At 71.2% G+C, this 41,579-nt stretch carries 34 protein-coding genes and 6 pseudogenes; 22 read left to right on the top strand and 18 right to left on the bottom strand.

All coding sequences use genetic code 11. The features are described from left to right. Positions 1 to 13: 13 nt before the first annotated feature. From ACFWBB_RS35110 to ACFWBB_RS35070, 9 genes are all read right to left on the bottom strand, one after another. Positions 14 to 730 (bottom strand): ABC transporter ATP-binding protein, encoded by a 717-nt coding sequence (locus ACFWBB_RS35110; protein ID WP_385280915.1) that lies wholly within the window; start codon positions 728 to 730, stop codon positions 14 to 16. Beyond that, positions 727 to 1,641: an ABC transporter ATP-binding protein gene (locus ACFWBB_RS35105; protein ID WP_385280913.1), complete on the bottom strand. Its 915-nt coding sequence runs from the start codon at positions 1,639 to 1,641 to the stop codon at positions 727 to 729. Before ACFWBB_RS35105 ends, ACFWBB_RS35110 begins: the two co-directional genes overlap by 4 nt. Before the next feature lie 5 nt (positions 1,642 to 1,646). Next, positions 1,647 to 3,470 (bottom strand): branched-chain amino acid ABC transporter permease, encoded by a 1,824-nt coding sequence (locus ACFWBB_RS35100; RefSeq protein ID WP_385280910.1) that lies wholly within the window; start codon positions 3,468 to 3,470, stop codon positions 1,647 to 1,649. A 5-nt stretch (positions 3,471 to 3,475) separates the two neighbouring features. Further along, positions 3,476 to 4,408: a branched-chain amino acid ABC transporter permease gene (locus ACFWBB_RS35095; protein ID WP_385280907.1), complete on the bottom strand. Its 933-nt coding sequence runs from the start codon at positions 4,406 to 4,408 to the stop codon at positions 3,476 to 3,478. A 111-nt stretch (positions 4,409 to 4,519) separates the two neighbouring features. Further along, on the bottom strand, positions 4,520 to 5,746 hold the full coding sequence (locus ACFWBB_RS35090; RefSeq protein ID WP_385280904.1) for a branched-chain amino acid ABC transporter substrate-binding protein: 1,227 nt from the start codon (positions 5,744 to 5,746) through the stop codon (positions 4,520 to 4,522). Positions 5,747 to 6,008: 262 nt separating this feature from the next. Continuing rightward, the gene (locus tag ACFWBB_RS35085; RefSeq protein WP_385280901.1) at positions 6,009 to 6,725 is read right to left on the bottom strand and encodes a Tat pathway signal sequence domain protein; all 717 of its coding nucleotides are present in this window, start codon (positions 6,723 to 6,725) and stop codon (positions 6,009 to 6,011) included. After that, positions 6,722 to 7,165, bottom strand: coding sequence for a hypothetical protein (locus ACFWBB_RS35080; protein ID WP_385280898.1), 444 nt, complete (start codon positions 7,163 to 7,165; stop codon positions 6,722 to 6,724). The genes ACFWBB_RS35085 and ACFWBB_RS35080 overlap by 4 nt, the downstream gene beginning before the upstream one ends. Positions 7,166 to 7,279: 114 nt before the next feature. Continuing rightward, positions 7,280 to 7,768: a PaaI family thioesterase gene (locus tag ACFWBB_RS35075; protein WP_385280896.1), complete on the bottom strand. Its 489-nt coding sequence runs from the start codon at positions 7,766 to 7,768 to the stop codon at positions 7,280 to 7,282. Positions 7,769 to 7,835: 67 nt separating this feature from the next. Further along, positions 7,836 to 10,115, bottom strand: coding sequence for an FdhF/YdeP family oxidoreductase (locus ACFWBB_RS35070; RefSeq protein WP_385280893.1), 2,280 nt, complete (start codon positions 10,113 to 10,115; stop codon positions 7,836 to 7,838). Between the two features lie 291 nt (positions 10,116 to 10,406). Here ACFWBB_RS35070 and polA point away from each other — a divergent pair, with 291 nt between their 5' ends. Continuing rightward, positions 10,407 to 13,130: a DNA polymerase I gene (gene polA, locus ACFWBB_RS35065; protein ID WP_385280890.1), complete on the top strand. Its 2,724-nt coding sequence runs from the start codon at positions 10,407 to 10,409 to the stop codon at positions 13,128 to 13,130. 692 nt (positions 13,131 to 13,822) lie between these two features. Here polA and ACFWBB_RS35060 read toward each other — a convergent pair. Next, positions 13,823 to 14,704 (bottom strand): DUF4184 family protein, encoded by an 882-nt coding sequence (locus tag ACFWBB_RS35060; protein ID WP_385280887.1) that lies wholly within the window; start codon positions 14,702 to 14,704, stop codon positions 13,823 to 13,825. Positions 14,705 to 15,103: 399 nt separating this feature from the next. Here ACFWBB_RS35060 and ACFWBB_RS35055 point away from each other — a divergent pair, with 399 nt between their 5' ends. The 3 genes from ACFWBB_RS35055 to ACFWBB_RS35045 all read left to right on the top strand — a co-directional run bounded on the left by ACFWBB_RS35055 (position 15,104) and on the right by ACFWBB_RS35045 (position 18,182). After that, entirely contained in the window at positions 15,104 to 16,855 is a 1,752-nt protein-coding gene (locus ACFWBB_RS35055; protein WP_385280884.1) for a lytic transglycosylase domain-containing protein, read from the top strand. A gap of 160 nt (positions 16,856 to 17,015) precedes the next feature. Continuing rightward, positions 17,016 to 17,150 (top strand): SPW_0924 family protein, encoded by a 135-nt coding sequence (locus ACFWBB_RS35050; RefSeq protein ID WP_355703757.1) that lies wholly within the window; start codon positions 17,016 to 17,018, stop codon positions 17,148 to 17,150. Positions 17,151 to 17,189: 39 nt separating this feature from the next. After that, on the top strand, positions 17,190 to 18,182 hold the full coding sequence (locus tag ACFWBB_RS35045; protein WP_385280881.1) for a DUF3068 domain-containing protein: 993 nt from the start codon (positions 17,190 to 17,192) through the stop codon (positions 18,180 to 18,182). Here the strand turns inward: ACFWBB_RS35045 and ACFWBB_RS35040 are convergent. Further along, on the bottom strand, positions 18,172 to 21,054 hold the full coding sequence (locus ACFWBB_RS35040; RefSeq protein WP_385280924.1) for an ATP-dependent helicase C-terminal domain-containing protein: 2,883 nt from the start codon (positions 21,052 to 21,054) through the stop codon (positions 18,172 to 18,174). The genes ACFWBB_RS35045 and ACFWBB_RS35040 overlap by 11 nt on opposite strands. A gap of 91 nt (positions 21,055 to 21,145) precedes the next feature. After that, positions 21,146 to 22,120 (bottom strand): class I SAM-dependent methyltransferase, encoded by a 975-nt coding sequence (locus ACFWBB_RS35035; protein WP_385280878.1) that lies wholly within the window; start codon positions 22,118 to 22,120, stop codon positions 21,146 to 21,148. A gap of 228 nt (positions 22,121 to 22,348) precedes the next feature. Between ACFWBB_RS35035 and rpsA the strand changes: the two genes are divergently transcribed. The 4 genes from rpsA (at position 22,349) to ACFWBB_RS35015 (ending at position 26,323) form a co-directional block, all read left to right on the top strand. Next, a complete protein-coding gene (gene rpsA / locus ACFWBB_RS35030) occupies positions 22,349 to 23,863 on the top strand; it encodes a 30S ribosomal protein S1 (RefSeq protein ID WP_385280875.1) in 1,515 nt (504 codons plus the stop codon). Positions 23,864 to 24,149: 286 nt separating this feature from the next. Beyond that, on the top strand, positions 24,150 to 25,088 hold the full coding sequence (locus ACFWBB_RS35025; RefSeq protein WP_385280873.1) for a PAC2 family protein: 939 nt from the start codon (positions 24,150 to 24,152) through the stop codon (positions 25,086 to 25,088). Between the two features lie 183 nt (positions 25,089 to 25,271). Next, positions 25,272 to 25,892, top strand: coding sequence for a dephospho-CoA kinase (coaE, locus tag ACFWBB_RS35020; RefSeq protein ID WP_385280870.1), 621 nt, complete (start codon positions 25,272 to 25,274; stop codon positions 25,890 to 25,892). A gap of 50 nt (positions 25,893 to 25,942) precedes the next feature. Then, entirely contained in the window at positions 25,943 to 26,323 is a 381-nt protein-coding gene (locus ACFWBB_RS35015) for a tetratricopeptide repeat protein (protein ID WP_385280867.1), read from the top strand. 82 nt (positions 26,324 to 26,405) lie between these two features. Here ACFWBB_RS35015 and ACFWBB_RS35010 read toward each other — a convergent pair whose 3' ends face one another. Next, positions 26,406 to 26,672, bottom strand: a complete 267-nt coding sequence (locus tag ACFWBB_RS35010; protein WP_385280864.1) for a DUF6343 family protein — start codon at positions 26,670 to 26,672, stop codon at positions 26,406 to 26,408. Positions 26,673 to 26,912: 240 nt separating this feature from the next. On the opposite strand from ACFWBB_RS35010, the gene ACFWBB_RS35005 reads away from it, so the two are divergent. The 3 genes from ACFWBB_RS35005 (at position 26,913) to ACFWBB_RS34995 (ending at position 29,321) form a co-directional block, all read left to right on the top strand. Beyond that, positions 26,913 to 27,596, top strand: a complete 684-nt coding sequence (locus ACFWBB_RS35005; protein WP_385280861.1) for a class I SAM-dependent methyltransferase — start codon at positions 26,913 to 26,915, stop codon at positions 27,594 to 27,596. Positions 27,597 to 27,803: 207 nt separating this feature from the next. Next, positions 27,804 to 28,292 (top strand): DoxX family protein, encoded by a 489-nt coding sequence (locus tag ACFWBB_RS35000; RefSeq protein WP_385280858.1) that lies wholly within the window; start codon positions 27,804 to 27,806, stop codon positions 28,290 to 28,292. 354 nt (positions 28,293 to 28,646) lie between these two features. Further along, the gene (locus tag ACFWBB_RS34995) at positions 28,647 to 29,321 is read left to right on the top strand and encodes a uracil-DNA glycosylase (RefSeq protein WP_385280921.1); all 675 of its coding nucleotides are present in this window, start codon (positions 28,647 to 28,649) and stop codon (positions 29,319 to 29,321) included. Here ACFWBB_RS34995 and ACFWBB_RS34990 read toward each other — a convergent pair. Further along, positions 29,318 to 29,560, bottom strand: a pseudogene (locus ACFWBB_RS34990) (FCD domain-containing protein); the annotation flags it as partial. The gene ACFWBB_RS34995 and the pseudogene ACFWBB_RS34990 sit on opposite strands and share 4 nt — an antisense overlap. Here ACFWBB_RS34990 and ACFWBB_RS34985 point away from each other — a divergent pair. The 6 genes and pseudogenes from ACFWBB_RS34985 to ACFWBB_RS34960 all read left to right on the top strand — a co-directional run. Next, positions 29,550 to 29,909, top strand: a pseudogene (locus tag ACFWBB_RS34985) (aspartate/glutamate racemase family protein); the annotation flags it as partial. The pseudogenes ACFWBB_RS34990 and ACFWBB_RS34985 overlap by 11 nt on opposite strands. Positions 29,910 to 29,961: 52 nt before the next feature. Then, positions 29,962 to 30,243: pseudogene (locus ACFWBB_RS34980) on the top strand (transposase); the annotation flags it as partial. Positions 30,244 to 30,314: 71 nt separating this feature from the next. Further along, on the top strand, positions 30,315 to 30,590 hold the full coding sequence (locus ACFWBB_RS34975; RefSeq protein ID WP_385280927.1) for a hypothetical protein: 276 nt from the start codon (positions 30,315 to 30,317) through the stop codon (positions 30,588 to 30,590). Positions 30,591 to 30,754: 164 nt separating this feature from the next. Beyond that, positions 30,755 to 31,144: a hypothetical protein gene (locus ACFWBB_RS34970; RefSeq protein ID WP_385280855.1), complete on the top strand. Its 390-nt coding sequence runs from the start codon at positions 30,755 to 30,757 to the stop codon at positions 31,142 to 31,144. 196 nt (positions 31,145 to 31,340) lie between these two features. Then, positions 31,341 to 32,072, top strand: a complete 732-nt coding sequence (locus ACFWBB_RS34965; RefSeq protein ID WP_385280852.1) for a hypothetical protein — start codon at positions 31,341 to 31,343, stop codon at positions 32,070 to 32,072. A 529-nt stretch (positions 32,073 to 32,601) separates the two neighbouring features. Beyond that, positions 32,602 to 34,491, top strand: coding sequence for an FUSC family protein (locus ACFWBB_RS34960; protein WP_385280849.1), 1,890 nt, complete (start codon positions 32,602 to 32,604; stop codon positions 34,489 to 34,491). A 9-nt stretch (positions 34,492 to 34,500) separates the two neighbouring features. On the opposite strand, the pseudogene ACFWBB_RS34955 reads toward ACFWBB_RS34960, so the two are convergent. Continuing rightward, positions 34,501 to 34,836: pseudogene (locus tag ACFWBB_RS34955) on the bottom strand (endonuclease); the annotation flags it as partial. On the opposite strand from ACFWBB_RS34955, the pseudogene ACFWBB_RS34950 reads away from it, so the two are divergent. Together ACFWBB_RS34950 and ACFWBB_RS34945 are read left to right on the top strand one after the other, a co-directional pair. Next, positions 34,824 to 35,000: pseudogene (locus ACFWBB_RS34950) on the top strand (DUF899 family protein); the annotation flags it as partial. The pseudogenes ACFWBB_RS34955 and ACFWBB_RS34950 sit on opposite strands and share 13 nt — an antisense overlap. A gap of 220 nt (positions 35,001 to 35,220) precedes the next feature. Next, positions 35,221 to 35,397 carry a hypothetical protein gene (locus tag ACFWBB_RS34945; protein WP_385280846.1) on the top strand — a complete coding sequence of 59 codons (177 nt, stop codon included), beginning with the start codon at positions 35,221 to 35,223 and terminating at the stop codon, positions 35,395 to 35,397. A gap of 4 nt (positions 35,398 to 35,401) precedes the next feature. Here ACFWBB_RS34945 and ACFWBB_RS34940 read toward each other — a convergent pair whose 3' ends face one another. The 3 genes and pseudogenes from ACFWBB_RS34940 to ACFWBB_RS34930 all read right to left on the bottom strand — a co-directional run. Further along, on the bottom strand, positions 35,402 to 37,315 hold the full coding sequence (locus ACFWBB_RS34940; RefSeq protein WP_385280918.1) for an ABC transporter ATP-binding protein: 1,914 nt from the start codon (positions 37,313 to 37,315) through the stop codon (positions 35,402 to 35,404). Positions 37,316 to 37,546: 231 nt separating this feature from the next. After that, positions 37,547 to 37,993, bottom strand: a complete 447-nt coding sequence (locus tag ACFWBB_RS34935) for a hypothetical protein (protein WP_385280843.1) — start codon at positions 37,991 to 37,993, stop codon at positions 37,547 to 37,549. Between the two features lie 239 nt (positions 37,994 to 38,232). After that, positions 38,233 to 38,955: pseudogene (locus ACFWBB_RS34930) on the bottom strand (ATP-binding protein); the annotation flags it as partial. Between the two features lie 273 nt (positions 38,956 to 39,228). Here ACFWBB_RS34930 and ACFWBB_RS34925 point away from each other — a divergent pair. The 3 genes from ACFWBB_RS34925 to ACFWBB_RS34915 all read left to right on the top strand — a co-directional run bounded on the left by ACFWBB_RS34925 (position 39,229) and on the right by ACFWBB_RS34915 (position 41,325). Further along, a complete protein-coding gene (locus ACFWBB_RS34925; protein WP_385280840.1) occupies positions 39,229 to 40,089 on the top strand; it encodes a helix-turn-helix transcriptional regulator in 861 nt (286 codons plus the stop codon). After that, positions 40,090 to 40,365, top strand: coding sequence for a DUF397 domain-containing protein (locus ACFWBB_RS34920; protein WP_385280837.1), 276 nt, complete (start codon positions 40,090 to 40,092; stop codon positions 40,363 to 40,365). A 147-nt stretch (positions 40,366 to 40,512) separates the two neighbouring features. Further along, a complete protein-coding gene (locus tag ACFWBB_RS34915; RefSeq protein WP_385280835.1) occupies positions 40,513 to 41,325 on the top strand; it encodes an SAM-dependent methyltransferase in 813 nt (270 codons plus the stop codon). The last annotated feature ends 254 nt before the right edge of the window (positions 41,326 to 41,579 follow it).

The raw sequence follows: 41,579 nt of genomic DNA, 5'->3' as shown, positions 1-41,579 counted from the left end.
GCGAGGGGGGTGCTCAGTCCTCGCCGAGGTACGCCTTGCGGACGGACTCGTCGTGCAGGAGGTCCTGGCCGGTGCCGGAGAGGACGATCTTGCCGATCTCCATGACGTGGCCGTGGTCGGCGAGCGACAGGGCGGCCTGGGCGTTCTGTTCGATGAGCAGGATGGTCATGCCCTGCGCCTTGAGTTCGGCGATGGTGGACATGATCTTCTGCATCATGATGGGGGAGAGGCCCATGGAGGGTTCGTCGAGCATGAGCAGTTTGGGCTGGGACATGAGGGCGCGGCCCATGGCCAGCATTTGCTGCTCACCGCCGGACAGGGTGCCGGCGGCCTGCTTGCGGCGCTCTCCCAGGATGGGGAAGAGGTCGTAGGCGCGCTGGATGTCCTTTTCGATGCCCTGCTTGTCGCTGCGGAGGAATGCGCCGAGGCGGAGGTTGTCCTCGATCGTCATGCGCGGGAAGATGTGCCGCCCCTCGGGGGAGTGGGCGAGTCCGAGCGAGACGATGTCGTGGGCGGGGGTCTTCTTCAGCGATTTGCCGTTGAACTTGATCTGGCCGCCGACGGGCTTGAGCAGGCCGGACAGGGTGCGCAGGGTGGTGGTCTTGCCGGCGCCGTTGGTGCCGATCAGGGTGACGACCTCGCCGGCCTCGACCTTGAAGGAGATGCCTTTGACGGCTTCGATCTTGCCGTAGGCGACTCGGAGGTCCTCGACTTCGAGCAGTGCGGTCATCGGTCGTTCTCCTTGCCGGGCGCGGCGTCCGTCGGGGTCTGGGCGCTTCCGGCGTTGGCTTCGGCGGCCTCGACTTCGGCTGTGTCTTCGTCGGCGGGGGCGTTTTCGAAGGGTTCGCCGAGGTAGGCGGCGACCACTCGTTCGTCGCCCTGGACGGTTGCGCTGTCGCCTTCGACGAGTTTTTCGCCTTGGACGAGGACGGCGACGCGGTCGCAGAGGTTGAAGATGAAGCGCATGTCGTGCTCGATGACGAGGACGGCGATGCCCTTGTCGCGGATGGCGAAGACGAGCTCTTCGGTCGCGCGGGTTTCCTGGGGGTTCATGCCGGCGGTGGGCTCGTCGAGGAGGAGCAGTCCGGGTTCGCTGGCCAGGGCCCGGGCGATTTCGAGCTTGCGCTGTTCGCCGTAGGGGAGGTTGCGGGCGAGGTGGTCGGCCTTCTTCTCCAGGCCGATGAACTCGAGGAGTTCCATGGCGCGTTCGCGGGAGGCGGCTTCGGCCCTGTGGAAGGAGGGGAGGCGCAGGACGGCCGACCAGAAGCCTTCTTTGGTGCGGGTGTGGCGGCCGACGAGGACGTTTTCCAGGACGGTCATGTTGCCGAAGAGGCGGATGTTCTGGAAGGTGCGGGCGATGCCGGCGGCGGTGACCTTGAAGGATTTGGGGGGCAGGACGTTGCCCTTGAAGCGGACCTCTCCCTCGGTGGGGATGTAGAGGCCGGTGAGGCAGTTGAAGAAGGTGGTCTTGCCTGCGCCGTTGGGGCCGATGAGGCCGACGATCTCTCCGCTGTTGACGGTGAGGTCGACGTTGCGGACGGCGGTGAGGCCGCCGAATCGCATGGTCACGCCGCGGGCGTCGAGCACCGTTTCGCCGACAGGGGCGGCAGGGGCGTCCTTGGTGGTGGTGTCGGTGGTCATGGTGGTCAGGCCCCTGCCTTCGTGAGGACGGTGGGCGCTTCCGCGTCTTCGTGGAATTCGAGCTGGCGGCGCCGGTTGGGGATGAGTCCCTCGGGGCGGAAGCGCATCAGCAGGATGAGTGCGAGACCGAAGGCGAAGAGCTGGTAGTCGCCGAGGAACTGGAGCTTGTTGGGGATGAGGAACAGCAGGGACGCGCCGATGAGCGGGCCGCTGATGGTGCCCATGCCGCCGAGGACGACTGCGGCGAGGAGGAAGGCGGAGTTGGGGGGAATGGGGCCGGCGAAGAGGTACTGCTCGGGTGTCACGGTGTAGGTGACGTGGGCCTGGACGGTGCCGGCGAGTCCGGCGAGGGAGGCGCCGACGGCGAAGGCGATGAGTTTGACGCGGAAGCCGTTGATGCCCATGGCGAGGGCGGCGGTCTCGTCCTCGCGGATGGCGACCCAGGCGCGGCCGATGCGGGAGTCGCCGCTGCGTCGGAAGACGAGGACGACGACGGCGGTGATGATCAGCATCAGGAAGAAGTAGTTGGCGAAGCGGCCGATGCTGTATCCGGCGATGTCGTGGACGGCGCCGAAGTCGAACCCGAGGATGTTCAGGTTCGGGATGGAGGAGATGCCGTTGGAGCCGTTGGTGATGTCGGGGCCCGAGGTGCCGTCGAGGTTGTTGGCGGTGATGCGGAAGATCTCGCCGAAGCCGAGGGTGACGATGGCGAGGTAGTCGCCGCGCAGGCGCAGGGTCGGGGCGCCGATGAGGACGCCGAAGACGAGGGATGCGCCGGCGCCGACTAGTGCGGCGGCCCAGAACGGGAAGTGCACGTGGAAGGGGGAGCTGGGGGACCCGGAGACCATGGCCGCTGCGTAGGCGCCGACGCCGAGGAAGGCGACGTAGCCGAGGTCGAGGAGGCCGGCGAGGCCGACGACGATGTTCAGGCCGAGGGCGACGGTGGCGAAGATGAGGATGTAGACGCCGATGGTCGCGTACTGGTCGTCGGTCTGGGTGAAGGGGAAGAGGGCGGCGGTGACGAAGGCGCCGCAGGTGGTGATGCTCTGGTGCCGGGCGGTGATCTGGCTTGCCTGGGCGACGAGGCCGGCCTTGTTGAGGGCGGCGAAGCCGAAGCCCGCGGTGATGAGGAAGCCGACGAACAGTTCGTCGTACTCGGTGCCGATGCCGTAGGTGAAGACGGTGAGGCCGAGGGCGAGGACGGCGACGATGATCAGGATCTCGGCGTAGGAGGGCAGCTTGCCGAGGGGCTTGGCGGTGCCGGAGGCGAAGGCGGTTTTGACGGTCTCCCACTTGTGGGCGGCCTTGTGCCGGGTGTGCTCCCACGAGGTGTCGTCGGGGTCGATCGGGTCGGCCTCGGGGTGCTCGAAGGGCAGGGCGAGGGCGCCGAGGAAGGCGGCGAGGCTGCCTATGGCGACGAGGTAGCCGCCGATTTCGAGGTTGACGACGCCGCCGAGGTTGGTGCTGATCGCGATGACCGTGTACCAGCTGGTGGCGAAGGTGGCGAGGGCGGCGAACTTGATGGCGCCGTCGCCGCCGGCGGGGATGAGCCAGCCGAGGCCTTTGATGCCGTAGGTGGCGAGGGCGAAGAGGGTGGTGAGGGCGGCGCCGATGAGGACGAGGACCTGGAGGCCGCCGGGGTAGCCGTAGACGGTGAGGTCGCCGGGGAAGGCGGAGGTCCAGGTCCAGGCGAGGAAGGTGGAGATGATGGTGAGGATGCCGCCGCCGGTGGCGAGGGCGCGGCCGGCGGCTGCCGGGATGCCGATGAGGCCGGCCTGGGCGGAAGCGGGCTTGTCGAGCGCTTCGGCGGTGGTGGTCTGTGTCGTCATCGGTGTCACGCCCTGTCCGCGACGCGCTCGCCGAGCAGGCCCTGTGGCCGCAGCAGGAGCACGAGGATGAGGAGTACGAAGGCCCAGACGTCGGCCCAGGACTGGCTGCCGAACTTGTCCATGCCGGGGATGTCGGCGATGTAGGCGGTGGCGATGGTTTCGGCGATGCCGAGGACGACGCCGCCGATCATGGCTCCGTAGATGTTGCCGATGCCGCCGAGGACTGCCGCGGTGAAGGCCTTGAGGCCGAGGATGAAGCCCATCCGGAAGTCGATCTGGCCGTACTTGAGGCCGTAGGCGACGGCGCCGACGGCGGCGAAGGTGGCGCCGAGGGCGAAGGCGATCACGATGATGCGGTCGGTGTTGACACCCATGAGTTTGGCGGTGTCGGGGTCCTGGGCGGTGGCCTGCATGCCGCGTCCGGTGCGGGTCTTCATGACGAAGTAGGCGAGGATGCCCATGCTGATGGGGGCGGCGATGAGCAGGAAGACGTCACCGGTCTGGATGGTGACGTTGCCGATCTCGAAGGGTCCGCCGGGGATCTCGGGGAAGGTGCGGGCGGACTTGGCCTCGGGGTACCAGGCCCATACGGCCTGCTGGAGGGCCAGGGAGAGGCCGATGGCGGTGATGAGCGGGGCGAGTCGTGGGGCGTTGCGGAGGGGGCGGTAGGCGAACCGTTCCGCTCCCACGGCGATGGTCACGGAGACCATCACGGCTCCGACGAGCATCAGTGGCAGGGCGATGGCCATGGATGTGCCGTCGGGCAGTATGTACGCGTAGACCGTGAGAGCGCCGAACGCTCCGGTCATGAAGATCTCGCCGTGGGCGAAGTTGATGAGCTGGACAATGCCATAGACCATTGTGTAGCCGATGGCGACAAGGCCGTACATGGATCCCAGTAGCAGGCCGTTGACCAGCTGCTGCGGCAGTTCGTTCACCGCATGTCCTCCGAGACGGTTCGGATGTTTCGACGGGGGGCCGGATGCGAGTCCGCGCGGGGCGCTTGTGGAACAGCGCCCCGCGCGGCTCAGCTGTGGTGCGGGTGTGGGTCAGCCGGTGTAGGTGCCGGACTTGACGGCCTTCCAGGCACCGTTCTCGACGGCGTAGACGGTGAGCTGCTTGTTGGTGGCGTCGCCGTACTCGTCGAAGGAGACCTTGCCGGTGACGCCGTCGAAGGAGACGTTCTGGACGGCGGCGGTGACCTTGGCGCGGGCGTCGTCGGGCAGCTTGCCGTCGTTGTCCGCGACGACCTTCTTGACGGCCTCGATGATGGCCCAGGCGGAGTCGTAGGCGTAGCCGCCGTAGGCGGAGTAGGCGTCCTTGTAGCCGGCCGCCTTGTAGTCGGCGACGAACTGCTTGGCCGAGGGGAGTTCCTCGACGGGGGCGCCGACGGAGGTGGACAGGTCACCGGTGGCGCTGGCGCCGGCGAGCGGGATGTAGTCGGCGGAGTTGATGCCGTCGCCGCCGACCAGGGGGATCTTGGCGCCGGCGGCCTTGATCTGCTTGCTGAGCGGGCCGGCCTGCGGGTACTCGCCGCCGTAGTAGACGACCTCGGCGCCGGAGTTCTTCACCTTGGTGGCGACCGCGGAGAAGTCCTTGCTGTCGGGGTTGATGTGCTCGGTGCCGACGATCGTGCCGCCGAGCTTCTTGAACTCCTCGGTGAAGGTGCCGGCCAGGCCCGCACCGTAGGTCTTCTTGTCGTCGATGACGAAGACCTTCTTCTTCTTGGCGTCGTTGAAGACGTACTGGGCGGCGAACGGGCCCTGGACGGCGTCCGTGGTCGCGGTGCGGAAGTACGACTTGTAGGTGCGCTTCTTGGTGTTCTGCCAGTCGGCGCCCTGGGTGAGGGAGACGCCGGTGTTGGCCGGGGAGATCTCGACGAGCTTGGCGTCGTCGAAGACCTTCTGCATCGATTCGGCGACGGAGGAGTTCAGCGGGCCGACGACGCCGAGGACGCTCTTGTCGGCGACGAGGGCGGCGGCGTTCTGCTGGCCCGCGGAGGGCTGTGCCTGGTCGTCCTTGGAGACGATCTTGAAGGTGACGCCGTCGACGTACTTCTGCTTATTGGCGTTCTTGACGGCCAGGTCGGCCGAGTTCTTGATGCCGAGGCCCATGGCGGACAGGTCGCCGGTCAGCGGCGCGTCGACACCGATGGTGACGGTGGTGCCGCCGCTGTCGGAGCCTTTGTTGTCGCTGTCACGCGAACCGCAGGCGGTGAGGGTGAGTGCTCCCGCGGACAGCGCGGCGGTAATGGCGATGAGCGAACGTTGACGCACGTTCCAGTCCTTTCCCTGGGCGGCTCTCCCCCCTGGAAGAGGCCGAGTCGAGCGCTGGGCCGAAGGGGTATTCCAGCCGCGCGGTGACTGGGCGTGACTCTAAGCGGGTGAAGCTGACGTAGAGGAGGGTCTGACCCATGCTGTGACGCTCTTGTTATGACACGAGGTAATGCAGAGCGGTACTTGGTGGGTGGAACGGCTGAATTCAGGCCGATTCGCCCTGTCCACATGGTGAGAACGTGCAGGACGAACCCGGGTCGGTTCAGGCGTCTCGGGCGTTTTGGTGATGACCTGAATCGTTGCTACAGGCGACTTGTAGGGCCTCGGACAGGTCGTGCGCATAGTGCGTGCCCAGGATGTAGCTGTGGACCTGTATTGCGCGCGCATTACGTAGAGTTACGTCTATGAAAGGAAGTCCCGCGTCTCTCGGGATTTTTTCGCATTCCGTTGCGTGCATGGTGATGACGACCTTGCGGACGGAACCCGCTTTCGTCCGGAACGGAGCCCGCGGGGCCGACGTCAGGGAAAGCCCGGCATACGGCTGGGCCACTCGCGTCACGGTGACCGGCGGACCGGAGTCCACGCCGAGCAGCACCTCGAAGGCGAAGGTGCGGGGGCGGGTGCCGGGCGGTACGGCCACCTGGCCGAGGTAGGTGACGTCCACCACCTGGGACGGGAACGGCGGTGCGGGCGTTGCCCGTTCGGTGTCGTGCGGCCGGGTCGCGCAGAGGTAACCGCCGCCCGCGAGGAGGAGCATCGCGGTGAGGGCGGCCGACGCGGCCCGGCGGTGGGTCGCATGGTGGCGGGCGAGCCTGCGGAGCAGGGGGGCGGCGGGAGTTGTGGCGTCCGTGTCGAGTGCGTCCGTGTCGAGGGCGTCGGCGGGGCCGGGGGTGTGGGTGGCCGCGGTGGTGCGGTCGGCGTCGGAGGTGTCCCACGCGTGTGTGCCCTCGCCGGGCTCCACGGGGCCTGTGCCGCTCACTGCCACGGTCCCTCGGTCGGGGTGCCCGAGCGGTACCGGTCGGCGCAGCCCTCGGCCGCCTCGCGGTCGATCAACTCGTCCGCCGCCTCGGCTCCTTGGCGCTTCTTCGCGGCCCGCGCGGCGTCCACGACGGTCCGCAGGATCTCGTACTGGCCGTTGGACAGCCCCATCGACTGGTAGTCCCCGTAGGTGGTGCTGTCCAGGACCTCGCGCGACCAGTGGGCGACGATGCGGGTGCACAACTCCCCGGGCGGGATCGTGGACGGGGAGGGCGACGAGAGCGAGGACGGGGGCGGGGACGGTGCGGGGGTGCCGCTCGCGTCGGCGGTCCCGGAGGCGGCGCAGCCGGTCGCCAGGAGGCCCGTCAGCAAGGCCGCCGGCCACGCCGGTCCGAGCGGCCGCCCCGCCGCGCGCGCCCGTGCGGCTCCTCCCGTGGTCATGCCCCGACGCTAGGCCGCCGCGGTGGCGGGGAGCAACGGGCACGCGCGTGTGACTCTCCGGAGCGCCGGCGCCGGGGCCGACTCTCCGGAGCGCCGACGCCGACGCCGACGCCGTCAGCCGGCGGGGCGTGCCTGCGGTCCGTCGCCGGCCCGTACGTCCCGCAGCAGGCAGGTGAGCCGCGCGGTGCACACGCGGCGCCCCTCCGGGTCGCTGATGACGATCTCGTACGTCGCCGTGGAGCGGCCTTGGTGGACGGGTGTGGCCACGCCGGTGACCAGGCCGGAGCGGACTCCGCGGTGGTGGGTGCAGTTCAGGTCGACGCCGACGGCGATCTTGGAGCTGCCGCCGTGCAGCATGGCGCCGACCGAGCCGAGGGTCTCGGCGAGGACCGCGGAGGCGCCGCCGTGCAACAGTCCGTAGGGCTGGGTGTTGCCCTCGACCGGCATGGTGCCGACGACCCGGTCCGCGGAGGCCTCGACGATCTCCACGCCCATGCGGTTGCCCAGGTGTCCGGCGGAGAACAGGGCCAGGATGTCGATGCCGAGTGCCGCGTACTCGTCGATGACCTCTTGCGGGAACTTCACGTGCTGCTGCTCGCCCATGGGGCCCGGCTCCGTTCGTCGATCACAGTCCAGCGTGGATCACAGTCCAGCGTCGCTGAGCAAACGCTCAGTCGGTAGCCGATTGTTCCAGACGGACGACGACGGACTTGCTGGCCGGGGTGTTGCTGGTGTCCGCGGTCGCGTCCAGCGGCACCAGGACGTTGGTCTCCGGGTAGTACGCGGCGGCGCAGCCCCGCGTGGTCGGGTAGAACACGACCCGGAAGCCGGGTGCCCGCCGCTCCACGCCGTCCCGCCACTCGCTCACCAGATCCACGTAGGACCCGTCGGCGAGCTTCAGCGCGCGGGCGTCCTCGGCGTTGACGAGGACGACCCGGCGGCCGTTCTTGATGCCCCGGTAGCGGTCGTCGAGGCCGTAGATCGTGGTGTTGTACTGGTCGTGCGAGCGCAGCGTCTGCAGGAGCAGGCGGCCCTCGGGCAGCCGCGGGTACTCGACGGGGGCGGCGGTGAAGTTCGCCTTGCCGGTCGTGGTGGGGAAACGGCGCTCGTCGCGCGGGGCGTGCGGGAGGGTGAACCCCTCCGGGCGGCCCACGCGCGCGTTGAAGTCCTCGAAGCCGGGGATCACGCGTGCGATGCGGTCGCGGATCGTCGCGTAGTCCTTCTCGAACTCCTCCCACGGCACCTTGCTGTCCTCGCCGAGCACGCGGCGCGCGAGGCGGCAGACGATGGCAGGCTCGGACAGCAGGTGCGTGCTCGCGGGCGCGAGGCGGCCGCGCGAGGCGTGCACCATGCCCATGGAGTCCTCGACGGTCACGAACTGCTCGCCGCCGCCCTGGAGGTCGCGCTCGGTGCGGCCGAGCGTCGGCAGGATCAGGGCCCGCGCGCCCGTCACGACGTGTGAGCGGTTGAGCTTCGTCGACACGTGCACCGTCAGCCGGGCGCGTCGCATGGCCGCCTCGGTGACCTCCGTGTCCGGGGAGGCGGAGACGAAGTTGCCGCCCATCGCGAAGAACAGTTTCGCCTCGCCGTCGCGCAGCGCGCGAATGGCGCGGACGACGTCGAAGCCGTGCTCGCGCGGGGGTGTGAAGCCGAACTCCTTCTCCAGGGCGTCCAGGAAGGCGGGCGCGGGCCGCTCGAAGATGCCCATGGTCCGGTCGCCCTGCACGTTCGAGTGGCCGCGCACCGGGCACACGCCCGCGCCCCGACGGCCGATGTTGCCGCGCAGCAACAGGAAGTTGACGACCTCGCGGATCGTCGGCACGGAGTGCTTGTGCTGGGTGAGACCCATGGCCCAGCAGACGATGGTGCGCTCGGAGGCGAGCACCATGCGCAGGGTTTCCTCGATCTGCGCGCGCGTGAGGCCGGTCGCGGTGAGCGTCTCGTCCCAGTCGGCGGCGCGGGCCGCATCGGCGAACTCCTCGAAGCCGTGGGTGTGTTCGCCGATGAACGCCTTGTCGAGGGCGCCGTCCGTCTCCAGGACCAGCTTGTTGAGGAGGCGGAAGAGGGCCTGGTCGCCGCCGATGCGGATCTGGAGGAAGAGGTCGGTGAGCGCGGCGCCCGCGGCAAGGCCCTTGGGGGTCTGCGGGTTCTTGAAGCGCTCCAGGCCCGCCTCGGGCAGCGGGTTGACGCTGATGATCTTCGCGCCGCCGGCTTTGGCCTTCTCCAGGGCGGAGAGCATGCGCGGGTGGTTGGTGCCCGGGTTCTGTCCGGCGACGATGATCAGGTCGGCCTGGTAGAGATCCTCGAGCAGGACGCTGCCCTTGCCGATGCCGATGGTCTCCGACAGGGCCGAGCCGGACGACTCGTGGCACATGTTGGAGCAGTCCGGCAGGTTGTTGGTGCCGAGCTCGCGGGCGAAGAGCTGGTAGAGGAACGCGGCCTCGTTGCTGGTGCGGCCCGAGGTGTAGAAGACGGCCTCGTCGGGGGTGGCGAGGGCGGACACCTCCTCGGCGATGATGTCGAAGGCGCGCTCCCAGGTGACCGGCTCGTAGCGCTCTCCGCCTTCGGGGAGGTACATGGGGTGTGTGAGGCGTCCCTGTTGGCCGAGCCAGTAGCCGCTGCGGCCGGCGAGGTCGGCGACGGGGTGCGCGGCGAAGAACTCGGGGGTGACCCGGCGCAGGGTCGCCTCCTCGGCGACCGCCTTGGCGCCGTTCTCGCAGAACTCCGCGGTGTGCCGGTGCTCGGGTTCGGGCCAGGCGCAGCCCGGACAGTCGAAGCCGTCCTTCTGGTTGACGCGCAGCAGCGTCAGCGCGGTGCGCTTGACACCCATCTGCTGCTGGGCGATCCGCAGGGAGTGCCCGACGGCGGGCAGGCCCGCCGCCACGTGTTTCGGCTCGGCGACCTGGGGCGCGTCCTGGACCGGATCGGCCTTGGGCGGCTTCGTTGCCATCGCGCGCTCTCCTTCGCTCGCCTGTGCCATACACCTCCGCGATCCTCGCACGAGGCACCGACAGCGTTAACGTGCGGGCCGGTCGGCGAGCGGCAGCAAAGCTCGCGGCGGGCGGCGGGCGGCGGGCGGCGGGCGGCGGGGCGGCGGCGGCAGGCCGTGGTCGACGGGCGGGCCGTGGGCGGCGCTGGTGGGCGACGGACAGCCGGCAGCGGGCGGCGGACGGCCCGGGGATCCGGGCGGGACGTGGGCGGCCGGGACCGAGTGTCAGTGGGGCGTGGCAGGATCGGGGGCGTGGCAGAGACAGCAGCGAAGAAGACCGACACCCCCGCCGGCAGCCGGCCCCGCCTGATGCTCATGGACGGGCACTCGCTGGCCTACCGCGCGTTCTTCGCGCTGCCCGCGGAGAACTTCACCACCGCGACGGGCCAGCCGACGAACGCGATCTACGGTTTCGCGTCGATGCTGGCCAACACCCTGCGTGACGAGGCGCCCACGCACTTCGCGGTCGCCTTCGACGTGTCCCGCAAGACCTGGCGCTCCGAGGAGTTCACCGAGTACAAGGCCAACCGCTCCAAGACGCCCGACGAGTTCAAGGGCCAGGTCGAGCTGATCGGCGAGCTGCTCGACGCGATGCACGTCTCGCGGTTCGCGGTGGACGGCTTCGAGGCCGACGACGTCATCGCCACCCTCGCCACCCAGGCCGAGGCCGAGGGCTTCGAGGTGCTGATCGTCACCGGCGACCGCGACTCCTTCCAGCTGGTGTCCGAGCACACCACGGTGCTGTATCCGACGAAGGGCGTCTCGGAACTGACCCGGTTCACCCCGGAGAAGGTCATCGAGAAGTACGGGTTGACGCCCGCCCAGTACCCCGACTTCGCGGCGCTGCGCGGCGACCCGTCCGACAACCTGCCGGGCATCCCCGGGGTCGGTGAGAAGACCGCCGCGAAGTGGATCAACCAGTTCGGTTCGTTCGCGGAGCTCGTCGAGCGGGTCGAGGAGGTCAAGGGCAAGGCCGGGCAGAACCTCCGCGACCACCTGGAGGCCGTCAAGCTCAACCGCCGCCTCACCGAGATGGTCCGCACCGTCGAGCTGCCGAGGACGGTCGTCGAACTGGAGCGTGCCCCGTACGACCGCACGGCGGTCGCGATGATCCTGGACACCCTGGAGATCAGGAACCCGTCGCTGCGTGAGCGGCTGCTCGCCGTCGACCCGGGCGGTGAGGAGGCCGAGGCGACACCGGTGATCACCGCCGGGGTGGAGCTGGACGGCACGGTGCTGGGCACCGGCGAGCTGGCCGGCTGGCTCGCGGAGCACGGCACCGAGACCCTCGGCGTCGCCACCGTCGACACCTGGGGGCTGGGCGCGGGCTCGGTCGCCGAGGTCGCGCTCGCCGCGGCCGGGGGAGCCGCCGCCTGGTTCGACCCGGCGGAACTGGACGAGGCCGACGAGAACGCGTGGGCGGCCTGGATCGCCGCCGGGGACCGTCCCAAGGTGCTGCACAACGCCAAGGGCGCGATGCGTGTCTTCGCCGAGCACGGCTGGTCCGTCGCCGGCGTGTGGATGGACACGGCCCTCGCCGCCTATCTGGTCAAGCCGGGCCGCCGCTCCTTCGACCTGGACGCGCTGTCCCTGGAGTACCTGGGCCGTGAGCTGGCGCCCGCCGCCGCGGCCGACGGACAGCTCGCCTTCGGTGCGGACGACGGCGCCGAGGCCGAGGCCCTCATGGTGCAGGCCCGCACGATCGTCGACCTCGGCGAGGCGTTCCGCGGCCGTCTGGAGGAGGTCGGCGCGGCCGACCTGCTGCGCGACATGGAGCTGCCCACCTCCGCCCTCCTGGCCCGCATGGAGCGGCACGGCATCGCTGCCGACCGCGCCCATCTGGAGGCCATGGAGCAGATGTTCGCGGGCGCCGTCCAGCAGGCCGTGAAGGAGGCGCACGCGGCGGCCGGGCACGAGTTCAACCTGGGCTCGCCCAAGCAGCTCCAGGAGGTCCTCTTCGGTGAGCTGGGCCTGCCGAAGACGAAGAAGACCAAGACCGGCTACACGACCGACGCCGACGCCCTGGCCTGGCTCGCCGGCCAGACGGACAACGAGCTGCCGGTCATCATGCTCCGCCACCGCGAGCAGGCGAAGCTCCGGGTCACCGTCGAGGGCCTGATCAAGACGATCGCCGCGGACGGCCGCATCCACACCACGTTCAACCAGACGGTGGCGGCGACCGGCCGCCTGTCGTCCACGGACCCGAACCTGCAGAACATCCCCGTCCGCACCGACGAGGGCCGGGCGATCCGCCGCGGCTTCGTCGTCGGCGAGGGCTTCGAGTCCCTGATGACGGCCGACTACAGCCAGATCGAGCTGCGGGTGATGGCCCACCTGTCGGAGGACGCGGGCCTGATCGAGGCGTTCACCTCCGGTGAGGACCTGCACACCACGGCCGCCTCCCAGGTGTTCGGCGTCGAGCGCACCGCGGTGGACGCGGAGATGCGGCGCAAGATCAAGGCGATGTCCTACGGCCTGGCGTACGGCCTGTCGGCGTTCGGCCTGTCCCAGCAGCTGAACATCGACGCGGGCGAGGCCCGTGGCCTGATGGACGCCTACTTCGAGCGCTTCGGCGGCGTCCAGGACTACCTGCGCCGCGCGGTCGACGAGGCGCGGGCGACCGGCTACACGGCGACGCTGTTCGGCCGCCGCCGCTATCTGCCCGACCTCAACAGCGACAACCGGCAGCGCCGTGAGGCGGCCGAGCGCATGGCACTCAACGCGCCGATCCAGGGCACGGCGGCGGACATCGTCAAGTTCGCCATGCTGAAGGTGGCCGCGGCACTGGGCGCGGCGGACCTCAAGTCCCGCATGCTGCTCCAGGTCCACGACGAAATCGTCCTGGAGATCGCCCCTGGCGAGCGTGCGGCGGTCGAGGAACTGGTCCGTCGTGAGATGGCCGGCGCCGTCCAGCTCAGGGCCCCGCTGGACGTGTCGGTCGGCGCGGGCGCGGACTGGGAGTCGGCGGCCCACTAGCCTCCGGCGGCGGGGCGGCGGGGTCCACCCGCGAGGCCTCTCCGGCCTCGGGGGCCTCTCCCGCCTGCCCCGGGCTTGGTGCGTTGAGAGGGTCCCTGTCGATACGGGCAGGGTCCCTTTCCCGTCTCCCGACGCAGAGCGACGCCTGACGGGGGGCCTCTTCGTCACCCAGGCCGCGCCCCCTGAGCGCCCCCTGAAGGGCCCTCACCCCGCGTGGCCCCCGAGAACAGGCCCCTTCCGGCTCCGGCCCGCCAGGATGCCGCCATGGGTATACGCATGCTTCACCGCCGTAAGGCCCACGCACGCGTGCACGCCACGACGGCCGCGGACACGCAGGCCGGCCGCGACCCTGCTCGCCGGCCCTGACCCTGTTCACCGGCCGCGACCCTGTTCACCGGCCGCGACCCTGTTTTCACCGGCCGCGGCCCCGCCCCGCCCTCGCGCCCGGCGCCGCAACTCCCCGCATCCCGGGGACCCGTGTCACGGCCTGCGCGCGGCCACCGCCCGGCTTCGCCGTCCGGCCCTCACCAGGCTCCTGGCCCGGTTCGTCCGCCGGGAGGACAGTCGGCGGCGCCTGCGGGCCGAGACGGTACGCCGTCGCCTGCTCGCGGCCCTCGGCGTCCTCGGCCGCGGCTCCGCCGAGCCCAGTACGGACCGCCGTATCCCTCTCTTCGCCGCGGCGGCGAACCCGCTCAGCGGACGCCGGGACGACTCCGCTGCACGCTGACCCCCTCGGGATCGGGCCGCCCGGCGCGGGCATCCCGGGCGGCCGGGCGGGCCGGACGCCACAGCCGCACGCCGACGGCGTACAGCAGCACCCCCAGCACCAGCCCCGCGCCCGCCCCGAAGCACAGGGTCGGGATCAGCTCCCACACCTTCGCCTCGCGCGGCCCCCAGTACTCCCACCAGCGCGTCGCCCGCAGGACCGCCGCGGCCGACGCGCAACCGCCGGCCACGGCACCCGCCCACCACCGGTCCCGCACCGAAAGCACCGCGACCCCCACCGGCTCGCCAACGGGCGCCCGGCGCAGCGCGTGAACAAGGAACACGGCGATCACGACAGCGGCCACGGCCGAACCCCCGTACTGGAGGTACCAGTACAGAGGTGCGCCGGCGACGCTCTCGCCGAGGACGGGGAACAGCCGCATGCCCCAGCGGTCGAGGTGCGTGAACGCGTCCCACACCACGTGGGTCAGCGCGCCGAGCGCAGCGGAGACGTACCACCACAGGACGGTGGACGGCCGTACACGCGCGCGTGGCGCTCCGCAGCGGGTCAGTGCCGCCGTCCGGCCCTGCCGGGCCCGTGGCAGCAGTGCCACCAGCGGTTCGCGCACCAGCAGCCAGAGCCCCACCAGTGTCCAGGCGACGAGCACGTCGACCGTGAACACGCCGGGGAGGGAGTGAGTGACGTCGCCGAACTCCATGGCACCGGAGCGGACACTCGCCGCGTAGTAGGTCATGTCGGGAGCGAAGGAACCCGCCACGAGGACGGCCGGGACCAGGGACCCGCGACCGGTGCCGTCGGCGCGCACGGCGGGCAGCACGGCCGCCGCGTGACTGAGGGTGAACGGCAACGGGGCTCCCCGGGGCGGACGTTGACGGGCCGGTCGGCCCGGTGATCGACGACGTCCAGTATGCGGGGCACGGTTCCCGGCCAACGGCACATGGCCGGCCGGTGAAAACGACGCCCGAACGGGTGCCGGTGCAAAAGAAGTTGTCGTAGGGTCGCCTGGGTCGGCGCGCCCGCAGGCACGTCGAACAGAAGGACAGAGCAGTGCAAACCGCCCATGGGTGCAACCTGCGGGGCGGGTTGATCGTCACACCGGTGGCGACAGCAGTACGGCAGTACGCAGCAGCGGCGGTATGGCAGTACCGGCGGTCATGGCAGTAACGGCTGCGACAGCGGCAACGGCCGCAACGGCAGGTGCAGGAGAAAAGACGGACGTACCGCGTCCACGGGAGGGTTTCACTTCATGTCGGCGCATTTCGGCACGAGGCTGCGCAAGGGAGCCGTCAACACGACCGTGGCCGCACTGGCGGTCGCGGCTCTCGCCGCGTCCCAGGCACCGGACGTCACGGCCGACGGTCACGGCAGACAGACCGCCGCCGACACCCCGTCGGCCGCCGACGCCGGCACCGGCACCGGTGACGGCGCCACCGGCAACTCGCCGTACTACACGGACCTGCCGCCGCTGAAGAGCCCGAACCCCGCGCCGAGTGAGAGCACCTCCACCACCCCGGCCGCCACCGGCACCACCGAGTCGGGCATCCCGGCGACCGTCCTGGACGCCTACAAGAAGGCCGAGGCGGAGCTCGCGCAGTCCAAGCCGGGCTGCAACATGCCCTGGCAACTCCTCGCCGCGATCGGCAACGTCGAGTCCGGCCAGGCCGGCGGCGGCAACGTCCGCGCCGACGGCACGACCATCACGCCGATCCTCGGACCGGTCCTCGACGGCGTCGGCTTCGCGAACATCAGTGACACCGACAACGGCGCGTACGACGGCGACAGCACCTACGACCGCGCCGTGGGCCCCATGCAGTTCATCCCGTCCACCTGGGCGTGGGCGGGCCGCGACGGCAACGGCGACGACAAGAAGGACCCCAACAACATCTACGACGCCGCGCTCGCCGCCGGCCACTACCTGTGCCGGTACGACTGGGACATGTCGTCCACGTCCGGGATGCGCAGCGCGATCCTCAGCTACAACAACTCGACGGACTACCTCAACACCGTCCTGTCGTGGCTCGAGTACTACCGCAAGGGCACGCACGAGATCCCCGACGGCAGCGGCAGCGTGCCGGACAACCGCAGCGACGACGGCACCGGGTCCACGCCCGCCTCGCCCTCCACCCCGTCGACACCCGGCGCACCGGCCACGCCGAGCACCACGCCGACACCCAGTACACCCAATACGCCCAATACGCCCGGCAAACCGAGCACGCCCGGCACGCCGTCGACGCCCAGCACCCCGACGCCGACGCCCACCGAGACGGTCGGGCACCTCGAGTACGCGGGCAAGGCGAGCCTCGCCGCCATGGCGGGCGACACGTACACCGACCGCATCAGCACGCGCGCGGAGACGGCGGCCGGCAAGGCGGTCGCCAAGGTCAGGATCCGCTTCACCATCGTCGGCGACACCGACACCACCTTCACGGGCGGCGAGAGCCTCGCCGTGATCAACACCGACAGCAAGGGCGTCGCCCTCGCCCCCGCCCTCAAGGCGGGCGAGAAGACCGGCGACTTCACCGTCCGTGCCACCGTCCTCGGCCGCACAGTCTCCGCCCTCGACTACAAGGCCACCGTCACCGCCCGCGCCGCGGACACCCTCGCCCGTACCGGCAGCACCGCGCTGACCTGCACCGCCGGCGGCGAGTTCGCCGACCAGGTCGAGGTGAAGGCCACCTACAAGGGCGCCGTCGCGGACAAGGTCGCGGCCACCGCCACCCTGGTCAAGTCGGCCGACGACCCGACCGTGAACGACAAGGGCCCCTACTTCAAGGACTCCGCCGGCAACCCCGTCCGCACCCTGGACCTCCAGACGGACGCGAACGGCCTGCTGGAACTGCCCAAGCTGTACGCGGACGACACCGAGGGCACCTACCTGCTCCGCGTCACCACCACCGGCGGCGCGACCCTGACGCTCGAACTCACCGTCACGGCCGCGGCGGCCTCGACGCCGAGCCCGACGCCCAGCGAGTCGGAGTCGACGACCTCCGGTTCGTAACCCCCTTCGCACGGCAACGCGGCGGCGCCCCTCTTCCCGGAGGGGCGCCGCCGTCGTGTGCGACGTGTTCTCATCTCGGCCGCCCGTTGCTACCGTGCCCGACCTGACGGCCCATCAGCTCCACTGTCGGTTCCTGTGGCCGCTCCACCGGGAGGCCCGTATGCGCGCCCTGATCGCCGCCGCGACCGGTCTCGCCGTCGCGCTCGCCCTGGTCCTCACCCTCACCGCGCTGGGCACACCGGCCGGCAAGACCTCCCCGAAACCCCTGCTGACGACCGTCCCCGCACACCCGTGACCGCCCCGCCCGCCGGTACCGCCCGCGAAGGAGGCCGAGATGCGACGCAAGGCCGGCCTGATCCTGCTCGCCCTCGCCGTGTTCTTCGCGGCGCTGTCCCCCCTGCTGCGCTGGTACGCCTTCCCGCGCCTCGCCAAAATCCCGGCGAACGAGTACCAGACCATGGTCCTGGAGGCGAAGAACGCCACCCTCCTCGACTACGACGGCCTGGTCGCCCGCACGGTCCCCAAGGTCACCATCGTGCAGACCCTCAAGGGCGACGTGGAGGCCTCCGAGAAGATCGAGAAGACGGCCGGCCGGGACGTCGTCGTCTGGGACGGCCTGTCCTACGTCCTGGGCCCCGACGGCAAAATGGTCTCCAAGGTCCCCGAGCGGTACATCTTCGACGCCCACACCCAGGAGCCCGTCCACGCCACCGGTGAGATGGTCGACGGCACCCCCGTGCGCCGGGAGGGCATCGAGTTCAAGTGGCCGTTCCTGACGGAGAAGCGGGACTACGAGTACTTCGACGCGCAGACCCGCACCAGCGCCCCCATCCACTACAAGGGCACCCAGACCTTCCGCGGCCTGAAGGTCTACTACTTCGAGCAGACCGTCCCCTGGACCAAGGTCCCCATGCCCCAGACGATGCCGGTCAAGGGCATCACCCCGGCGGACATCGCCAAGACCGGCACCACCCGCTGGTACACCACGGTCCGCAAGTTCTGGGTCGAACCGGTCACCGGCGCACCCGTCAACGGCGAGGAGATCCACCAGGAGGAACTGCGCGGCGGCACCCTGCTCAGCGGCCGCGCGAAGGTCACCGCGTTCGCCGGCCACGTGAAGATGCGCGAGGACTACATCGAGCACACCGTGGCCATGGTCAAGTCCAACCGCACCCTGGTCCTGCTCCTGACCGCCTACCTGCCCTGGGGCTTCCTCCTGCTAGGCGTCCTGCTGATGTCCCTCTCCCTCTACCTGGAGGCCCGCGCCCGCCGCCCGGACGAACCCACCGCCACCGAACCCGCCGCACCGCGGCCGGTCACCGCCTGAGCCGCGCGTTGGTGTACCGGGTCGGCTCGGCGCCGGCCGGATCCTCGGGCCAGGGATGCTTCGGATACCGGCCCCGCAACTCCGCCCGCACCCCCTTGTAGCCGTCCCTCCAGAAGGAGGCGAGGTCGGCCGTGACCGCCGCGGGCCGCCCGGCGGGCGACAACAGGTGCACGAGCAACGGCACCCCGGCCACCCTCGGCGACTCCTGAAGCCCGAACATCTCCTGCAACTTCACCGCGAGGACCGGCCGCTCCGGGTCGGCGTAGTCGATCCGGATCCTGGACCCGCTCGGGACGGCGATCCGCTCCGGCGCCAGCTCCTCCAGCCGGGCCGCCTCGCCGGACGCCCAGGGCAGCAGCCGCCCCAGCGCCTCCCCGGCATCGATCCGCCCCAGATCGCTGCGCCGCCGCGCCCGGCCCAGTTCGGGCTCCAGCCACTCGTCCACACGCGCGTGCAGCGACCCGTCGGAGACGTCGGGCCACGGATCCCCCAGATGCCACCGCAGAAACGCCAGCCGCTGCCGCAGACCGACCGCCTCGGGCGACCACCGCAGCAACCCCAGCCCCTCCTTCTCCAGCCCCTCCACCAGCGCACCGCGGACGAGCCCGGCATCGGCGTTCCGCAGGGGACGCGCCGCCAGCTCCACGGCACCCAACCGCTCCACCCGCCGCGCCACGACGTCCCCGTCGGCCCAGTGGACCTCGTCCCGCTCGTCGAGCAGCACGCCGGCCGCCAGCCGGGCGACGTCCTCGTCCACCACCGCCGCGAGCTGCACCCGCGCGTGCCCCCTCCCGACGGGCCGGTCGGCGACGGCCACGGCGAGCCAGGACGCACCACGCAGACCGGTGCCTTCGCGGACCTCGGCCCGGGTACCGGAAACCATGAGGAAGGAACCCCCGTCGGCCTTCGCGAGCCGCTCGGGAAACGCGAGCGCGACAACGAGCCCGACAAGCGCATCGAACCCGGCCACACCACCGGAACGAGCCTCAGCACCGTTCTTGGGCTCCGCGCCGGTTCCGGGCCGGGCATTGGTGACGGGCTTCGGGGCGGTCGCGGTCCGGGCGTTGGTGCCGGGCCCCGCGCCGGGCCCGGGCTGTGCGCCGACCTCGGGCTCTCGCCCGGTTCCGGGCGGCGCGTCGGTCCCGGGTTCCGGGGCGGCCTCGGATCTCGCGCCGGGCGTGGCCCTCGCGGCCGGCCCGGTGTCGGCGGCGGGGACGGGGACGGGGACGGGGACGGGCCCAGGGTGGGGTCCGGGTGAGGTGGGGGCCGGGGCATCGGCAGCGGCGGCTGCCGGCGGTGTGGCGCCGGAAGAGGGCCCGGTCCGCTCCGGGGCCTCGATGTCCGCCTTCAGGGAGAGCGGGTCATCGACGGTGGCGACGACGCCCCGCAGCCGACGCACCTCCGTCCGCCACCGCGCGCTGTAGGCGTCACCTCCCCGCCGGGCACTCCGCAGAGCGGCGGCCAGATCGTCGCCGTACTCCCGCGGGGCCTCCTCGCTCAACAACGCGACCACCTCGACGGCCCGCTCCACCCCCACCGACGCGGCCCCGTCCAGCAGAGCCCGGCCCAGCCGGGGGTGCAGTCCCAGCCGGGCCAGCCGCAACCCCCGCCCGGTGGCCCGGCCGACGGAGTCCACCGCCCCGATCGCCCCCAGCAGAGACCTCGCCGCCGCCATCGCCCCGGCCGGCGGCGGATCCAGCAACGCCAGCCCGGAGGCGTCCGGGTCCCCCCAGCACGCCGCCTGGAGGGCGAACGCCGTCAGGTCGGCCACCCTGATCTCCGGGGCCGGGAACGACGGCAGACGCGCATCCTCGGCCTCGGCCCAGCACCGGTACACCGCACCCGGCGCCTCCCGCCCGGCCCGCCCCGCCCGCTGCCGGCCCGCCGCCTGCGAGGCACGTACGGTCGCGAGCGCGCTCAGCCCGCGCGCGTGGTCCACGCGCGGCTCCCGCGCCAGCCCCGAGTCGACGACCACCCGCACCCCGGGCACCGTCAGCGAGGACTCCGCAACGGACGTCGCCAGAACGACCCGGCGCCGCCCACCGGGAGCCAGCACCGCGTCCTGCACCGCCGCCGGCGCCCGCCCGTGCACCTGGAGCACGTCCACGCCGCCCAGCTCACCCAGGAGCCCCGCGACCCGCGCGATCTCCCCGACGCCCGGCAGGAAGCACAGCACGTCCCCCGGCCGCTCGGCCAGCGCTCGCCGCACCACCGACGCCACATGCGCCAGCAGCGCGGGATCCACCCGCATGCCGTGCGGCGGCCGCACGGGGCGGGCCGGGGGCGCCCACACCACCTCGACGCCGAAGACGGACCCGTGGGCCTCCACCACCGGTGCCCCGCCCAGCAGCCGCGCCCACCCGGCCGTGTCCGTCGTCGCCGAGGCCGCCACCAACCGCAGGTCGGGCCGCAGCGTCTCGCGCACGTCCCACAGGAAGGCGGCCGAGGTGTCCGCGTCGAGATGCCGCTCGTGGCACTCGTCCAGCACCACCACGTCGACGCCCGTCAGCTCCTGATCGCGCTGAAGGCGCTGGAGCAGCACACCGGTCGTGACGACCTCCACGCGCGTGTGCCGCCCGACGACCCGCTCCCCGCGCACGGTGTGGCCCACGCTCTCCCCGGGCCGCTCGCCCAGCAGCCACGCCATCCGCCGGGCCGCCGCCCGCGCCGCGATCCGCCGCGGCTCGGCCACGACCACCCGCCGCGCGGGCCCCTCGCCCAGCAGCCCGGCCAGGGCGAGCGGCACCAGCGTCGTCTTGCCGGTGCCGGGCGGCGCGGCGAGAACGGCTGTCCCGTGCCCGTCCAGAGCGTCGTTCAGGGCGGGCAGGGCGGCCCGCACGGGCAGCGCGGCCAGGGCGTCGTCACGGGGAATCACACCCCCAGTGTCGTACGCCCCCGAAAACGCCCTGTACGCGTGCGTGCAGGTACGAGGGAAGAGACGGAGCGAGCGGCGGCGGAACCGGCTAGTCCCGCTCGCAGACGAAGACGGCCGTCCCCGGGATCAGGTTCCCGCGCAGCGGCGACCAGCCGCCCCACTCCGACGAGTTCCACGCCGGCCACTCCGGCTCCAACAGGTCCACCAGCCGGAAGCCGCCCGCCACGATGTCGCGGACCCGGTCGCCCAGCGTCCGGTGGTGCTCCACGTACACCGCGCGGCCCTGGTCGTCCTGCTCGACATAAGGAGTGCGGTCGAAGTAGGAGGAGGACACGGTCAGCCCCTCCGGGCCCGGCTCGTCCGGGAACGCCCAGCGGATCGGGTGGGTCACCGAGAACACGAAACGGCCGCCCGGCCGCAGCACCCGCCGCACCTCCTTCAGGACCTGCACCGGATCGGCGACGAAGGGCATCGCCCCGTACGCCGAGCAGGCCAGGTCGAACGAGGCGTCCGCGAAGGGCAGCGCGCCCGCGTCGGCGCACACCAGCGGAAACGATCCACCGATGCGCAGCGCGTGCTGGAGCTGGCGGTGGGAGAGGTCCAGGGCTACCGGACGCGCGCCCTGCGCGGTCAGCCAGCGCGAGCACTGGGCCGCGCCGGCGCCGATCTCCAGGACCGACTTGCCCTTCAGCTCCTCCGGCGGGCCGAGCAGCTCCGCCTCCACCTCGTCCAGACCCTCGGGACCCCACACGAAGCGGTCGTCGCCGAGGAAGGTGCCGTGCTCTACCTGGTATTCGTCCGCGTTGCGGTCCCACCAGCCCCGGTTGGCCCGGGAGCTCTCGGTGACGTCGGCGTCACGTCGGGTGGCTTCCGGCTCGAAGGCCGGTTCGGACGATGCGGGCTCTTGGATGATCGGCTCCCTCGTCGTACTCTTCCGTGCAACCCGCCCTTCGGTGTCACCCGAGGTGTCACCGAGAAGGCTCCCTGTGGCCCGCGTGACCTCAGGAGAAAGGTTGTGTGCCGGGTATGCGGTGATCCGCCCCGGGTGTGCGCCTTCGCGCATTGACCCGGCCCGGCTGCCCCCGTATGCTACAAGTTGCGCTGTGGGCCTGCGCACCTCAGACGTAGCAGGCTGCGCTCGCCTCTGTTGTATGTCCCCTCGGTTCTCGAGGTGCCATCACCAGTTCCCTGGTGGGGTGCCTCCTAAGCTGTCCGGCTTCTTCAGGGCGATCACGGGCTTCCGGCGTAGCAGTACCTACGACTCTCTGTCCGTACCGGAGCCCTTTCCCACATGACGAGCAGCACCGAGACCACCGCCACCACCCCGCAGGTTGCGGTCAACGACATCGGTGACGAGGAAGCATTCCTCGCCGCTATCGACGAGACGATCAAGTACTTCAACGATGGTGACATCGTCGATGGCGTCATCGTCAAGGTTGACCGGGACGAGGTTCTCCTCGACATCGGTTACAAGACCGAAGGTGTCATCCCGAGCCGCGAGCTCTCGATCAAGCACGACGTCGACCCGAACGAGGTCGTCAAGGTCGGCGACGAGATCGAAGCCCTTGTTCTCCAGAAGGAGGACAAGGAAGGCCGCCTGATCCTCTCGAAGAAGCGCGCCCAGTACGAACGCGCCTGGGGCACCATCGAGAAGATCAAGGAAGAGGACGGCATCGTCACCGGCACCGTCATCGAGGTCGTCAAGGGTGGTCTCATCCTCGACATCGGCCTCCGTGGCTTCCTGCCGGCCTCCCTTGTCGAGATGCGCCGCGTCCGCGACCTCCAGCCTTACGTGGGCAAGGAGCTCGAGGCGAAGATCATCGAGCTGGACAAGAACCGCAACAACGTGGTCCTGTCCCGCCGTGCCTGGCTGGAGCAGACCCAGTCCGAGGTCCGCCAGACGTTCCTCACGACCCTGCAGAAGGGTCAGGTCCGCTCCGGCGTGGTCTCCTCGATCGTCAACTTCGGTGCCTTCGTGGACCTGGGTGGCGTCGACGGTCTGGTCCACGTCTCCGAGCTGTCCTGGAAGCACATCGACCACCCGTCCGAGGTTGTCGAGGTCGGCCAGGAAGTCACCGTCGAGGTCCTCGACGTCGACATGGACCGCGAGCGCGTCTCCCTGTCGCTGAAGGCGACCCAGGAAGACCCGTGGCAGCAGTTCGCCCGGACCCACCAGATCGGCCAGGTCGTGCCCGGCAAGGTCACGAAGCTGGTTCCGTTCGGTGCGTTCGTCCGCGTGGACGAGGGCATCGAGGGTCTGGTCCACATCTCCGAGCTGGCCGAGCGCCACGTGGAGATCCCGGAGCAGGTCGTCCAGGTCAACGACGAGATCTTCGTCAAGGTCATCGACATCGACCTCGAGCGTCGCCGGATCTCGCTGTCGCTGAAGCAGGCCAACGAGTCCTTCGGTTCCGACCCGGCCTCGGTCGAGTTCGACCCGACGCTGTACGGCATGGCCGCGTCGTACGACGACCAGGGCAACTACATCTACCCCGAGGGCTTCGACCCCGAGACCAACGACTGGCTCGAGGGCTTCGAGTCGCAGCGTGAGGTCTGGGAGAACCAGTACGCCGAGGCGCAGACGCGCTTCGAGCAGCACCAGGCTCAGGTCATCAAGTCCCGCGAGGCGGACGAGAAGGCCGCTGCCGAGGGTGGCGACGCGGCGGGTGCGGCTCCGGCCGCGTCCAGTGGCGGTGGCGGTGGCGGTGGTTCGTACTCCTCCGAGGGTGCCGACACGTCCGGCGCGCTGGCCTCGGACGAGGCGCTCGCCGCTCTGCGCGAGAAGCTGGCCGGCGGCCAGAGCTGAACGAACGCTAGCCGCTGAGGCTTAGTCGCTCGACTGAGGGCCCGCACCTTTCGAGGTGCGGGCCCTCAGTGCTGCCCCGCCAAGTCCCCTGCCGAGCCCGCAGCCAAGCAGCCAAGCAGCCAAGCTCCCTGTGCTGTTGAGGAGTTGCACCCCGAGCGAGCCCTCGGGACCGTCCGGCCCGGTAGCCATGAGAAGCCGCTGAGAGTCACCTGATCAAGGTCGTGGTCCGGGAATACCCACCGTTCGACGCGCGTTGGACAGGACGAACACGAGGGGAGCGGTCCAAGTGCTTGATCCGCAGGGTTTGTACGCATGGGAGCCGAAAGGCCTGGCAGTCGTCGACATGGCGCTGGCCCAGGAGTCGGCTGGACTTGTCATGCTCTACCACTTCGACGGATACATCGACGCGGGCGAGACCGGCGACCAGATCGTCGACCGGCTCCTCGACTCGTTGCCCCACCAACTCGTCGCCCGCTTCGACCACGACCGGCTGGTCGACTACCGTGCCCGCCGCCCGCTGCTGACCTTCAAGCGCGACCGGTGGACCGAGTACGAGGAGCCGGCCATCGAGGTCCGGCTCGTGCAGGACACCACCGGTGCGCCCTTCCTCCTGCTGTCCGGCCCCGAGCCGGACGTGGAATGGGAGCGCTTCGCCGTCGCCGTCAAGCAGATCGTGGAGCGGCTCGGCGTCCGCCTGGCGGTGAACTTCCACGGCATCCCCATGGGCGTCCCGCACACCCGGCCGGTGGGCCTCACCCCGCACGGCAACCGTACGGACCTCATGCCCGGTCACCGCAGCCCCTTCGACGAGGCCCAGGTCCCCGGCAGCGCCGAGGCGCTCGTCGAGTACCGCCTCATGGAGGCAGGACACGACATCCTGGGCGTCGCCGCGCACGTCCCGCACTACATCGCCCGTTCGGCGTACCCGGACGCGGCCCTGACCGTCCTGGAGGCCATCACGGCGGCCACCGGCCTGGTCCTGCCGGGCATCGCGCACGCCCTGCGCACGGACGCCCACCGTACGCAGACCGAGATCGACCGCCAGATCCAGGAGGGCGACGAGGAGCTCACCTCCCTCGTCCAGGGCCTGGAGCACCAGTACGACGCCGCCGCCGGTGCGGAAACCCGCGGCAACATGCTCGCCGAACCGGTCGACATCCCGTCGGCGGACGAGATCGGGCAGGAGTTCGAGCGCTTCCTGGCGGAGCGCGAAGGCGAGGGCTGAGCAGCCCGGAGGGCACAGCGGCAGCACTCGAGGGCGAGGCGGCAGTGCTCGGGGACGAAGCGGCGGCGCTCAAGGACGAGACGCGGGCTCGACCAAGGGCACAGCGCACCGGGGCAGCGCACAGAAGGAGCACACAGGGGCCTGTCGGGTGCATCGTCACCGGCAGGCCCTAAGCTTCCGCTCATGCTGAAAGTGGGCCTGACCGGCGGAATCGGTGCCGGCAAGAGCGAGGTTTCACGGCTGCTCGTCGAACGCGGGGCCGTACTGATCGACGCGGACCGCATCGCGCGCGAGGTCGTCGCGCCGGGCACCCCCGGTCTCGTGGCGGTCACCGAAGCCTTCGGCGACGACGTACTCGCCCAGGACGGCAGCCTCGACCGCCCGCGCCTGGGCTCGATCGTCTTCGCCGACCCCGAGAAACTGGCGCTCCTCAACTCGATCGTGCACCCCCTGGTCGGCGCCCGCTCCCGCGAACTGGAGACGGCCGCCCCCGAGGACGCCGTCGTCATCCACGACGTCCCCCTCCTCACCGAGAACAATCTGGCCCCCCTCTACGACGTGGTGGTCGTCGTCGACGCGGCCCCGGAGACCCAGCTCGACCGGCTCGTCCGGCTCCGCGGCATGACCGAGGACGACGCACGCGCGCGTATGGCCGCACAGGCGACGCGCGAGAAACGCCGGGAGATCGCGGACATCGTCATCGACAACGACGTACCGCTGGCGGACCTCCAGCGGCGCGTGCAGGACGTCTGGGCCGACCTCGCGCGCAGGGCGCAGACGCCGCACGGGACCTCTCCGGAATAGCGGCCCTCGCCCCGCGCGTTGAACCCACCGAGCAAGGGAAGGATTTTTCCGTGCCCGATACCAGCGGTTCGACCGGACGTACTCCGGAGACAGACGTCATCGACTTCCGTGCCGCCGAGCATCTGCTCGCCGCACGGGACCCGCGGGGCGCGGTGAAGTTGCTCGACGGTGTCATCGCCGCGCACCCCGAGAACACCGCCGCCCGGCTGCTGCGCGCGCGAGCGTTCTTCGCCGCCGCCCAACTGCGGCCCGCCGAGCTGGAGTTCACCGTCGTCCTGGAGCGCGAACCGGACAACGCCTTCGCGCACTTCGCGCTCGGCCGCACCTATGAGCGGCAGGGGCGCAGCGACCAGGCCAAGCGTCACTTCCGGCTGGCCGCGGCACTCGACCCGAATCCGCAGTACCTCGAAGCGGCGCGCTTCGAAAACTGAGCACAGCCGGTGTCCGGGCGGACCGGCTGTGCTCAGGGCTCGACGGCAGGCAGGCCTCAGCGGCAGTTCGCAGGGTCGGGCCTCAGGGATGGCGGTGTTCGGGCGGCCGGTACGGCGGGATGTCACGGCCCGGCTGATAGTGGGGGCCCTGCCGCCGATGCCTGAGGATCATCGCCAGATCCACGGTGACCACCAGCCACAGCACCCCGCAGGCAGCCGCCCATCCCGGGCGTCCCGCGAGGGCGAACGCGGCCGTCCCGAAGATCGCCCAAGCCAGACCCCACAGGGTCAGCCAGAGACGCATCCTCAGCGCACTGCGCGCTGTCGTCGGCTCACTGCCGGTACGCATCCTGATCACCGCTCCTCCCTGCAACGTACTCCTCGGTCCGGACGTTCTCCAGGGGACGGGGTACCGGCATGCCGGGCAGGGTCGGTTCGCGTCGCAGACGCCGCAGGCCGCACGGCCGGTGTGCTTCATTCCGCCCCCCGGCCAGGCTCGAACAAAGGGGCCGTACCTCGAACGGGTGAACCGGCGAGGATGGGGAACGGCCGCAGACCAGCGGGCCGTTGGACTGGCATGAGGCTGAAAATGCGAGACGGCTACGAGGGAACGGGTCCCGGCGCGATCACCCCGGACGGCTGCGCGGTCGAGCTCTACTCGCGGCTGCCGGTCGGGAACGAGCCGGAAGTCATCACCGCTGCGGTGCCCGAAGGCGCGCACATCCTGGAGCTGGGCAGCGGGGTCGGCCGAGTGACGCACGCCCTGCTGGAGCGCGGGTTCACGGTCACGGCGGTGGACGAGTCCGCAGAGATGCTGGAGCGCGTCCGCGGGGCACGCACGATATGCGGCCCCATCGAGGATCTCGCCCTCGGCGAGACGTTCGATGTGGTGATGCTCGCCTCGTTCCTCGTGCACAACGGGGATGTCGAGGTGCGGCGAAGGATGCTGCGCGTCTGCGCACGGCACCTCGCCAAGGGCGGGTGCGTGCTGATCCAACGGGAGGGAGAGGACTACCACTCCAACGTCCCGCGCCAGCGCGTCGACCCCGGCGGCTTCACGGTGCGGATCGCCTCGACCGAGCCCGTCGGGGACGGCGTCCACTCCGTACTCGCCGAGTACGAGTTCCCGGACGCCGTGTGGACTCAGTCCTTCCGGTCCCGACCACTGACCAAGGAGCAGTTCGAGGAGGCCCTGGCGGAGGCGGGCCTCAGGGTGGATCGCTATCTCACGGAGGACCGGATCTGGGTGAGGGCGGTGCCGGTGACGGAGTAGAGGGGGACGGGACGGGAGGGGAGAGACGGCAGGGAGCGGATCTGGAGGAGGGCGGATCTGGAGGGGGGCGGATCTGGAGGGACGAGGGCAGGGGCGGCCGGAGAGGCGGTGGCGCGAGAAAGCCCGGTGGGACTGCGATGAGTTCGCTGACGGAGGTCGGTCTACCTCACCGACAGCACGACGGACCGCTCACCGCAGGAGACCTTCATGTCCGAGACCACGCCTTCCCTCGGCACCACCACTTCCGCTGCCGCGCCCTCGTCCGATTCGGCTTCGGCTTCCGATCCGGCTTCGGCTTCCGCGATCGCCCGAGCTCGCCGCGCTCGGATCGCTCTGCGGGGCTTGCAGGTGTTCCTCGCGCTCTTCTACGGGATCGCCAGCGCGCTGCCGAAGCTGATCGCGCACCCGTCGGCCTCCGAGGCGTTCGACAAGATGGGCTGGGGCAGCGGGGGCATGTACACCATCGGCGCCCTGGAACTCGCCGGGGCGGTCGCCCTGCTCATCCCCGTGCTCCAGTCCGTGGCGGCGGTGGCGCTGGGGGCGCTGATGGTGGGCGCGTTCGTCGTCCAGATCGTCGTCTTCGACGGCCAGAACGCGGCGACGCCGCTGATCCTGCTCGTGCCACTGGCGCTCATCGCTTGGAAGCGACGGGGGTCGAACGCGGAGCTGCTGCGGCTCGCGCGGCGAAGGGCGTGACGGGCGGGGGACGGGGGGAGGGGAAGGGGGGAGGGGGAGGGCCCCCACCGGTCGGCCCACCCGGCTTGGACTCATTGGGTGCCGCCTTACGGTGGAGACATGGATGCCCCCAAGGCCCCCTCCAGCTTCACCGCCTCCGCCTCCGCCTCCGCCTCCGCCTCCGCCTCCGCCTCCGCCTCCGACTCCGCCTCCGCCTCCGCCTCCGCCTCCGCCTCCGCCTCCGCCTCCGACTCCGCCTCGTCCTCTGCCTCCTCCGTCGCCCCGTCAGCAGGCTCTCCCTCCGAGTCCGGCCCTTCCCGTTCCGCGCTCGCCGAGCTTGATCAGCGGGTCGCGGGCTGTCGGGCGTGTTCTCGGTTGGTGGCGTGGCGTGAGGAGGTCGCCGGTACCAAGCGGGCGGCCTTCGCGGACTGGACGTACTGGGGTCGGCCCGTTCCCGGGTTCGGTCCGCCCGACGCCCGGCTGCTGATCGTCGGGCTCGCCCCGGCCGCGCACGGTGGGAACCGTACGGGGCGGATGTTCACCGGGGACCGTTCCGGCGACGTGCTGTATCAGGCGTTGTACGACGTGGGGCTGGCCTCGCAGCCCACGGCCGTCTGCGCCGACGACGGGCTGGAGCTGTACGGCGTGCGGGTCACCTCGCCCGTGCACTGTGCGCCGCCCGCCAACAAGCCCACCCCGGGGGAGCGGGACACCTGCCGGCCCTGGCTGGTGCAGGAGTTGCGGCTGCTGCGGCCGACATTGCGCGCGGTCGTCGTACTCGGTGCCTTCGGTTGGCAGGCCGCGTTGCCGGCGTTCGCCGAGGCCGGCTGGACCGTGCCCCGGCCGCGGCCCGCCTTCGCGCACGGGGCCCGGGTGCCGCTCGACCGCCCGGACGGCGGCGACGGCGGCGATGGCCTCGATGTCTTCGGCTGCTTCCACGTCAGCCAGCGCAACACCTTCACCGGTCGGCTCACCCCCGAGATGCTGCGCGATGTACTGCGCGCGGCGGCGGGAGCTTCGGGGGCGGGGGGTGCGGCGGGGGTCGTCTAAGCGTCGGCTTCCGGCGCCTCCGGGAGGTTCGGTTCGCCGAACAGGTGGCGGACCGTGGAGCGGTAGTTGGCCTGTACGTGGTCCAAGGCGTGGGCGCGGGCGCGGATGGGGTCGCCGGAGGCGATGGCGTCGTAGAGGTCCTGGTGTTCGGTGAGGAGTTGGGGCCACTCCTCGTTGCGCCTGGTGAGCCATTGCAGGCGGCCGGCGACCGGTTCCATGACCGAGATCAGCAGGGTGTTGATCGAGGACAGTCTGGAGCTGGCCGGGGTGGGCCGCAACTGCGCCGCCGTGGTCGGCACCGGTCTCGGCGTCCTCGACCTCGGCGACCGTGACCGTACCGAGGCGGCCTTTCTGGCGGCCGCCGAGCGGGTCCGGGCGGCAGGGGCCGACGTGCTGGTCCTCGGCTGCGCCGGGGTGACGGGACTGGAGCGGATGGTGGGGGACAGGCTGGGCCTTCCGGTCGTGGACGGGGTGGGCGCGGCGGTGAAGCTGGCCGAAGGGCTGGTCGGGCTGGGGCTGGCGACCGGCCGGGCGGGGAGCTTCGCGAAGCCGGTGCCGAAGCGGAGGGTGTGGGGGGCCGAGCCGTAGGGAGACGAATTCCAGGGACGGTGAAGCACCGGATCAAGGGGACTCCTTGGCCGTGCTGACCGCGCTGAAGAGCCTCGCCCGGCGCGTCCAGGCCCTCACCACCGAGCACAACGCACTCACCGCAGCACTGGACACCGCCGTTACCGAGCAGAATCCGGGCCTGCGTGCCGCTTACGGTGTCGGCCCCGGCACAGCGGCCCAGCTCCTGATCACCGCCGGCGGCAACCCTGAACGTCTGCGCACCGAGGCATCCTTCGCTGCTCTGTGCGGCGCTGCCCCTGTCCCTGCATCAAGTGGCAGAACCAACCGCCATCGTCTCTCGCGGGGCGGTGACCGCGCAGCCAACGCGGCCCTCTACCGGATCGCGCTCGTGCGCATGTCCAGCGACAACCACACCGGGACTACGTGGTCCGGCAGACCGCAGCCGGACGGACCAAGAAGGAGATCATCCGGCTCCTCAAACGGGCAATCGCGCGGGAAGTGTTCCGCTGCCTCACCACAACGGTCACCGTCCCCGCCGTCGCCGACCTGCGACCCGCACGCCAGGCAAGGAACATCACCCTCACCGCCGCCGCCAACCACTTCGGTGTCTGGCCCGCAGTCATCTCCTGCATCGAACGCGGCGTCCGCCGCGACGACACCCTCGCCAACGCCTACCGCGACTGGCTCGAAGCCGCTTGACAGCCAATAGGAGCATCGATCGCTCCGCGGTGGGTAACCGTTGGACAACTCGATCCGGACTGGTCACGCTTCATCCCATGCGAAGCAAATGCCTCGGCCGGTTCACGGGGGCGGACTTCTTAGCGGCCTCGCCGGAAGTTCCGGCGGGCCCTCGGAGGTCCGTCATGTCCCGTACCGTCCACCACGTCCGTCTCCGGCACCGCGTCCACCCTGATCAACGCCATTCCCAAAGTCTCAGCCTCAGCCGGGACACCGGTCACCGGATCACCGAACTCCGTTACAGCGCAGAGGAGCTGGCCCGTGCGCGACGTGAGCGGCGTCGTCCGGTGCCCGACCCGCTGGTGCGCGTGTTCCGCTCCTACACCTTTCCCCGGTCCCTGAACGAGCAGATCGCCGGCCCGTACGAGTCCCGTGCGCGCGCCGCGTTGTCCGTGTTCCGCTCGACCGCCCGTAACCGTCTCCGCGCCGCCCCGCCGGGCGCGCTCCTTGCCGTGGCCGATGACCTGGACCACCCGCCGACCCGCCATCGCCACCAGGACGTGTGGAACGGCTGACGGAACCCCCTGATGCCCTCGGCCGTCCCCTTGGCGCGGGCCGGGCCGGGATGCAGACGGCAGCATCGCGAAACTACGAAGTGCTGATGTCGGTGAACTGGAGGGAACGTTGGGGGCGTTGGGGGGCGGGAGGCCCGGCGTCCACTCGGTCAATAACCCTTTGGGCCATGGTGTGGAAGCCGCTACCGTCTGCGTCGTGGCGAAACTCAATCAGATCATCGCAGTCGAGAAGGGCATCAAGTCCAAGGCCCACCAGGACCTGACCACGGCTCAGCACGGACTGCACAAGCCCGCGCTGCTGGCCGGTATCTCGCGGACCTACCAGCCCAAGGACGAGGAGGGCGAGCAGCTGCCGCCCGAGTCGACCCGGGTGCAGGTGAAGGCCGAGGACGTGCTGCGGGAGACCGCGGCGACCCTGACCCGGCTGTTCGACGTGACCGCCACGAAGGACTGGGCCAACTGCGCCGCCCGCGCGGACGTGAAGGTCGACGGCCGGGTCCTCGTCGCCGACGTACCGGTGTCCTACCTGCTCTTCCTCGAGAAGCAGCTGGTCGACCTCAACACCTTCGTACGCAAGCTGCCCGTGCTCGACGCCTCCGAGTCCTGGGCGCAGGACCCGTCCACCGACGCGTGGAAGACCGAGCCGGTACGGACGCTGCGTACCAAGAAGGTGCCGCGCAACCATGTGAAGGCGGAGGCGACCGACAAGCATCCGGCGCAGGTAGAGGTGTACTACGAGGACGTGCCGGTCGGTTACTGGACGACCGTGAAGTTCTCGGGAGCGCTTCCCGCCCGCCGCGTCAACGAACTGCTGGCCCGTCTCGAGAAGGTGCAGCAGGCGGTGAAGTTCGCCCGGGAGGAGGCGAACGGCGCCGACGTCGTCGACCAGCGGGTCGGTGACGCCGTGTTCGGCTATCTGTTCGGGTAGCCTTCGAGACCCCCCGGTCCGATGAGACCGGGGTGCGCGAGGAGCGCAAGCTGAAGCTGAAGCTTGTCGTGACGAGCGAACCGTACCCGCCGGGTAATCCAGGGACGGATCGCGATGAATCTCAGACTCTCGCTCCAGACTCAGCATTCGCCGCCGATCGCCGGAGCGACCGGGCCCAGGCCCCCGGACGTCGAATTGCCGGTTCAAGTCCGGCCCGCGCAGCTCGATGCGCGGTGGTCCAAAGGCAGGACGCGACGACATCACGACTGACCTGGGTCCTCAAGTGCGCCGGCGTGCGACATGGGTGGCTCGACAGGGGCCGGGGGCAGGCTACGCCCCCGGTCCCGCTCCCGTTTCCGGCCTTGCGTTCATAAAGAACGCGGGATTCGGCCCAGGTGTCACCTCGCTGAAACGAAACCGTCCCACCCTCTCCAAGACCGCCCCGTACCGTGGACACCACAGCTCACAGCTGACCGCCCCGGCCATCGTCGCCCGAAGGCAGACCCCGCCCTCGCCCGACAGGAGCTCCGTGTCACCGCGCCCGCACATTCCCGCTCGCGCATTCACCTCTCTCGCCGCGCTTCCGCCGTGGCTCGCCCACGCCCTGCGCGCCCAGCGCGGGCCCGTGCCCTGGAGCGCGGTCACGCGCGGGGCGCTGGCCGCCGGGCCGTTGCTCCTCGCGTCCGTTCTCGTCGGCCGGACGTCTCTCGGGGTGGTCGCCGCGATCGCCGCGATGCTCGCCGGGATCAACGACCGGCCCGGCAGCAGGCGGACCGCCGTCAAGCGGCTCGGGGCGCCCGCGCTCGCGGGTGCGGGAGGGCTGCTGGTCGGAACCCATGTCGGGGATCACGTCGGGGCGGTCGCGCTGACGGCCGTCCTCACCGGGCTCGGACTCCTCGCCGGCGGGATGAGCGCCGTCGGGCCCGTCGCGTCCGGAGCCGGGACGCAGCTGCTCGTCGCCTCGGCGATCGGGGCCGGGATGCCCGTCCCGGAGGCCGGGTGGACGCGCGCTCTCGCCTTCATCGCCGGGGCCGGCTGGCTGCTCGCGCTGCGACTCGTGCTGCCCACGCCCGGCGCGATGACCGGCGACTTCCGGTTCGACGGCGAACGGGACGCGGTGGCCGGTGTGTACGACGCCGTCGCGGAGTTGCTCGACGCCGCGGGGACCGAACACGCCACCGCCCGCCGGGCCGCGCTCACCGCGGCCCTCGACCACGCCCAGGACGCCCTCGCCGGGCCCCGGCTCCGGCGCTGCGCCGGCTCCGCCGTCGAACGGCGCCTGCACGCCCAGTACGCCGCCGCGCTGCCCCTCGCCGAGGCCGCGACCGCGCTCGCCTGGGCCGCGGAGCCGCTCTCCGAGCGGGCCTCGGCCGGGCCCCGACGGCTCGCCGCCGCCGTACGCGAGAACACGCACACCGGTCCGCTGCCCGCGCCCTCCCGGTCCGCTCCCGCGCTGCGCGCCCTCGACGACGCGCTGCTGCACGCCGCCGACGCCTTCGACCAGGGGAGTGGCGGTGCGCTGCACACCCGTCGGCGCGGCGCCCGTGACCTGCTGCGCGCCGGCTTCGGGGCGGGCGGCCGCGAGTACGGGCTGCGGATCGGCCTCTCCTTCGGGGCCAGTGTCGCCGTCGCGCTGGCCCTGAACCATGCGCACTGGTACGGGCGGCACACGCACTGGTACTGGCTGCCCGCCACGGCGGTCTTCCTGGTCAAGCCCGACCTCGGGCCCCTGGTGTCCCGGGTGCTGTGCCGGGCCGCTGGGACCGTGCTCGGGGCGCTGCTCTTCGCCGGCTTCGCCGCGGTGCTGCCCCGGCCGGAGGGGCTGGTGGCGCTGGTGGCCCTCTGCGGTGCGCTCATTCCCGTCTCCACCCGGCACTTCGCCGCCCAGACCGCTGTCGTCACCGTGCTCGTACTGTCCCTGGTGATGGTCGGCGGGGAGCCCCAGGCATCCGTCAGCCGGATCGCGGAGACCCTGCTGGCCTGCGCGATCGTGCTGATCGTCGGACATCTGCCGATGCCGGGGAGGCGCGGCGGCCAGGTACGCGCCCGGCTCGCAGCCGCCGCGACCGCCGCGCACGCCTACCTCACCCATGTGCTCGACGGCTCCGACGACCGCGCCGCCCGCTGGACCCTGCGCCGCGAGGCCTACCGCGCCCTCGCCGAGGCCCGCGCCGCCAGCGCCCGCGCCGCCCACGAACTGCCCGCCCTCGCCCGGCACACGGAGGGCACGGACGAGGTCGCCGCCGTCCTCGAACGGCTCGTCGACACGACCACCGCCTGCGCCGTCCACCTCGACGACACCGGACGGCTCACCGCACGGCATCGGGAGCGGCTCGCCGAACTCCTCGGTGAACTGGCGGCGGGGCGGGAACGGGTGGGGCTGCGTGCGCCCGTGCCGGATCTGCCCGTGGCCGGGTAGCTCCGCCCGTCAGCCGATCCGCAGCCACACCGGCGCGTGGTCCGACCCCGGCTCGTTCCGACGCGCCGCCGGATCCTGTCCCACCGACGGAAGCCGCAGCTCCTCCTGCGGCACCGCGCCCGTACCCGTGCCCGCCGAGGTCAGCCGGTGGACCAGGCGGTGACCCGTCAGCATGCGGTCGATCAGCTCGCGGCGACCGGAGTCGATCCGCGAGTAACGGCGGTCGGCGGGGATCAGCGGGGCCACGTCCCACAGACGGGCCGCGTCACCCATGTCGCGCGTCTCGAACCCGCGCGTGCCGATCTCGGAGCCGGGCGGGCCGAGCGGGACCTCTGTGGTCGCCGCCGGCCAAGGAGAAGGCGGTGACACGCGCGCGTGAGGCGCTCAACGCCGAACGGCGCGCGCTGCCCACGACCGGGGTCGGCTGGGAGCACGTCTTCGAGGGCTGCGACGGCAACGAGCACGTCTTCGAGGGCGGCGACGGCAAGGCGGGGCTCCTCGACCTCTTCGCGGCCTGCGCTGGGGCAACCTGGCGGTGCGCGCGTCCGTTGTCACGACGAGTACGACTCCTGACACGGAGAGTGCCCGAGATGTTCGTAAGGTGACCGTATCCTCGCGCTCTGCGTTGAACTCGTGTCAACTAGGTCTCAGTCCCGCAACCGGGTGAGGCGATCGACCTCCCAGGAGCGTTAACTCCTACAAGTGCGACGCTCAATCGGAGGTGGCGAGATGGTGAACGGGCGGACCGTGCTCGAGCGCTTTCCCGCGGGTGGGCCGCGGGGCTCGTGGCCTGCGGAGGAGTTCGCGCACGCGCGGCGCATGGAGGGGACGGCCGCCGAGGTCGTCATGGACCTCGCCACGGACACGTTCCTGGTGGTCGTCCGGGGCGGCGACACCGCGCGGTGAGCCGTCAGCCCGCCTGTGACGGGGCGGGCACCTGCACCGTGAACTGCTCGGCCTGAAGCGTGTACAGCTCCGCGTAGACACCACCGCCCGCCAGCAGCTCGTCCGGGGTCCCGGACTCCACCAGCCGGCCCTGGTCCAGGACGTGCACCAGGTCGGCGTGCCGGACCGACGCCAGCCGATGGGTGATCAGCACGACCGTCTGGCCGCTGTCCGCCAGCGCGCGGATCTTCTCGAAGACCTCCAGCTCGGCCCGGGCGTCCAGGGCCGCCGTCGGTTCGTCCACGACCAGGATGCGCCCCCGCCGGTAGGCCGCCCGTGCGATGCCGAGGCGCTGCCACTGGCCACCGGACAGCTCGTGACCGCCGCTGAAGTGCCGGGCCAGCAGGGTGTCCAGACCGCGCGGCAGGTCCGCGACCACCTCCTCGGCGCCCGCCTCGGCGATCGACACGGCCAGCCGTTCCTCGGTGAGCGGGGCGCCGGAACGGCCGATCGCGACGTTGACCCGGGCCGTGAACGGCCACCTCTTGAAGTCCTGCGCCACCATCGCGATGCGCTCGGCCAGCTGGTGCCGGTCGGCGTCCGCCGCGTCCACGTCGTCCCACAGGATCCGCCCCCGGTCCGGCTTGTACAGCCCCGCCAGCAGCTTCACCAGGGTCGTCTTGCCGGAACCGTTCTCGCCGACGAGCGCGACGATCCGGCCGAGGGGGAGCGAGAGGCTGACGTCGTCGAGGGCCGGACGTGCCGACTCGCCCGGATAGCCGAACGTGACGTTCTCGAAGCGGATCTCCCGTGGCTCCTCCGGCAAAGCCGCGCCGCCCACCGGGATCGCCCGGTCGGCCGCCTCCACGTAGAGCCGCTGCAGGTCACCCACGAACAGGGCCTCCTCGTGCAGCTGGTTGACCTCCAGGACGAGGGTGTTCAGGCTCGCGGAGCCGCTGCGGATCGCGATCACGGCCGTGCCCGCCACGGCCAGCGCCATCGTCCCGGTGAGCAGCAGCCCGCCCAGCGTGGCGTACGTGGCCAGCGTCGCCAGGCCCGTCCAGGTCGCCGCGAACAGTCCCGTGCGGGCCGCCAGCCGGGCCAGCCGGGCCTGCTCCGCCTCCGCGGTCTCCGACATCGCGCGGAAGTGCCGCAGCAGGAAGGGACCTACGCCGTGGACGCGGATCTCGGGCGCGGCCGCCGGCTCGGTGAGGAGACCGGCGATCAGATGCCCCGCGCGCGCGTGCTGCACCCAGGTGTGGAACGACTCGTAGCGGCGCCGGGCATTGGTCAGGGCACTCCAGGCGCTGGGCAGCGTCATCGTCACCAGCAGCGGCAGCAGGAGCGGGTGGAGCACGGTGAGGACGCCGGCCGACGCGGCCAGCGAGATCATCGCGTTCACCACGCGCGCGCCGTGGCTGATCATGTAACGGCTGGACCGGGCCCCGTACTGGGCGGTGTCCAGCAGCTTGTGGAAGGCGTGGTCCTCGATCGCGGCGAGCTCGACCGCCGCCGCCCGCTCCAGGTACAGCTCGGTCGCCACCCGTTCCACCTTGGGCTCGAGCCGCCCGGTCGCATACGTCGACGCGGCCCGCAGCAGCGCCCCGGCCAGTAGGACCACGGTCATGACGGCCAGGGCGGGGGCGGCGCCGCGCAGCCGGTCGTCGATCGGGCCGCCGGTGATCAGCCGGCCCAGGACGGTGTTCATCGCGAGCAGACCGACCGCCTGCGCCCCGCCCCGGGCGATCTCGGCGCACAGCACGATGCGGGCGGCTTTCGGGTCTGCCTGCCGGGCCAGGCGGAGGCTGGAGCGCAGCAGGGAGGGCAGCCGAATCACCATGGCGCGGACGTTCAGCTCCAGGAAGGCGTCCCGGTGCTGGTTCCAGCCCGTGTCGTAGCGGAGCGGGCCGCCGAAGAGCAGCCGTTCCGACTCGGACACGTCCCGCTCGTCGAAATCCCGCGGCTCGTGCGCCTTCTCCGTCTCCCGTGCCGTGCCCGCCTCGGCCTCCCGTGCCTCTCCCACCGCCGGCCTCCCCCGATCGCGATCGTCGACGAACGGCCACTATCGCGGGATGTGCCGCGCGCGGGCAGGGCGCGGGAGGGGAGAACCGGGACGCGCGGGCGTGCGCCGGACGGCGTTCCGGAGCGCCTCGCCGGGGGCGGTTGGCTACTACGCGCTGATCGCCCGTGACCAGGTGGGCGTCGCGCCCGTGAGGCGGCACAGGGCCAGGTAGAGGGGGATCGGCGGGGTGTACGGCAGCGTGCCGTCCGGTCGGTGCACGAGACCGGGAACGTGCCGGGTGTCCGGAAGCAGCGCACCCGTGGCGTAGTACGCGGGGGCGGGCCATTCCAGGGCGTAGTCGGAGTCGGAGGGGACCAGCCACCACCAGCGCGCCTCGTCGGCGTAGACGCAGCCCACGCGCGGCAGACGGGGCATGAGCAGCGGGCCGAAGCGGGCGGGGACGGACACCGCGTCGCAGCCCAGCGGGGCCGTCATGCCGTCGGGCACGGTCAGCCGGCGCGGCGGTGCGGGGGCGTCGGCACCGCCAGTCCCGCGCTTCAGACGGACGAGCGTGTCGAGGGTCGGCAGCGGAGCCCGACCGGGGACGGCGCTCATATCCTTCCCCGCTCGCGTCCGTGCTCGGCCGGGAGGGCGCCGGCGGAGTGAGCGGCGGTCAGCCCGTCGCGGCCGGCCTCGAGCCCGCCATGGCCGCCGGGGATGCGGTGCCATTGCGGTGCGACACGGGGGGCCGGACCGTCGGGTGCGGGTGCGGGTGCGGGTGCGGGCTTGGCGGAGGCGGTGGGGACGGGTGCGGCCGACGGTGCGGGGCGCGGTCGTCGTACGGCGGGACCGGTCGCCCCTCGGTGCCACTGCTCGGCCCGCTCGTCCTCGTCACTCGGGCCCTCGGACGGTCCCGGCTTCGGCCGGGAGCCCCAGCCGAGGTCGTTTCGGGGCCCGGCCGGGCCCCGGTGCGGCTCGGCGGGGCCGTCGTGGAACTCGTCCAGCGTGTCGAGGAGCTCGCCGAGGTCGGGGTGGTGCGGCTCGGCGGGGTCCAGGCCCAGGCTGTTGCAGGGCTCGGCGGGAGCGCGCGGGGCCTCGGCCTTGCGCGGCAGGTCGGCCCAGACCAGCAGGCCGGGCCCGTGCTCCTGGGCACCCCAGGCGTGACAGAGGGCTTCGACGAGGATCAGTCCTCGCCCGTGCTCCTCCTCGGGACGCTGCGGGGACGGGTGAGGCTCACCCGGCGCGCACCCCTCGTCGCGCACGGCTATGCGGACCAGGTCGTCACCGTCGCGCAGCTCGCAGACGACGACGTCGCTCGCGGTGTGCACGATCGCGTTGGTGACCAGCTCGGATATGACCAGGGCGGCGGTGTCGCAGGTGTCCTCGCACACCGACCAGCCGGTCAGCCGGGCCCTCGTCAGGCGTCTGGCCTGGGCGGGGGAACCCGGATGGGCGGCCAGTTCGAATCGGAACCGGCGCTCGGCAGCGGCCTGGTAGGGGCCTGCTCCCGCGCTGGCACCGAGACCCTGGGGGCGGCCTGCGGCGGCGTCTGTTCCTAAGGGCGCGGACGGAATCACGCTTGCCACTATCTCCCCGCCGTGCACACTTGGCAAGTGTCACTCTGAAAATTGCAGAGTGCTGTGTGACGCGGTGAGAGGCCGTGGCACACTGCTCGCAACAGCACGTTGAACGGCGCCAGTTGAGATCGCCGGAGATCGGTACGACTCGTACGGATCTTCAAATAGATCTTCGAGTGGCGCCGTAGGGCTGTCGGGATTCTTTCCGTGACCGGCCAGGTCGGGCCTCGTGAGGCCCCGCGCGGCCGGCCGGGCTCTTCGTGGAGGTGGGGCGTGAGCGAACCGCGGTCCGCGCCGACGGTCGGACAGGTCGTCCTCGGTCGGCGTCTGCTGGACCTGCGGGAACGCGCCGGGCTCAAGCGCGAGGAGGCCGCCCGCATCCTGCGCGTCGCACCCGCCACCGTCCGCCGCATGGAGATGGCCGAGGTCAGCCTCAAGATTCCGTACCTCCAGCTACTGCTGAAGGCCTATGGCGTCACCGACGGGGAGGCCGAGGGCTTCGTCCAGCTCGCCGAGGACGCGAACAAGCCGGGCTGGTGGCAGCGGTTCCACGACGTCCTGCCCGGCTGGTTCTCGATGCACGTCAGCCTCGAGGGCGCCGCCGCCCTGATCCGCCAGTACGAGCCGCACTTCGTGCCAGGCCTGCTCCAGACCGAGGAGTACGCGCGCGGTGTCCTGAAGTCCGGCGCCATCGGCCAGACCCGCCCGGAGGACATCGAGCGCCTCGTAGACCTGCGCATCCAACGCCAGGACCTGCTCACCCGCCAGGACGCGCCCCGGCTGTGGTTCGTGATGGACGAGACGGTGCTGCGCCGCCCGGTCGGCGGCCCGGAGGTGATGCGCGCGCAGATCGACAAACTGCTCGAGGCCGCGAAGCTGCCCAATGTCACGTTGCAGGTCGCCCCGTTCGAGAACGGGCCGCATCCGGGCACGTACGGGCCCTTCGTGCTGTTCCGATTCGCCATGCCGGAGCTTCCGGACATGGTCTACAGCGAGTACCTGACCGGCGCCGTCTACCTCGACGCCCGCACCGAGGTGGCGACCCACCTCGAGGTCATGGACCGCATGGCGGCGCAGGCCGCTACGGCACATCGCACGAAGGAGATCCTCCGGGATCTCCGCAAGGAGTTGTGAATGAACCGCATCAAGACCCAGTCCAGGCCGCGGGTCCGCGCTCAGCGGATCTACAACGGCATGCCCGCCCGGGAACTGGGCAGCGAGGGCTGGCACAAGCCGTGGAGCGGCGGCAACGGAGGCAACTGCCTGGAAGCGATGAAGCTCGCCGACGGCCGGATCGCCGTCCGGCAGTCCACCGACCCCGACGGGCCGGCACTGATCTACACCTCCGACGAGATGACGGCCTTCATCGAGGGAGCCAAGGCGGGGGAGGCGGACTTCCTGCTGTCCTGAACAGATCCGTCCTGAACGGATCTGTCTGTCACCTTTTTTCTCAGCCCGTCTTCACCCCTTCGTTCACCCGCCACTCTTATTCGCTCAACTTACTTATTTTGGTGCTGACTTGAAAGCTATCCGCGTCGCATGCTTACGGAGTGCCTCATGACCGGGCAGGACCCCGCCGGAGCCGTCGAGATCGACACGAGTAAGCCCCATCCAGCTCGGATGTACGACTGGTACCTCGGAGGCAAGGACAACTACCCCGTCGACGAGGCGATGGGCCGGCAGATGCTCGCCCTCGACCCACGGGTGCCGGTGATGGCACGAGTCAACCGGGCCTTCATGCACCGCTCCACTCGCTGGCTGGCCAAGAACGGCGTACGCCAGTTCCTGGACATCGGCACCGGCATCCCGACCGAGCCCAACCTGCACCAGGTCGCCCAGCAGATCGCGCCCGACGCCCGCGTGGTCTACTGCGACAACGACCCGATCGTCCTGGCCCACGCGGCCGCTCTGCTGCGCAGCACGCCCGAGGGCGTCACGGAGTACCTCCAGGCGGACGTCCGTGATCCGGACGCCATCGTCGAGAGCGCCGGGAAGGTCCTGGACCTCGGCCGGCCGGTGGCGCTGTCGCTGGTCGCCCTGCTGCACTTCGTCTCCGACGAGGACGGCGCCCACGAACTGGTCGACCGGCTGCTCGCGGCGCTGCCCTCCGGCAGCTACCTGATGATGACCCACGCCACCGCGGACTTCTCCCCCGAGGAGTCCGCGGCGGCCACGGCAAAACTCAAGGCCGCGGGCGTCACCCTCGCGCTGCGCTCCCGCGAGCAGTTCACCCGCTTCTTCGACGGACTCGACCTGGTCGAACCCGGCGTCGCGGTCGTACCCGAGTGGCACCCCGAGCTCGGCGAACCGGTACCAGGACAGGACGACGGCGTGATCCCCGGGTACGGGGCGGTGGGCCGCAAACTCTGAGGGGGGCCGCAAAATCCGAGGGGGGGGCCGCAAGCTCCGAGGGGTGGCCGCACGCTCCGAGGGTCGGCCCACCGCATCCGGGACCGCGTGCCCTGGCCGCATTCGGTGCCGTATGTATGCCGTGGCCGCATCCAGGGCCACCCGTCGTGGGGGGGGGGGGGGGGGGCCACCCCCCACCCAATGCGGCACGCGGAGGGCCCCGCGCCCCCCCCCCCGGGGCGGCGGAGAGAAGCCGCGCCGCGGGGGGGGGGGAA

It is taken from the genome of Streptomyces sp. NPDC060000 (genome assembly GCF_042737375.1).
GTDB lineage: Bacteria > Actinomycetota > Actinomycetes > Streptomycetales > Streptomycetaceae > Streptomyces.
Note: the sequence above shows the minus strand (reverse complement) of the source record. Positions and strands in the feature narration are given on the sequence as shown.

Bases quoted from the DNA above. Each gene is read 5' to 3' on its own strand.
- ACFWBB_RS35055 (WP_385280884.1), top strand. From the start codon at position 15,104: ATGTCGGCGCATTTCGGCACGAGGCTGCGCAAGGGAGCCGTCAACACG.
- ACFWBB_RS35110 (WP_385280915.1), bottom strand. From the start codon at position 730: ATGACCGCACTGCTCGAAGTCGAGGACCTCCGAGTCGCCTACGGCAAG.
- ACFWBB_RS35000 (WP_385280858.1), top strand. From the start codon at position 27,804: ATGTCCGAGACCACGCCTTCCCTCGGCACCACCACTTCCGCTGCCGCG.
- ACFWBB_RS35070 (WP_385280893.1), bottom strand. From the start codon at position 10,115: ATGGCAACGAAGCCGCCCAAGGCCGATCCGGTCCAGGACGCGCCCCAG.
- ACFWBB_RS34945 (WP_385280846.1), top strand. From the start codon at position 35,221: ATGGTGAACGGGCGGACCGTGCTCGAGCGCTTTCCCGCGGGTGGGCCG.
- rpsA (WP_385280875.1), top strand. From the start codon at position 22,349: ATGACGAGCAGCACCGAGACCACCGCCACCACCCCGCAGGTTGCGGTC.
- ACFWBB_RS35105 (WP_385280913.1), bottom strand. From the start codon at position 1,641: ATGACCACCGACACCACCACCAAGGACGCCCCTGCCGCCCCTGTCGGC.
- ACFWBB_RS34970 (WP_385280855.1), top strand. From the start codon at position 30,755: ATGTCCCGTACCGTCCACCACGTCCGTCTCCGGCACCGCGTCCACCCT.
- ACFWBB_RS35045 (WP_385280881.1), top strand. From the start codon at position 17,190: ATGCGACGCAAGGCCGGCCTGATCCTGCTCGCCCTCGCCGTGTTCTTC.
- ACFWBB_RS35035 (WP_385280878.1), bottom strand. From the start codon at position 22,120: ATGCGCGAAGGCGCACACCCGGGGCGGATCACCGCATACCCGGCACAC.
- ACFWBB_RS34920 (WP_385280837.1), top strand. From the start codon at position 40,090: ATGAACCGCATCAAGACCCAGTCCAGGCCGCGGGTCCGCGCTCAGCGG.
- ACFWBB_RS35010 (WP_385280864.1), bottom strand. From the start codon at position 26,672: ATGCGTACCGGCAGTGAGCCGACGACAGCGCGCAGTGCGCTGAGGATG.
- ACFWBB_RS35075 (WP_385280896.1), bottom strand. From the start codon at position 7,768: ATGGGCGAGCAGCAGCACGTGAAGTTCCCGCAAGAGGTCATCGACGAG.
- ACFWBB_RS35005 (WP_385280861.1), top strand. From the start codon at position 26,913: ATGCGAGACGGCTACGAGGGAACGGGTCCCGGCGCGATCACCCCGGAC.
- ACFWBB_RS35080 (WP_385280898.1), bottom strand. From the start codon at position 7,165: ATGACCACGGGAGGAGCCGCACGGGCGCGCGCGGCGGGGCGGCCGCTC.
- coaE (WP_385280870.1), top strand. From the start codon at position 25,272: ATGCTGAAAGTGGGCCTGACCGGCGGAATCGGTGCCGGCAAGAGCGAG.
- ACFWBB_RS35050 (WP_355703757.1), top strand. From the start codon at position 17,016: ATGCGCGCCCTGATCGCCGCCGCGACCGGTCTCGCCGTCGCGCTCGCC.
- ACFWBB_RS34915 (WP_385280835.1), top strand. From the start codon at position 40,513: ATGACCGGGCAGGACCCCGCCGGAGCCGTCGAGATCGACACGAGTAAG.
- ACFWBB_RS35100 (WP_385280910.1), bottom strand. From the start codon at position 3,470: ATGACGACACAGACCACCACCGCCGAAGCGCTCGACAAGCCCGCTTCC.
- ACFWBB_RS34935 (WP_385280843.1), bottom strand. From the start codon at position 37,993: ATGAGCGCCGTCCCCGGTCGGGCTCCGCTGCCGACCCTCGACACGCTC.